This is a genomic window from Thalassovita aquimarina, assembly GCF_018219815.1.
GTDB lineage: Bacteria > Pseudomonadota > Alphaproteobacteria > Rhodobacterales > Rhodobacteraceae > Thalassobius > Thalassobius aquimarinus.
The window spans coordinates 113,281-160,350 of the sequence record NZ_JADMKU010000009.1 but is presented as its reverse complement, the minus strand read 5'-3'; the positions used below and the strand labels follow the sequence as shown (position 1 = coordinate 160,350).

Sequence of the window (47,070 nt, the reverse complement as noted above, 5' to 3'; positions counted from 1 at the left end):
ACCTTCAGCCCCAGCTGCGCGGCCCGGATCGCGGCAACATACCCACCGGGACCAGCCCCGATCACGACGACATCAAATGCTTTGGACACAGTCAGCCCTCCGATTCCAAAATTAGTTTGATATTAAACTATTCCGGAATCGACATCAACGAGTACCGCGCGCTTCTGCGCGCTTTCACAGGCCAAACAGAGATAAGCCACTGGAATACAGTGGTTTAAAATTCCGGTAACCGCACAGGTTCAGCCGTTTTGCAATTGCCGGACCTTGCTGCCATAACCGCCCGCGGCCAGGAATTCGGTTTCATGCGCCGTGTCGTGACGGTGCAGCGCCTGATTCCGGTACGGGAAGCGGCCGAATTCACGGATCACATCGCGATGCGCCTTGGCATGGATAAGGTTCGCTGCCCCGGTTTCCGGCATCCGTTCGCACATCAGCCGCACGCATCGTTCCTGATCGCACAGGTTTTCCGAGTGCATCAGCGGCATGTAGAAAAACTGCCGCGCCGGTTCGTCGATCTTCATGTCCCACTTGTGATCGATCGCGTTCTTCGCTGCCGCCATCGCGGCGGCATCGCTGGCAAAGGCCTCGGCCTGACCACGAAACATATTACGCGGGAACTGATCCATCAGGATGATGTAGGCCAGCGCGCCGGAAGGATAGGTCAGCCACAGCGAATAGGCGCCGTCGCAGGCCGCTTTCCAAGCCGCCCCGAACCGATCCCGGATCGTGTTATCGATCTTCTCGTCGGTCGCATACCACCCGGACGGCCCAACTTCGTCCAGCCAGAAAGACAATACTTCCTCTGCTCTCACCATTGGCTGCCTCCTAACGCCTTTGGCAAACACTTACATGAAAATGTTACAGTCAGATTCAGACAGAATAACAGTAAATAATTGCAACAATCACGTAGTATTAGCTCGCGCTGCCCTCTTCTTCATCATCGCTAGCGCTATCAATGGCGTATTCCCGCGCAAACTCCACCGCGACCGAGGTCGCGGACTGCATGACGGGGGTATAGGCCGTCGTGTCTTCGGACGGAATCGCCGGCCGTTGCGTCATCCTGTAACCCGCGTACAGCGCCACCGCGACCAGCAGGATGGCGATGATCGCGAAATAACCCTGCGGCCCAACCGCGCCCATGACGTAACCGGTGATCAGCGGCCCCGAAATCGCCCCCACCCCGTTGATGAAGACCAACCCGCCCGAGGCCGCGGCCATGTCATCGGCATCCAGGAAATCGTTGGTATAGGCCACCAACAGCGAATAGAGCGGATTCGAGGCGCCGCCGATCACGAAGGCAGATACCAGCAGCAGAGTGAAATTGCCGCCCAGCATCATTCCCAGCACCCCGCCGGCGCCGCCGATCGCCGCGACGATGCCGATCAGCAAGCGCCGGTCCATCCGGTCCGACATCAGCCCCAGCGGATATTGAAGCAACACGGCGCCGACATAGAAGGTCGCCACGAAGGTGGAAATCTCGCCCAGGCTCAGCCCGGCCTCGGTGCCGTAAACCGCCGCCATGCCGAATTGCGCGGCAAACACCCCGCCCATCAGGAACATGCCGACGCAGCCCAAGGGAGAAATGTCCATCAGTTGCTTCAGGCTCATCGGGGCGGTGGTGTCGAAGGCGGGTGTCGGATTGACTGACAACAGGATCGGCGCGAAGGAAATCGAAACCAATACCGACGGGATCACGAACAGCACGAAACCCGACGGATCGGCGGTCAGCAACAGCGCCTGAGCCGTGATGATGCCGATCATCTGCACGATCATGTAGAGCGACAGCGCCTTGCCCCGGTTTTCATTGGTCGCGGCATTGTTGAGCCAGCTTTCCGCGGTGACATACACGCCGGAAAAACAGAACCCGATCAATACCCGCCCGACGGTCCAGATCCACGGGTCGGCAAAGGTCGGGTACAGGATCAGCACAGCGGAGATCAGCGAGGCCAGCGCCGCGAAGACCCGCACATGGCCGACCCGCCGGATCATTTCCGGCGCCATCCGCGATCCGCCCAGGAAGCCGACGAAATAGGCCGACATCACGATCGACATCTCGAAGGTGGAAAACCCTTCGATCTGACCGCGCACGCCAAGCAGCGTGCCCTGAAGGCCGTTGCCGACCATCAGCAGCATCAATCCCAAAAACAGGGGCCAGGCGCTGGACAGAATCTGAATCATATCACCCTCACGAAAACAGACCCGAGGCTTATCTGCAACTTAACCTTCGGATGTATCGTGAAAACGACAAAGACTTGTCGGAAAGCGCCAATCAGGCGGGGCCGTTTTCCGGGATCAGCAGCGAAGCGTCGCCATAGGAAAAGAAACGATATCCCTCACTTACCGCGTGGTCATAGATCCGCTTGATCCGTTCCTGCCCGATCAGCGCCGACACCAGCATCATCAGGGTCGATTTGGGCAGGTGGAAATTGGTCATCAGCGCGTCGGCCACGTGGAATTCGAAACCGGGATAAATGAAAATGTCGGTTTCGCCGCGCCAGGGTTCGATCTGGCCTGACCGCGCGGCGCTTTCGATCAGCCTGAGCGCGGTGGTACCCACAGGGATCACCCGGCCGCCCGCCGCCTTGGTCGCGGCAATCTCGGCGGCGGCCCGTTCCGACACCTCGCCCCATTCGGCGTGCATCTTGTGGGTGGTCACATCCTCGACCTTGACCGGCAGGAAGGTCCCCGCCCCCACATGCAGCGTGACATGGGTGAAATCCACACCCCTGTCGCGCAGCGCCTGCAGCAGCGGTTCGTCGAAATGCAGCGATGCGGTGGGCGCGGCCACCGCGCCCAGGTTGGCGGCCCAGACCGTTTGATAATCCTGCTTGTCCTGATCGTCGGCGGCGCGCTTGGCCGCGATATAGGGCGGCAGCGGCATCGCGCCCGCCTCGGCCAGCGCGGCGTCGAAATCGTCGCCGGTCAGGTTGAAACGCAGTAGGCCCTGGCCTTCTTCCTTGGCCTCCAGCCGCGCCGACAGGGCGTCGGAAAACACGATCTCCTCGCCCTCGCGGATCTTCTTCAGCGGTTTCAGCAGCGCCGCCCAGGTGCCGTCGGCGCGCGGTTCCAGCAGGGTCGCTTCCATCCGGGCACGGGTTTCGCCCTCGGGGCCCATGCGCACCCGTTCGCCGGACAGCCGCGCCGGGATCACCTTGGTGTCGTTCAGCACCAGCCGGTCACCGGGGCGCAGCCAGCCCGGCAGGTCGAAGACATGGGCGTCGGTGATCGCGTCACCCTGGGCCACCAGAAGGCGGGCCGAGGAGCGCGGCTTTGCGGGCCGGGTGGCAATCAGGTGCTCCGGCAGTTCGAAATCGAAATCGCTGAGTTTCATTGGCTGACCTTTGGCGATGGGCGGCGGAATATCTCGCGGAACATGCCGGGTGTAAAGATCGACAATGGATTGACCTGAACCGAGGGTTTGTCAGGGCTGCCGCGCAGCGTGTAATTGAACCCGATCAGCCCCTCGCCCTTGCGGGTCAGGATCGAACCGATCGCGTTGAGCGCATAGATCGGCGAAAGCACCCCCTGAAAATCCATCCGGTTCTTCTTGAGGTCGAAGATTCCGTCCATCGACAATCCCATCGAGGCACCGACCGCGCTGCTTTTGCTCAGGATCACCTGATCCGGGGTGACGCGGAATTGCGCTTCGACCTCGCCGAACAGGATACCGGCGCCGCCCATCTGTTCCAGCAATCCCACCACGCTGATCGCGTGCAGCAAGGCGGCCAGCGCGGGCACCTCGCGGATGCGGATGTTTTCGATCTTCAGCCGGCCGTCATAGTTCCCTTCTTCCGCCACCGGGACCAGCCGCAGCGCAAGCGTGCCCTTGTGGCCCTTGTTCAGCAGCCCCGCCGCCGCGACGGCGGCCCCGGCATCGCTGGCGCTGAGGTCGAAACCGCTGCGCCCGCCGACCGGGAAGGCCCGACCGGTCACCGGTGCCTTGCCATTGATCCGCCCTGCGAAGGTGCCGGAGAAACCGCCCTCGGTGGTGAAATCGCCCCGGACACCGGTGAGAGCGATGGATTTGGTCACCTGCACCCGGTCCAGCGCAGCGCTGATCGGGCTTCCGCCCGAACCGCCGCCGCTGCTGGCGGTAACCGGCCTCTTGGTCAGGTCGATCGAGCCGCCGTTCACCTCGACCGCCGGCGCCATTCCCTTGCCGCGCCCGACCAAGGCCAGCGGCGCGTTCAGCCACGCGCCCGCAACCACCTGGTCCAGTTGCAGCCGGTCCAGCGTTCCCGCCTCGGTCAGGCTAAGCGTCCCGGCCGCGATCAGTCCGGGCGCCTGCAGCGACATCCGGTCAACGCTCAGCGGTTTCGACAGCAACCCGCCGACTTCGAAACTGCCGCCGGTGTCTTGCGCCAGGGCCCAGCCGAGTTCGGGCACCCTCAGCCCGATCCCCTTCAGGTCGCTCGACAGGGTGAACCGCGCAGGTTCGCCCTTTCGCAGGTCAAGTTCGAATACCCCGTCGCCGCGCCCCGACAGGGTATTTCGCGGCAGGGCAATGGAAAATTCGTCCAGAAACGCGCTCGACAGCTCGGCCACCCCATAGACGCGCGACCGGCCCTTGTCCTCCGGGCGCAGATCGTCTTCGAATACCGCGTCGAACGGCACCTGCCCGATCCGGCCTTTGCCGGAAATCGTCAGCAGGTCGTTTTGCGCCGACAGGTCCAACCGCGCCGCCCGCAGTTCCCTGCCCGGCACGATCTTGTCGCTGCGCAGGTTGCGCAGATCGGCGGTAATGTCGAAATTGACCTCTTCCGGCTTCAGTTTCTTTTTCAGCAACAGCTCCAGCGTCCCGTGCGCCTCGGCGCGACCATCGGCCAGGTCGACTGGGCGCTCCGCCTTCGTCATCAGGTGCAGCGGCTTGCTGTCCAACAGCGACAGCGCCGCAGTCACGGTGCTGGACGTGTCCAACACGATCCGTGCAGGGGTCGGCCGGATCGTGGTGTCGGGAATTATGATGGAACTGCCTGCGATATCGATCATACCGCCCTGCGCGGCGCGGATATGCCCCCGGTCGGCAGAGGCGGTGAACCTATTGCCACGGATCTCGGCATGACCCGATCCGCCTTCGATCGGGGGCATGTGGCGGGAAAACCGGACCTTGGCATCATCGAATTCGAACCCGGCATAAAGATCGTGCGGCTGGTTCGGCAGCTTGCGATAGGCCAGTTGCCCGCGCGACAGGGTAGCGCCGAGGATGTTTTCCGCCACCCAGGTCCGCGTCTTGGTCTTCAGGCTGTCGGGCCAGAGCTTCAGCACCACGTCGGGATCGAGCTTTGATGCTTGCCCCAGCACCGCCATTCGCCAGCCGTCGGGTTCCGCCGCCGCCTCGCCGCTCAGCACGACAACCTGACCCTGCTCCTCCAGCATCAATTCGCCCATGTGCAGCACGAAGGGATTCAGCTCCATCCGGAAACTCATCTGCGCCGCGTCCAACGACAGGGGCGCGTCCAGCAGGTCGTCGGGATTCGCCGACAGCCCGGTCAGGGTGAACTGACCCAGAAATTCCTCGGGCATGCCGGTTTCCAGCCCCTGCAGGATTGCCTTGCCCTCGGCGCGCGCGGTGATCCATTCGCTGGCGATCGACACCTCGTCGAACACCAATGTCTGGGCATCGGGAAAATAGGTGAAATAGGTTCGCGCCGTGTTGAACGGGATGGGGCGGGTCTGATCGGTGGGCTGGATCACCCCGTCCGCGATCTGGACCGTGCCGCTTATTTCACCGAACCCGGTTTCGTTCACAGACCCACGCAGCGCACCCGAAATCGGCGCCCGCACCACGTCGAGCCAGGCCACCGCCGCGCTCTGCACCGCGATGTCCTGCGCCGGCATGTCCTCGAAGATCATGCCGAAATGCGCCTCGGGCATCCCAATCGTGCTTTCGAAATTCAGTTCGACCGTGGTGGCGTAGTCGAGCCCCGATAACAGCGCCAGATCGCCGCCGATGCGCAGGTCGTCGCCCTCGCGGGTCAACCGCAGCCGGCCGCCGTCGATGGTCCAGGCCCGGCCCGAACGCAGGTCTTCGTAACGCACGATCAGCGCGTCGGCGTCGATCCGGGTCAGGTTGCGCAACTGCGGGCTCAGCAGCAGCGCATCGAGCCCCGCTTTGAGTTCCTGTATGCTGGCGGCCTGTTCCACCTGCGGCAGCGTCGACCCGAAGGACAGGTCAAAAGACCCGTCCTTGCGCCGCGTGACGTGGATCGCCCCGCCCGACAGCCGCACCCGGCCCAGCTGCGCATCGCCCTTCAGCAACGGCTTCAGCGCCAACCCGGTTTCCAGATCCGACATCGCCAGAATCACCGGGCCGTCGGGTTGCGATATTTCCACGTCGCGCAGCTGTACCCTGGGTCGTCCATTGGCGGTGATCACGACGCTGAGCGCGCCGAAGCTCACATCCATGTCGGGTAAAAGTTGCGCCAGCCGCGCCTCGATCCGGTTGTGCAGCCAGGCGGGCGCCTGGATCGGGCGACCGATGGAGGAATAGATCAGCCAGGTGAGCAGCAACAGAACAGCAACGATTCCGCCACCGCTCCAAAGGGCGATCCGGCCGGCACGGCTGATTGGCCGCTTTTGCTGTTGATTGTCGTGCTTGGGGGGCATGCCCCGGTCTCCTGCTGCCCGGCCCGTCGGTGCGCGGTCTTTATTCTTGCGTCCGTAACGCTATACCTACCGCACAGAATAATCCACCGAATGAGGACATGCCGTGACCGATCGTCAAACCGCCCCCGATTTCACCCTGCCGCAGGATGGCGGCGATCCCGTAACCCTGTCGGCGCTGCGCCCGTCACCGGTGGTGCTGTTCTTCTATCCGCGCGACAACACGTCGGGATGCACCAAGGAGGCCAAGGCCTTTACCGCGCTGCAGGCGGACTTCGAAGCCGCGGGCGCCAAGGTGTTCGGCATATCCAAGGATGACATCGCGGCGCATGGGAAATTCCGCGCCAAGCAGGAGCTGGGCATCCCGCTTCTGTCCGACGCCGAGGGCACGACCTGCGAAGATTACGGCGTCTGGAAGGAAAAGTCCATGTACGGCAAGATGTTCTGGGGCATTGTTCGTTCGACCTTCCTGATCGACGGCGACGGCAATATCGCGCGCGAATGGCGCAAGGTGAAGGTTGACGGCCATGCCGAGGAAGTTCTGGACGCGGTGAAGGCACTGTGACCAAGACCCTGACCGAAATGGCGGTGGAGGTTCTGACCACCGCCGACGGGCGCGCGAAAACCGCGCTGTCGCATCGACACGCCGCCACCTGGTTTGCCGCGCGCGAGGCGGGCGAAACGATCCCGGTCGGCACCGCCAACCCGCCGCTGCGCCCGGCGCGGCCGGAAAAACCCGAACTTCTGGATCCGCGCGATGTTCCGCGCCGCCGCCCCGGCAGCCCGGCGGGCCGGATCGCCATCCTGCACGCGGTGGCGCATATCGAGCTGAACGCCGTGGACCTGCATTGGGACATCATCGCGCGGTTCGGGGATGTGCCGATGCCGCCAGGATTCTACGACGACTGGGTGAAATCGGCCGACGAGGAATCAAAGCACTTCAACCTGATCTGCGATTGCCTTGAAAACATGGGCAGTTTCTACGGCGCCCTGCCCGCCCATACCGGCATGTGGCGGGCCGCCGAAGACACCGCGGAGGACATCCTGGGCCGGCTGGCCGTGGTGCCGATGGTGCTGGAAGCGCGGGGACTGGACGTCACCCCGGGGATGATCGAGATCTTCGAGAAAGCCGGCGAAACCGACACCATCGAGGCTTTGAAGGTGATCTATGCCGAAGAGGTCGGCCATGTCGCCTATGGGTCGAAATGGTTCCACTTCCTGTGCGGGCGCTTTGATAAGGACCCCAAGGATGTGTTCCACGAACTGGTGCGGAAATATTTCCACGGCGCGCTGAAACCGCCCTTCAACGAGGAAAAGCGCGCCGACGCCGGATTGCCGCCCGATTTCTACTGGCCGCTGGCTGACCAAACGCCAGCGAAGGGGCGCTAATCCCTTCCCCAATAGGCGAGATTTCGCCTGTTGGGCGATTTTTGACCGCCCTGCGCGACGCGCCCCGCTAATTTGGTTGCCCACAGGTCAGGCTTTGGTAAACATTCGCCACAGCAGATATGCCGGCAGAGCATGTTGCTGCAATTGGGGATGGACAACAGAAGGACGGACGGGTGAAAACACGTCTCAAGGCACGTATCGACGCCATGCTGGAACCCTGGTTCCCCGAGCGGCGGCTGTTCCTGAAATCCGACAGCGAAACGCGTTTCATTCGCCTGCATCCCTCGACGCAGCTTTTCGCATTCGCGGGCGGCGCCGCCGTAGTGGCCTGGGCGATCGTGGCAACCGCCATCCTGCTCATGGACAGCATCGGGTCGGGCAATTTCCGCGAACAGGCCAAGCGCGATCAGCACACTTATGAAACCCGATTGAACCTGCTGGCCAGCGAACGCGACACCCGCGCCGACGAAGCGCAGGCCGCTCAGGCCCGGTTCAACCTGGCGCTGGACCAGATTTCGGACATGCAGACCGAGCTTCTGGCCTCGGAAACCGCGCGACGCGAACTGGAAACCGGGATCGAGGTGATCCAGGCAAACCTGCGCAAGACGATGAAACAGCGTGACGCGGCACGGCGCGAACTGGCTGTGCTGCAGGCCGAAAACGCCGAAGCCCACGAAGGCACCGGGCTTGCCGACGCCGGCGGAACCGTCAGCGAAACCGTCGATTTCCTTGTCGGGGCGCTGTCCGACACCGCCGCCGAGCGCGACAAGATCCTGGCCGATGCGCAGCAAGCGCTGAACACCGCCGACGAGCTTGAATTCGAAATCAAGCTGATGCGCGATCAGAACGAACAGATTTTCAGCCAGATCGAGGACGCGATGACCATTTCGGTCGAACCGCTGGACAAGATGTTCCGCGCCGCCGGGCTGAATACCGAAAGCCTGATCAGCCAGGTGCGCAAGACCTATTCGGGACAGGGCGGTCCGATGACACCGCTGTCCTTCTCGACCCGGGGCGAGGATCCCAGCGACGACGAATTGCGCGCCAACCGCATCCTGAACCAGCTTGATGCGCTGAACCTCTACCGCATCGCCGCCACAAAGGCGCCGTTCGCCAAGCCGGTGCACACCGCCGTGCGCTATACCAGCGGCTTCGGTTATCGCCGCGATCCCAAGACCGGCGGCCGCCGGCTGCACAAGGGATCGGATTTCGCCGGTCCCACCGGGACGCCGATCTTTGCCACCGCCGACGGCGTGGTGATCCATGCCGGCTGGGGCAGCGGCTATGGCCGGCTGATCAAGATCAAACATGCATTCGGGATCGAAACCCGTTATGCCCATCTGTCAAAAATTCGCGTGAAGGTCGGTCAAAGGGTCTCGCGCGGGGAACGTATCGGTGATATGGGAAACTCTGGACGTTCCACCGGCACCCATCTGCATTATGAGGTGCGCTCCGGCGGCAAGGCCGTCAATCCGATGATCTATATCAAGGCTGCAAACGATGTTTTCTAAAAGCAAAATCAACGAACCCGGTCCCAAGACCGCAGACGCTGCAAAACCCGCAGCCCCTGAAACACCCGCGGCGCCCAAGGGCGATTACAAGGCCCCCCCGGCCAAGGCCAAGCCGCCGGCATCGGTTCTGTCCTCGGACCTGCACATCACCGGCAACCTGAAGACCACCGGTGACATCCAGGTCGAAGGCACCGTCGAAGGCGACATCCGCGCCCACCTGCTGACCGTCGGCGAAACCGCCACCATCAAGGGCGAAATCGTCGCCGATGACGTGGTGATCAACGGCCGCATCGTCGGCCGCGTGCGCGGGCTGAAGGTCCGCCTGACCTCGACCGCACGGGTCGAAGGCGACATCATCCACAAGACCATCGCGATCGAATCCGGCGCCCATTTCGAAGGCTCGGTGCAACGCCAGGACGATCCGCTGACCAGCGGCAAGGGCGGCGCCAAGCCTGCCGCTGCCGGCCCGGCCCCGAAGGCCGAAGGCTGAACTTTCGCCCAGGTCTAGAATTGGAAAGGCGCCCCACGGGGCGCTTTTTTATTGAGCGTGGAAGATCGGGACGGCGGTTCAGACCTCCTCAACGACATCTGCCGAAACACGTTATATCGGTCTTCTATTCGCCCAAGCCTCAGGCGTCATTGCAGCGCAAAACCTTCAGGCCGAAACCGTACCTTTGCCTCGGGGCCACGTGGTTCAAGCTCGTAAAGCAACGGTCGCGCGGCCAAATAGGCGCGCCATGTTTTTTCGGGATAGGTGCTGATCTTTATGCCATGTGCTTTATGCATCTTAGGCCCGAGTTCCGCGACACGCATGCCCTGACCGTTCATGCTGTGCTGGGCAATCATGCTTCGGATTTTCACGTCAAACGCCGAGCAACCGCCTTCCGTCGTCTCCATGGAATCAAAATCATTTCGATTGGTTAGAGGAATGAATTTAGTGCACGCCAGCCGAAATCTCTCCGGCGTTTTTTCAGTGCCAAGTCCAAGCACATGCAATCCACGCTCGAGCATGCGTTGCCCCAAATGCGTGAAGTCGCCGTCTGACGTAGCAATCACGAAAGTTCCGACGCCACCTTCGAGAGCAAGTTCCATCGCATCTATACTCAACAGAAAATCTGCCGCGTTCTTGCCCGTGCCGGCATGCATCAATCGATAACCGGGCTTGTTGAGCCAATCTGATCGTTGGTTCAAATCGGCATAGACACGTGCGATGCTCACTTGGCCCAACTGACATGCTTCAAAAAGAACCTGATCGGAATGCTGCGCTCTTATGTTGTCGCCATCGACGAAAACTGCAATGCGTCTAGAAGACATGCTCCCGCTCCAAAACAACTCGAAATTACCAATTCAACAATCAACACTCTGCAAAACTTTATTCGTTCAGAGAAGGTAAAAGCACCAGCCTTTACGAAAGCGTCTTTACGCACTTGGAAAGCTTTATGTTTTTCGCTTCGATAGGTAGCCGCCATTACACCGTCTGGATCAAGGCTGAAACGGAAGCCTTGGCCAACCGGCGAACTTTAACCAGTCGCTCACGCCTCCAGCTCGGCATCCCAGTAGAGGAAGTCAAGCCAGCTGTCGTGCAAATGGTTGGGCGGGAACTTCCGCCCCACATTGCGCAACTCGTCCGCCGTTGGGCGGCGCGGCGGCTTGCGCAGATGCATCCCCGCCCGGCACAGGCTTTTCGACCCTTTCTTCAGGTTGCAGGGCGAACAGGCCGCCACCACGTTTTCCCAAGAGGTGATGCCCCCCGCGGCGCGCGGCACCACGTGGTCGAAAGTCAGGTCCCCCCTGCCGCCGCAATACTGGCAGCGGAATTCGTCCCTCAGAAATAAATTAAAGCGCGTGAAGGCCACGCGCTTTTGGGGTTTGACGTAATCTTTCAGAACTACGACCGAGGGTATCTTGATCCGGGTGCTCGGGCTTCGGACCTCGAAATCGTACTCGGCGACGATATCAACCCGGTCGAGCCAGACCGCCTTGATCGCCTCCTGCCAGGGCCACAGCGATAGCGGATAATAGGACAGCGGCCGGTAATCCGCGTTCAACACAAGCGCCGGGTGATGTTTCAACACCCCCCTTTCCCTGACAAATTCGTGCCTGAAATCTCCGTCCATGGCGATCAAATGCTCCCTGCCCTGTCTGCCCAAACGTGGCACCAAGGCGGGACATCCCGCCCCAGCTATAACTCAACTATATATCCTGTGTCTTTTCGGGCAAGCCCCACGACATACAGTATCGTCTCCCAAAGACCTAACGCAGCTTGGTGACAGTAAGGTGACGCATATTTGCGCAAAATCCAGCCCACGCCGCCCGCAGCGACCGCGACACACCGATGCCGATGGGCGGTTCCCCCCAAACAGCCCCCGCTTCTTCTTTAAAAAACATCCTGGGGTGAATTGGCCCGCAGGGCCAAGAGGGGCAAAGCTCCTCCCTTACAGCCCGCGCCTCAAAGCCCCAGCTTGTCGCGCATGAAGGCCAGCGCAACCGACAACCCGTCCGGTGCGATGCCATGCGCGGTGCCCTTCATGATATGGGCATAGACTTCCCTGAACCCGGCCTCCTGCAGCGCCTCGGCCGCTTCGGGCAGCGACTGCACCGGCACCACGTCGTCCTGATCGCCATGCACCAGCAGTACCGGCGGCTTCGACACCGCCTCGTCCCCCAGCAGGTCCGGCGACATCAACCGGCCCGAAAACGCGACGATCCCGGCCACTTCGTCTTCGCGCCGGGGCGCCACGTGCAGCGACATCATGGTGCCCTGGGAAAACCCGAACAGAACCATCTGTTCCGGCAACAGATCCTCGTCGATCAGTACCGCGTCGAGAAACGCGTTTAGATCGTCGACCGCCTGCATCATGCCGCGTTCGGCCTCTTCCTCGGAAGACCCGTCGATCCAGGGGATCGGGAACCATTGGTATCCGAACGGCGCCCCGGCACAGTTTTCCGGCGCGTCGGGCGCGACGAACAGCGTGTCGGGCAGATGGTCACCCAACGGATCGGCCAGCCCCAGAAGGTCCGCCCCGTTGGCGCCATAGCCGTGCAGAAACACCACCACCGACCGAGTCACGCCCGATTTGGGCTCTTTCCGTCCTGCCTGCAAAACCCGTGTCATCTGATCCCTTCCCTGTCCTTTGCCACGTGGTAATAGGTCCAGAGCTGCCGCGCTGCAACCGCGCGCCACGGGCTCCAGCGTTCGGCCATTTGCCGCAGCACCCGTTCCTTCGGCCGTTCCTCCAATCCATAAAGGATGCGCGCCGCTTCCTGCAGTGCCAGGTCGCCCGGCGCAAACACATCGGCCCGGCCCAGCGAAAACATCGCATAGATCTCCGCGGTCCAGACGCCGATTCCGGTGACGGCGGTCAGCACCTCGATCACCTCGTCGTTCGGGGCCTGACGCAGCGCGTCGTAATCGATCCCCGCCTCGGCCAGCGCCAGAGCGTAACGCGCCTTCTGACGGCTCAGCCCCACCTCGCGCAATTGCTCCGTCGTATTGGCGGCGATCGCCTCGGCGCTCAGCAGCCCGGCATCTTCCAACCGCCCCCAGATCGCATTGGCCGACGCCACGCTGACCTGTTGCGACACGATGGCGCTCAGCAATTGCGCAAACCCGTCGGGATTGCGGCGCAGCGGCAGCGGCCCGGTGGCGGCATGGGCCTCGGCCATCTTCGGGTCGTTGGCGCAAAGCCAGTCCACCCCTTCGGCCACGCAGTCGGGGGTTTCGATGATACGCCCGGTCATAGCTGATCCATCCAGTTCAAAGCCTCTTTTACAGTCGCCACCCGGCAGCCCTCCGGCTGCGGTGGCCGGTCGATCATCAGCACTCGAACACCCAGTTCCCGCGACGCGAGGAGTTTTGCGTAAGCCACTGTTCCACCAGAATTTTTCGTAACGACAAAATCCACCCTCAGTTCCGCCAACAGCGCCCTTTCGTCGTCGAGACGATACGGCGGCCGCGCCACCCGGTAGCGCCCGTTCGGATAGGGAAACGGCTCTGCCGGCGGATCGACCACACGCAGGATCACGTCGCAATCCGAAAGCTGCGCAAAACGCTCCAGCGACTTGCGCCCGGTCGCCAGCAACACGCGCGCCCCGGCGGGGATATGCTTTGCCGCCTCGGATTCGTCGGCGACATGGGTCCAATCGTCGCCCGGCCCGGCCCGCCACGCGGGGCGCAGCAACTGGCAATAGGGCAGCCCCCTTTGCCGCGCCACTTGCGCCGTGCGATGGCTGATCTTTGCGGCGAAAGGATGGGTCGCATCCAGGATCGCGGAAATGTTGCCCTGCTCCAGAAACGTTTCGAATCCCGCGCGCCCGCCGAAGCCCCCGGTCCGGGTCGGGATCGCAAGCGGTTCCGGTGCCCGGGTTTCGCCCGCAAGCGACGCGATGGTATCCACGCCGCGTTCCGCCAGCCCCCGCGCCACCTGCCGCGCCTCAAAAGTGCCAGCCAGCAACAGCAGGGTCATGCCGCCCCCGCATGGGCCAGGATGGTGCCGGCGCGATCGATGACGACGATATCGGCCACAACGTTCTCGGGCAGCATCGTCCGCACCTGTTCCAGCGCCTTTTTCGCCACTACATCCGCCAACTTTTCACCCACGATTTCATAGGCTTGCAAGGCGGTATTGCAACCCTCCATCCGCGCATCTCCCAGCCAATCGGCCAGCAGACCGAAATCCACCTGGCTGCGCCCTGAATGCAGATCGCGCGCGCCCTGCGCCAGCTTGGTGATCTTGCCGATTCCACCGCCCACCGTGACCCGGCCGACCGGGTGTCGGGCGATATACTTCAACATCCCGCCGGCGAAATCGCCCATGTCGATCATCGCCGCTTCGGGCAATCCGTGCAGCCGCCGCACCACCTTTTCCGAGGTCGCGCCGGTGCAGCCGGCAAAGTGCGACAGCCCCTCGGCCCGCGCCACGTCGACCCCGCGATGGATCGAGGCGATCCAGGCCGCACAGGAAAACGGCCGCACGATGCCGGTGGTGCCAAGGATCGACAACCCGCCCTTGATCCCCAGCCGCGGGTTCCATGTCTTCTGTGCGATCTCCGCGCCGCCGGGCACCGACACGGTGATACGCACATCCGGCCCCTGCCCCAGTCGCTTTGCCATTTCCTCGACCGTTTGCCGCATCATCTGGCGCGGCACCGGATTGATTGCCGGTTCGCCCGGCGGGATCGGCAGGCCGGGCTTGGTCACCGTGCCGACGCCGTCACCGGCGGCGAATTCCACCCCGCCGCCCGAGGCGTCAACCCGCACCCGGATCAGCGCGCCATGGGTCACGTCGGGATCGTCGCCGGCATCCTTGATGACGCCTGCCTCGGCCCAGTCACTTCCCTGACGGGCCTCGGCAATGGCGAATTCGGGCCTCTCGCCGCGTGGCAGGGTGATCCGCACCTTGTCGGGACGGGCTTCGCCCCACAGCATCATCAATGCCGCCCGCGTCGCGGCGGTGGCGCAGGCGCCCGTGGTCCAGCCACGGCGCAATTCGGTATCCGGTTTCCGGCTCATCGTCGCGACTATAGGCGCGCGGCAAAGCCGCGCCAATATGTCGTTTCCGGACTTCAACGCGCGCCGCAAGCGCGGCATAAGAAGTACATGACCGACTCGCTTTCCCTTCCTTCCGGCAACTGGCCGCAACTCGAACCCGGCTGGGTCTGGCTTTGCGGCGCGGGCCCGGGTGATCCGGGCCTCTTGACGCTGCACGCGATCAACGGGCTGCAGCAGGCCGACGTGGTTATCTATGACGCGCTGGTGCAAAAGGCGATCCTCGACTGGGCGCCACAGGCGGAACATATCTATGCCGGCAAGCGCGGTGGCAAACCGTCGGCGAAGCAGCGCGATATCTCGCTGCGGCTGGTGGAACTGGCGAAAGCGGGCAAGCGGGTGCTGCGGCTGAAGGGCGGCGATCCCTTCGTGTTCGGCCGTGGCGGCGAAGAGGCGCAGACGCTGATACAGCACGGCGTGCCGGTGCGGATCATCCCCGGTATCAGTGCCGGGATCGGCGGGCTGGCCTATGCCGGCATCCCGGTCACCCATCGCGACGTGAACCAGTCGGTCACCTTCGTCACCGGCCACGATCAGACCGGCGAAACGCCCACATCACTGAACTGGAAGGCGATCGCCGAGGGCGCGCAGGTGCTGGTGATCTACATGGGAATGAAACATGTCGAACGGATCGCCGGCGCGCTGCTCGACGCGGGCCGGCCGGCGGACGAACCCTGTGCCGTGGTTTCTTCGGCCACCACCGAGGACCAGCAGGTGCTCGAAACCACCCTTGGAAACATGGCGGCGGATATCGCCGAAAGCGGGCTGGAACCGCCCGCGATCCTGTGCGTCGGCCGTTCGGTCCTGATGCGGCAGGTGCTGGACTGGCAGGCGCTGATGCGGGGCGAAGCCCCGCGCAACCTCGACCCGCTGGGCCGTGGCCGCCCGGCCGAAACCTCGTGAACGGGCTGATACTTGCCGCGCCCTCCTCCGGGGCTGGCAAGACAACGGTGACGCTGGCGCTGCTGCGGCTGCTGGCGCGCGAAGGGATCACCGTGAGGGGCGCCAAGTCCGGCCCCGATTACATCGACCCGCGCTTTCACGAAGCCGCCTGCGGCGCGCCCTGCGTCAACCTTGATGCCTGGGCGATGTCGCCCGCGCGGATCAAGGCATTGGCCAGCGGCCCCGAAACGCTGGTGATCGAGGGCGCGATGGGCCTTTTCGACGGTGCACCGCCCGACGGCCAGGGCGCCGTGGCCGACCTGGCGCGGATCCTGGACCTGCCCGTCATCCTGGTCGTCGACGCCGGGCGCATGGCGCAATCCGTGGCCCCGCTGGTCGCCGGTTTCGCGGCCCACGATCCGCAAGTGCGCATCGCCGGGGTGATCCTGAACAATGTCGGCAGCGACCGGCACGAAACGATGCTGCGGCGCGCCCTGGCGCCGCTGAACCTGCCGGTGCTGGCAGCGCTGCGACGCGCCCCCAGACTGGCGCTGCCGTCACGTCACCTCGGGCTGGTGCAGGCAGAAGAACGCGGCGATCTCGACACCTTCCTCGACCGCGCTGCCGACGCGCTGGCCGATACGCTGGACCGCGAAATCCTGCTGGCGCTCTCCCGCCCGTTGCCCGCCGCACCGGATCAGCCGCGGCTGCCGCCCCCGGCGCAGGTGATCGCGGTCGCCCGCGACCGCGCCTTTGCCTTCTGCTACCCGCATCTGCTGGCCGATTGGCGGGCCCAGGGGGCCGAGCTGACATTCTTTTCGCCGCTGGCCGACGACCCGATACCGGCGGCCGACCTCATCTACCTTCCCGGCGGCTACCCCGAACTTCACGCCGGCCGCCTAGCCGCCAGCAGCACCTTCATTACAAGCCTGCGGAATGCCTCTCAGAATACTGAAATATTTGGAGAATGCGGCGGATACATGGTACTCGGGAAGGGCCTGACAGATGCGGAAGGCACGCGCCACCAGATGGCCGGACTGCTGCCGCTGGCAACCTCGTTCGCCAACCGGAAACTGCATCTGGGGTACCGCCACCTGACCCCGCTCGGCGGCCCCTTCCGAACGCGACTGACGGCGCATGAATTCCACTACGCCACCACGGTCGCGGCAGAGGGCCCGCCGCTTTTCGCTGCAACCGACGCGGCGGGCGCGAAGCTCCCCGACATGGGGCTGATCCTGGGCCGGGTCAGCGGCTCCTTCGCCCATGTCATCGACTGCGCGTTCTAATCCCTTGCCGGGGTCCTGAAATGCTCCGGGCCGCCGGGGCTTCCGCCCCGATTGTCCCCGTCACAATTCACGTCTTGCGCCTGCCCGAGCAAGGCACTAGCACTTCTCACATGACCCAAGCTGAATATGTCTCCGACGATCACCGCGCCAAGCGCAATGTTGTCATCCTGGTGCTGGCACAGGCCATCCTAGGCGCGCAGATGCCGATGATCTTCACCATCGGCGGGCTGGCAGGGCAGGCTCTGGCCTCGAACCTGTGCTTCGCCACGTTGCCGATTTCGCTGATCGTTCTGGGCAGCATGATGGCGGCGACGCCGGTGTCGCATATCATGCAGAAATATGGCCGCCGCACCGGGTTCTACCTTGGCGCCGGCGCCGGTGCCCTTGGCGGCGCGGTGGGGGCCTATGGGCTTTACCTTGCTTCGTTCCCGGTCTTCCTGCTGGGCAGCCTGATCACCGGCGTCTACATGTCGGCGCAGGGGTTCTATCGCTTCGCGGCCGCCGACACCGCCAGCGACGCGTTCCGCCCCAAGGCGATTTCCTACGTGATGGCCGGCGGGCTGGCCTCGGCAATCATCGGGCCGCAGCTGGTGAAGGTGACGGCGGACGCGATGGTGGTGCCGTTCATGGGCACCTACCTGGCGGTGATCGGGGTGAATATCCTCGGTTCGTTCCTGTTCCTCATGCTCGACATCCCGAACCCCGTCGCCGCCAGCGCCGATGCGCCGCGCGGGCGCAGCCGGATGGAGCTGCTGAAAACCCCGCGCATCGCGGTCGCGGTGATCTGCGCGATGGTATCCTATGCGTTGATGAACCTGGTGATGACATCGACCCCGCTGGCCGTCGTCGGCTGCGGATTTGAAAAGAACACCGCCGCCGACGTGGTCAGCGCCCACGTCCTGGCGATGTATATCCCGTCTTTTTTCACCGGCCACCTGATCGCCCGCTTCGGGGTGGAAAAGATCGTCGCCACCGGTCTTGTGATCCTGGCCGGCGCCGGGGCGGTCGCCTTGCAGGGGGTCGAGCTGGAAAACTTCTTCGTCGCGCTGATCCTGCTGGGCGTGGGATGGAATTTCGGTTTCATCGGCGCCACCAGCATGCTGGCGGGCGCGCACGAACCGCATGAGCGCGGCCGCATGCAGGGACTGAACGACCTGATGGTGTTCGGCGGCGTCACCGTGGCCTCGCTGGCATCGGGTGGCTTGATGAACTGTTCGGGCGGCACCGCGCAGGCCGGCTGGACCAGCGTCAACCTGGCGATGGCACCGTTCCTGATGCTGGCCGGTGGTGCGCTGATCTGGCTGATCTTCCAGCCGAAGGAAGACTGAGGCAGGGAAGAAGGGCGCGCTGCCCCCGTCGTTGAAAATCCTTCCGATTTTCAGCGACTCCCCCGGGATATTTCTGAAAAGAAGAAGCGGCGCTTACCAGCGGAGGGTCTGGGCCCGCCAGAGAAGCCCCAGCGATCTGAGGAATTCCGAGGGGCCGAGCGCGCCCGCCTTGACCCGCTGCGGTTCCTTCGCGGCGTGAGCAAGCACCGGCCCCGCCTGCCAGGCAGACAGCAGCGCCGAGGCGGCGCCGGAGGAAACCTTGCCGCGCTGCGCCCGGGCCTTTTTCAGCCGCTTGAGCCCGTCCCGGGCCAGCGCCGCGACCGCCTCGTCCCGGCCATCGACAAGCGGCACGCGCCCGGCCTTTTCCAGCGCCGGGATCGCACACAGGTAATTGGCCAGCCCGACGGCGTAGCCCAGGTCGCGGATCACCGCTTCGTCCCCGCCGCCAAGCGCGCGGACCGCCGCCAGCAGCAGGTTGGACGAGGTGTTTTGCAGATAAGCCTCGAACGCCGCCGCATCCTCGAACGGATCGCGGTAGATGTCCCATCGCCGCGCCTCGACCAGATCGCCGATAAGCGCTGCGCCTGCGGCGTCGAGAACCTGCGCCAGCGGCGTCACCACCTCGTGGCGGCGGGGCGGCTGGCCGCCGGCGATTTCATCCATCGCGTCGCGCCACCATTGCAGCCGCATCTCGGCGATCATCGCTTCCTGCGTCACCCAGGGCGCACGGGCGATTTCGACATTGGCGGCAAACAGCGGGAACAGCACGGCGCGCGCCGCAACCGGGGCGGCCATGGTGGCCCGGAACCGGTCGGGATCAGCGCGTTCCACCAACTGGGCGCAGGCGATGATATCGGGATTGTCAAAGCTCATCGAGTAACTCCGCGATCGCCTGCCGCGTTTCCGGCGCATCGACGATACCGAGATGGGACACACCCTCGACCAGACGGTAACGCCCCCGATCGTTATATCGCGACATCACCGGCTCGTACCGGTCGGCGAAAAACGCTTCGTCGTCGCCCGCCATCTCGGCCGGACGCTGCGACGCGATCAGCCCCAGGGCAACGGCCAGCGGCACCGCCAGGACACCCGCGAGGATTCCGCCGATCTTTCCGATCATCCTAATGCCGCCCTTCGCGCAACAGCTTCCAGTTGATCGCGTCCAGCAGCGCCTCGAAAGAGGCATCCACTATGTTCGGCGATACCCCCACGGTCGACCAGCGCCGCCCCTGCCCGTCTTCGCTGTCGATGATGACGCGGGTGACGGCCTCGGTGCCGCCCTGCGTGATCCGCACCTTGAAATCGACCAGTCTCATGTCGGCCAGCGGTTCGGAATAGCGCCCCAGATCCTTCGACAGCGCCTTGGCCAGCGCGTTCACCGGGCCACGGTCATTACCGGTCTCGTCGAGCGATTCCGACACCGACAGCTTCTTTTCGCCATCGACCTTCACCACCACGACCGCCTCGGACAGGCTGATCATCCTGTCGTACTTGTTCTTGCGCCGCTCCACCGTGACCTTGTAGCGCTTGACCTCGAAGAATTCGGGCATCTGCCCCAGTTCCTTGCGCGCCAGTAGCTCGAAGCTGGCCTGCGCGCTGTCATAGGTATAGCCCTCGGCTTCGCGCTGCTTGATGATGTCGAGAATCCGGGCCAGCGCCGGATCGCCCTTGTCGACCGTCAGACCGGCCTCGGACAGGCGGCGGCGCAGGTTCGACTGCCCGGCCTGGTTCGACATCGGGATGATCCGTTCGTTGCCGACAAGCCCCGGGTCGATATGTTCGTAAGTGCTGGGATCCTTCAGGATCGCGCTGGCATGCAGTCCCGCCTTGTGCGCAAAGGCCGAGGCCCCGACATAGGGCGCCTGCCGGAACGGCACCCGGTTGAGGATATCGTCAAGCTGACGGCTCGCCCGCACCAGCCCGGTCAGGGCGTCGCACGAAATCCCCGTCTCATAGCGGCTGGCATAGGGTTCCTTCAGCAGAAGCGTCGGGATCAGCGTGGTCAGGTTGGCGTTGCCGCAACGCTCGCCCAGCCCGTTCAGCGTGCCCTGGATCTGCCGCGCGCCCGCATCGATGGCGGCCAGCGATCCGGCCACCGCGCTTTCGGTGTCATTATGGGTGTGAATGCCCAGATGGCTGCCCGGGATACCGGCTTCGATCACCGCCCGGGTGATCTCGCCGATCTCGCCCGGCAGGGTGCCGCCATTGGTGTCGCACAACACGATCCACCGCGCCCCGGCCTCATAGGCCGCCCGCACGGCTTCCAGCGCATAAGCGGGGTTGGCCTTGTAACCGTCGAAGAAGTGTTCGGCATCGAACAGCGCCTCACGCCCCTGCGCCACCAGATATTCGACCGAGCGCGAGATATTCTCGGTATTCTCCGCCAGAGTGATCCCAAGCGCCGTTTCGACATGGAAATCGTGGGTCTTGCCGACCAGGCAGACGGCCCCGGTCCCGGCATTCATCACCGCCGCCAGCACATCGTCGTTTTCCGCCGACCGTCCGGCCCGCTTGGTCATGCCGAACGCGGTGAACCGCGCCCCGAGTTGCGGCCGGGCTTCGAAAAACTCACTGTCGGTCGGGTTCGCCCCGGGCCAGCCGCCCTCGATATAGTCGACACCCAGCTCGTCCAGCACGGCCGCGATCTGCTGCTTTTCCGGGGTGGAAAACTGCACCCCCTGGGTCTGCTGCCCGTCGCGCAGCGTGGTGTCATAGATGTAAAGACGCTCGCCGCTCATCCCCGGCCCCCATCTTCTTCTGTTTTGAAATATCCTCGGGGGGGGAAGACGTTGAAAATCGCATGATTTTCAACGGTGAGGGGGGCAGACAGCCCCCCTTTACCCGCCCGCCGCAGGCGAAACCGTGCCATCACAGCCCCTCCAGCTTGGCGGCATCGAAGCCCGGCCCGGGCAGCAATTCAACCCCGGCCTTGCTCATCCGAACCTCGACGCCCGCCTCCAGCAGCGCCGCCTTCATCCGGTCGACCTCGGAGAAATCCTTGCTCTCCATCGCCGCGGCGCGCACCCCGGCCAGTTTCCCGGCCAGCCCGCTCAGGTCCACGTCGGGTTCCGCCGCCCACTCGCCCAAGCCTTCGGTCAGCAGGCCCAGCAACTGCGCCGAGGCGAGAAAGTTTTGGAGCAAACCAGCGTGAATATCTACAGGTTGATTTTGCGCCGTCTTTTGACGGGAAATCATTCTCTCCATTCTGTGCAGTTCGGCAATCGCGCCTGCAGTGTTCAGATCGTCGGCCAGCGCATTCAGCACCGCCTCACTGACGATCCCGGGCTCCACGCCGTCGACCAGCTTGCGCCATTTGCGCAGGGTCGCCTCGGCCTCGGCGGCCTTCTTGGCGGTCCAATCCATCGGCTTGCCGTAATGGGTCGACAGGAACACGAAACGGATCACCTCGCCCGGCACCGGCGGCATGTCGTCATGCCCGTCCAGCAGGTCGCGCACGGTAAAGAAATTGCCCAGCGACTTGGACATCTTCTTGCCCTCGACCTGCAGCATCTCGTTGTGCAGCCAGTAATTCGCAAAATGGCCCTCGGGATGGGCGCAGCAGCTTTGTGCGATTTCATTTTCGTGATGCGGGAACATCAGGTCGTTGCCGCCGCCATGGATGTCGAAACTCGCACCCAGCAATTCGTAAGACATCGCCGAGCATTCGATATGCCAGCCCGGACGCCCCCGGCCCCAGGGGCTGTCCCAGCCCGGCAGGTCGTCGCTGGACGGTTTCCACAGCACGAAGTCCATCGGGTTGCGCTTGTAAGGCGCGACCTCGACCCGGGCGCCGGCGATCATGTCATCGACCGACCGGCCCGACAAAGCGCCGTAATCCTTGTAAGATTCCACCGAAAACAGCACATGGCCATCGGCCGCATAAGCATGCCCCTTGGCGATCAGGTCCTCGATCATCGCGATCATCGCGTCGATATAGGCGGTGGCGCGCGGCATGTGGGTGGGTTCCAGCGCGCCGAGCGCCGCCATGTCGTCGAGATACCATTGCGTGGTTTGCGCCGTGATCTCGCCGATCTCCCGGCCGCTTTCGGCGGCGCGCGCGTTGATCTTGTCATCCACGTCGGTGAAATTACGCACGTAGGTCACGTGGTCGGGGCCATAAACATGGCGCAGCAGCCGGAACAGCGTGTCGAAGACGACCACCGGGCGCGCATTGCCGATATGGGCGCGGTCGTAGACCGTGGGCCCGCAGACATACATCCGCACATTGTCGGGATCGATCGGGGTAAAGACCTCTTTCTTGCGGGTCCTGGTATTGTGCAGCTTGATCGTCGTCATAAGTCCTCACACGCGCAGCCGGGCTCGCGGCGGGCTTATCAACTTCGTCATATCTTTGGAAGTACAGAACGGCCCGCCTGAAGTGCTCAGCGGGTAATAATGCAGCAGATGATGCAGGTCATTGCGTTCATGCGGCCGAGCTTATGCCATATCCCCATAGCTGCCAAGCGGGAATGACGCTAACCTTTCTTCATGCGACGCCCGGGACTGACATACTGGCTGACCACGCTGGCGCTGGCCGAAGCGGCGGGGATCGCGGTCGTCGCCGCGACATATGCCGCGATCGACCGGGACCAGATCGGCGCGGGCACCGCTGCGGTGTTGCTGGCGGGCGGCGTCGAAGGGCTTTGCCTGGGCAGCGCGCAAGCCCTCGGGCTGCGGCGGCTGGGCGTGCGACCGGCGCCGTGGATCATCCTGACAGTGCTGGCGGCGGTGACCGGGTACGGGCTTTCGATGCTTGGCCAGATCGGCGGCGGCGCGGGCGCGGATACCGCCTTTGATCCGCCGCCGTGGCTGATGGCGCTGGCAGGCGCGGGGGTCGGGCTTGGCATGGGCGCGGTGATGGGGCTGGTGCAGTCACCCGCCCTGCCGCGCAACATTGCGCGCCGGCACTGGGTGGCGGCGAACGTGGTCGGCTGGATCCCGGCCATGGCGGCGATCATGCTGGCGGCCGGACTGGCCGAGCAAGGTTGGCCGCTGTTCCGGGTGGCCGCTCTCGGGGCGGTTTCGGGCGCCTTGGCGGGGGCCTGCGTGGCGCTGGCGACATGGATCGCCCTGCCCCGAGGTGACGATTGACAAACCCGCACGCCTCTGGCCTGTCATTGGCCGAAACACGCACGGGCCGGAACACGCGGGGAACCATCATGCAACTCTCGAAACGGATCGCCACGCTGCATGACGGCGGCTCGGATGGCTGGGACGTGTTTTACCGCGCCCGCAAGATGAAGGCCGCCGGGGAGCCGGTGATCGAACTGACCATCGGCGAACATGATATCGGCACCGCGCCAGACATCCTCGACGCGATGCACCGTTCGGCGCGGAGCGGCCATACCGGCTATGCCGAGGTTCCGGGCATCCCGGCCCTGCGCGACAAGGTGGCGGAACGCACCCAGGCCCGAACCGGGGTTGCAACCACCCGCGACAACGTGGTGATCACCGCAGGTGGCCAGGCGGGGTTGTTCGCGACGCATCTGGCCTGCTGCGATCCCGGCGACCGGGCGCTTTTCATCGACCCGCACTACGTCACCTACCCCGGCACGATCCGATCGGGCGGCGCGGTGCCGGTGGCCGTGCAGGCGCGCCCCGAAAACGGGTTTCAGCCGCTCGCCCGCGATATCGAGGCAGTGGCCGGCGGTGCCCGATCCCTGCTGATCAACACGCCGAACAATCCCGCCGGCGTGGTCTATTCGCGCGACACGCTGAACGGCATCGCCGGGGTGGTGGAGGCGCATGACATGTGGCTGATCTCGGACGAGGTGTACGACAGCCAGGTCTGGCGCGGCGACCACCTGAGCCCGCGCGCCCTGCCCGGCATGGAAGACCGGACGCTGGTGATCGGATCGATGTCCAAATCGCACGCCATGACCGGCAGCCGGCTGGGCTGGATCATCGGGCCGCGCGAGGCGATCGCGCATTTCGACGACCTGTCGACCAACACCAATTACGGCGTCGCCGGGTTCATCCAGGACGCCGCGCTTTACGCGCTGAACCAGGGCCGCGAAGCCGAGGACGCCGTGGCCGCCCCGTTCCGCCGCCGCCGCGACAAGGCGCTGAACATCCTTGCCGGGCAGAACGCGGTCAAAGCGGTGCATCCCGACGGCGCGATGTACGTGCTGCTGGACATCCGCGCGACGGGACTGAGCGGCGAAGGCTTCGCCAACGCCCTTCTCGACGCGCGCCGGATCGCGGTGATGCCCGGCGAAAGCTTCGGCTGCGCCGCGGCGGGCCATGTCCGCGTCGCAATGACGGTCGCTGACGACCTGTTCTGCGAGGCGCTGGAAACGCTGGTCGCATTCGCCGGGGAACTGGCGCGGGATAACATGGCGAACGCCGGATAACGTGATATCCGCGCTTTTCCTATTGCGCCAGCATCCACGTCCCGTCGGGCCAGAACGCGTGGAAGGCAAAGGCGAACAACACGTCATGGGCCACGTCGCGCCCCTGCCCGTCGCGCACCCGGATCGCGCCCACCGGCTTCCCCTGGGAAATCGCGCCCGTGTCCAGAGCCGAGGCCTGTTCGGCCTGCCAGCTCAGCACCAGCCCGGCTTCGCGGATTTCGCGTTCCTGCCTCAGCCGCTCCATCGTCCAGGCCCTGTCGCCGACCCGGATCACCCGCATCAGCGGCGGCACGCCGTGGGGTGGGTTTTCACCGTTGTAAAGGAACGGCCGGCGCGAACTGTCGTAGCCGCGATAGGGATTGGTGCCATAGGGGCGGGCATGATCCGGTTCGACCATCACCATCCCGCCCGGATGCGACGCGCGGAAACTGGCCCAGCTTTCCATCCAGACCGGTAATTGCGTCAGCCGCGCCCCGTTGAAATGACCGACGATGCCAACACCCAGGGCCTGCTGCCACCAGCTTTCGGTTTCGCGATCATACATCACCATGTCCGAATTGCGCAGCTTGCCGGTCACGCCGAAGCTCAGTTCCCGCCCCTGCACCCGGCGATCGAAGACCAGCGCAGAATTGCACAATGGACAGTAGGTGACGGCGACCGGCAGACCGCCGATCCGGTCATTCACGATCTCGTGCCAGAGCAGGTAGCGCAGCGGATAGGCGCGCGCCGGTTGCCCGTCCAGCGCCACGGTGATCACCGGTTCGCGCGGGTCCAGCCCGGCCTCGTCGGTCTGCGCGACCATCGCGGGGCCGTGGATCGCCGGTATGCCGTCCTTCGGCGGTCCGCCCGACATGATTTCGACCCAGTTTTCCACGCTGGTCTGCGAAAAATCGGTATTGGGCCATTCATGGCGCCAGAAATTCGGATCGGCGGCGGCGGGCAAAACCAGCGCCAGAACCCACCCGGCAACAAGGATCAGATGTTTCATCGCGTCACCTCCCAACTGATCTCAGCATGACGGGAACACGGCGACCTGCACAGCCCCGGTGACGCGGTTGTGATGGGAAGTGCCCCGTGCCCCCAGCTTCCAGCGCGGGGCGATGCCTTTTCCCCGCCCAACTCAGGTGCCATGAAAAAGCCCGGCGCGAGGCCGGGCTTTCTGTTGCTCTGACGGATTTTCCGGACCGGTCACTCGGTCACGATGACCTTTTTCATCACATCGGGCCGGCCCATGACCTCGCCGTTGCGACCTTCGCCGCGCTTGATCTGGTCGACCACATCCATGCCGCTGGTCACCTTGCCGACCACCGTGTACTGGCCGTTCAGGAAATGCCCCGGCGCGAACATGATGAAGAATTGCGAATTGGCCGAATTCGGGTCTTGCGACCGCGCCATGCCGACGACGCCGCGATCGAAGGCGATATCGGAAAACTCCGCCTTCAGGTCGGGCCGGTCCGACCCGCCGCGCCCGGCCATGCGCATGTCGCCGCCGAGCTTGCCGAACTTCACGTCGCCGGTTTGCGCCATGAAGCCGTCGATCACACGGTGAAACGCCACGTTGTCATAGGCGCCTTCCTCGGCCAGGGCGGCGATCTGCGCGGCGTGGCCGGGGGCCACATCTTCGAGCAGGTCGATGGTGATGGTGCCGTTGGCGCCCTCGCCCTCAACCTCGATGCTGAGACCTGTCGCCGCAGCCGGGCTGGCCAGCGCGGCCATCAAAACGCCCGCCAGAAGCGGCGATTTGTTACGCTTCGACATCGGCCGCCACCTTCATGCTGATCATCCGGTCGGGATTCGCGGGCGGCTCGCCGCGGGTGATGTTGTCGACGAATTCCATCCCCGACGTCACCCGGCCGTAAACGGTGTACTGGCCGTTCAGGAAATGGTTGTCTTTGAAGTTGATGAAGAACTGCGAATTGGCCGAGTTCGGGTTCATCGAACGAGCCGCGCCGAGCGTCCCCCGGTCATGCGGCAGTTTGGAAAACTCCGCAGGCAAATCAGGCAGATCGGACCCACCGGTGCCGGCACGGCCCGGATTGTAATCCTTTTCCATGTTGGCGTTCTGAACGTCACCGGTCTGCGCCATGAAACCGTCGATCACGCGGTGGAAAGCGACGTTGTCATACTGACCCGAACGAGCCAGTTCCTTGATCCGCTCGCAATGCTTCGGCGCCACGTCGGGCAGCAGTTCGATGACAACCGTTCCGTCCTTCAATTCGATCAGGATGGTGTTTTCCGGGTCTTTGATTTCGGCCATGTCGGGCTCCTTGGGTTCTGCGTTGGATATTACCTAATCTTCCGCAGCGCGATTGCCAAGCATCAGCTTGACGCAAAGCCCGCTTCGGGCCATGACAACCGCAAAACCGCAAGGAGGTAAAACATGGCCTGGAAAACTCTTGACGACATGAATCTGAACGGCAAGCGCGTGATGGTGCGTGTCGATATCAACGTGCCGGTCAAGGATGGCCATGTGACTGACGCAACCCGGATCGAACGCATCGTGCCGACGATCAACGACATCCTCGCCAAGGGCGGCAAGCCGCTGCTGGTTGCCCATTTCGGCCGCCCCAAGGGCAAGGTCGTGCTGAATATGAGCCTGCGGGTCACCCTGAAGGCGCTTGAAACCGCGCTTGGCCGTCCGGTCGCCTTCATCGAAACGCTCGACGCTGCCGAAGCGCCCACCGGCGAGGTCAAGGCCGCCGATGTAGTGCTGCTGGAAAACATCCGCTTCCATCCAGGCGAGGAAAAGAACGATCCCGATTTCGCCGCGCGGCTGGCGAAGCTGGCGGATGTCTATTGCAACGACGCGTTTTCCGCCGCTCACCGGGCGCATGCCTCGACCGAGGGCGTGACGCATTACCTACCCTCCTGCGCCGGCCGGCTGATGCAGGCGGAACTGGAAGCGCTGGAAAGTGCCCTGGGCAAGCCGCAGCGCCCCGTCGTGGCCGTGGTCGGCGGCGCCAAGGTGTCGACCAAGCTGGAACTGCTGGGCAACCTGGTGGAAAAGGTCGATCATCTGGTGATCGGCGGCGGCATGGCCAACACCTTCCTTGCTGCGCAGGGCATCGACGTGGGCAAATCGCTGTGCGAACACGACATGACCGGCACTGCCGTCGAGATCCTCGAGAAGGCCAAGGCCGCTGGCTGCGACATCGTGCTGCCCGCCGACGTGGTGGTGGCCTGCGAATTCAAGGCCGGTGCGGAAAACAAGGTGGTAGCCGCCGACGCCTGCCCGGCCGAGAAGATGATCCTCGATGCCGGCCCGCAGGCGGTGGAACGCATCGCCGCGGTTTTCGAGGCCTCCAGGACGCTGATCTGGAACGGTCCGCTGGGCGCGTTCGAAATCACCCCGTTCGACACCGGCACCAATACCGCCGCCCGCAAGGCGGCCGAGCTGAGCCGCGCCGGATCGCTGATTTCGGTCGCCGGCGGCGGTGACACGGTGGCAGCGCTGAACCAGGCCAACGCGGCGGACGACTTCACCTATATTTCCACCGCCGGCGGCGCCTTCCTGGAATGGATGGAAGGCAAGACCCTGCCCGGCGTCGCGGCGCTCGAAGCCAGCGCGGTCGCCGCCGCCTGAGCGGCGCCTGAAACCACTTCGACCGGGAGCGCCCGCAAGGGGCCTCCCGCCCTTCCCTGTCCCGATGCCGGAATTCGCCGGTCGCCGCGGCGCGCCCGAGCCTTAAGAACGTGCAAGGGCGAAAAAATTCCGCCTTGTTAGCGCAACCGAATTGTATCCCCCTTCGCTGTCGCCTATTGGCTATGCCGAGCCGGGCGCAGGCGGCCCAAAGTTATTGCAACAGGTGGAACTTGATCATGACCGACCAGAAACAAACAGAACAGATCAGATCGGGAAACGGCTTCATCGCCGCGCTTGACCAAAGCGGCGGCTCCACCCCGAAGGCACTGAAGCTCTATGGCGTCGAAGAGGATGCCTACGGCTCGGACGCGGAAATGTTCGAGATGATCCACAACATGCGGGCGCGGATCATCAAGTCGAACGGCTTCAACGGCAACCGCATCCTCGGCGCGATCCTGTTCGAGCGCACCATGGACAGCGACGTCGACGGCAAACCCACCGCCACCTACCTGTGGGAAGACTGCCAGGTGGTGCCGTTCCTGAAGGTCGACAAGGGTCTGGCCGACGAAGAAGACGGCGTGCGGGTCCTGAAACCGATGCCCGACCTCGACGCGCTGCTGGAAAAGGCCGTGTCCAAGGGCATTTTCGGCACCAAGATGCGCTCGGTCATCAACGCCGCCTCGGCCACCGGCATCGCCAAGGTGGTTGAGCAGCAGTTTGAGGTCGGCAAGCAGATCCTGTCGCACGGCCTGGTCCCGATCATCGAACCCGAAGTCACCATTTCCATCGCCGACAAGGCAGAGGCCGAAACCATCCTGTTGGGCGAGATCAAGAAACAGCTCGACGCGCTCGATCCCGATCAGAAGGTGATGCTGAAGCTGACCCTGCCGGAAGCGGCCAACACCTACAAACCGCTGGTCGATCATCCCAACGTGCTGCGCGTTGTGGCACTGTCGGGCGGCTACAGCCGGGAAGAGGCCAACAACCGTCTGGCGCAGAACACCGGCATGATCGCCAGCTTCTCGCGCGCCCTGACCGAAGGTCTGTCGGCGCAGCAGAGCGACGATGAATTCGACAAGACGCTCGACAGCAGCGTACAGAGCATCTTCGACGCCTCGGTCGCGGGCTGATCCGCCCCGGCGACAGCAGGTTTTGGCAAAGGGGCGGATTTCTCCGCCCCTTTTCGTTGGGGGGGACCGACATGCAGATCAGAAACGCCACCGCCGCCGACGCCGACGCGATCGCCGCGATCTACAACGACGCGGTGCTGCATTCGACGGCGATCTGGAACGACGTGACCGTGGATGCGGCCAACCGGGCGCGGTGGATCGACGACCGGCAGGCGCAGGGTTTCCCGGTGCTGGTCGCCTGCGACGGGGCGGATGTTCTTGGCTATGCCAGCTATGGCCCGTTCCGCGCCTTCGACGGTTACCGGCTGACGGTGGAACATTCGGTTTATGTCGATGCGACACGGCGCGGCGGCGGCATCGGGCGGGCGCTGCTGCAGGCGCTGATCGAACGGGCGCGCGGCGATGGGTTCCACGTCATGGTGGCGGCGGTGGAGGCCCGCAACGCGGGGTCGATCCGGCTGCATGAAAGCCTTGGCTTCGAACAGACCGGGCTGATGCCGCAGGTTGGGCAGAAATTCGGTCGCTGGCTTGACCTGGCGATGCTGCAACTGAGGCTGGACAACAGAGCCCCCCCAACGAATTGAAGCCCCAGCCCGAATAGCGGCGCTCCGCGCCGCCGGGCAGCGCCCGACCGCCCACACGGGCGGGCGCTTCTTCACTGACTACGCGACACTGGAACGGCGGAAGGAGGCGGCACGATAAAGTGCCAACCACGTACGTTTGTACGCCCACCCGCGGCCGGTCGCAGCCCGTTAAATCCGTTCCAGGATCGCCGCCACGTCGATCCCCGACACCGCGCCCGCCGTCGCACCGCGCTGCCCGGCAAGCCGCGTCGCGACGTAGCCGTCCGCCATCGCACCGGGCGCCCCTTCGATCAGGAAGGACGCGGCCAGCAGCGAGGCAAGGCTTTCGGTGAACCAGCGCGCCTCGGCTTCCGTGGGCAAGGCTGGCCAGCGCGCCAGATGCGCCTGCAACGCCGCGTCGTACCGGGCATCCGTCCCCGCCACGCGCTGCAACTGCGCCCGCAGCGCTTCGCCCGCTTGCGGCGCCCGCGCCAGCGTGCGCAGGATATCGAGGCAGATCACGTTGCCCGACCCTTCCCAGATCGAATTCAGCGGCGCCTCGCGATAGAGCATCGGCATCGGCGTTTCCTCGATATAGCCCATGCCGCCAAGCGTCTCCATCGCCTCGTAGATCACCCCCGGCGCGCGCTTGTTGGAAAGGTACTTGGCCAAGGCCACCGCGATACGGGCAAAGGCGCGGTCTTCCTCGGTCCTGCCGTCGAAGGCGCGCGCGCAGCCCATCGCCAGCGCCAAGGCCCCTTCCCAATCCAGCGCCAGATCGGCGATCACCGACTGCATCAGAGGCTGGTCGATCAGCCGGCGTTGAAAGGCGCTGCGATGGCTGACCCACCATTTCGCCTCCGCCAGCGCGGCGCGCATCAGCCCGGCGGGGGCAATCGCAGTGTCGAGCCGGGTGTGGTGCACCATTTCTATGATCGTCTTGACGCCCGCACCCTCATCGCCCAGCCGGTAGCCGATCGCGTCGTGATATTCGATTTCCGAGGACGCGTTGGCGCGGTTGCCCAGCTTGTCCTTCAGCCGCTGCAGATGCATCCGGTTGCGGCTGCCGTCCTCCAACCAGCGCGGGACCAGGAAGCAGGTCAATCCCTCGGGCGCCTGCGCCAGGGTCAGGAACCCGTCGCACATCGGCGCGGAACAGAACCATTTATGGCCCTTCAGCAGGTAATGATCCCCCGACCGGATCGCGGTGGTGGAATTGGCGCGCACATCCGATCCCCCCTGTTTTTCGGTCATCGCCATGCCCATGGTGACGCCCTGCTTGGCCGAAAGCGGCCTGACCGAGGGATCGTAATGCCTTGCCGTCAGCTTTGGCACCCAGGCCTCGGCCAGCGCCCTGTCATTTTGCAACGCCGGCACCGCGGCATAGGTCATGGTCAGCGGGCAGGACACGCCCGGTTCCAGCTGCGCCATGTAGTAACACAGCGCCGCATGGGTGACATGGCCGCCCTCTTTGCCCTCCCAGGCGCTTGCCGCATACCCGTGGCGGATGCCCAAATCCATCACCTGATGATAGCCGGGGTGAAATTCGACCTCGTCCAAACGCCGCCCCGAGCGGTCGAACAGCTTCAGCCGCGGTGGATCGCGGCGCGCGTCTTCGGCGGCCTGCAACATGTCTTCGCTGCCAAACGCGGCCCCGGCGGCGGCCAAGGCTGCGTCATCGGCGCCGGCCGCTTTGGCCCACTCCCTCAGCGGCGCATCCTCAGCCCACAGATCACGCGCCCCCCGCGGTTGTGGCTGGTTGGTCACTTCATGGGTTGAAAATACGCTATGGCCCTGCGTCATCCCGTTCCTCCCTCGGCTGACCCGCGCAGGATGGGCCGTAACGGCGTCGCGATCCAGCATGACGCCACGACGCCCCCGCTTTCGTCTGCGGCGCGGCAACGATTTCAAGAAAAGGAAAATACTTCCCCTTGGGGGATTCACAAAGAGAATCAGGTGTGGCACACTCCGGTTCACCGCCCCCCTAAGAGGCGGAAAAAGAGGCAGAAAAATGCAACGCAGGAAACGACCCGCCTTGGGCGCATGGGCCTATTTCGCAGTGGCCTTCATGCTTGGCGCCTATTTCACCTTTGCCGCCGTTCAGGGCGGTTACGGGCTGTTTCGCCGTGCCGAAATCCAGGCCGAAGCCGAAATCCTGCAACAGGACCTCGATCAGCTCAACGCGCAGGTCGCGCGGATGGAAAACCTGACGCGGCGGTTGTCGGACAGCTATCTGGATCTCGATCTTCTCGACGAACAGGCGCGATCGGTGCTGGGCCTGATCCGCAGCGACGAAATCGTCATCCGTTAAACGCGCAACCCGCCCCCCCGACATGCGGCAAGCCGTATCGAAACGGCATCCGAGGCGACCGCCAAACCGCTTCGGACGTGATGGCGCGCCCTCGTTCCCAAACCGCGGCCAATTTACGCTCGCCCTGCGCAGAAAAATGCTTTATAAGATAGTTTAACGCTAAACTATTATTGGATACGGGAGGGGGACGCCACATGGCTGCCAGAAAAACCCAAGCCAAAACAAACGTTTCCGCTGAAGAGCTGAAAACCTATTACCGCGATATGCTGCTGATCCGGCGATTCGAGGAAAAGGCCGGTCAGCTTTACGGCATGGGCCTGATCGGTGGCTTCTGCCACCTCTATATCGGCCAGGAAGCGGTTGTCGTGGGGCTCGAAGCCGCGGCCGAAGAGGGCGACAAGCGCATCACGTCCTACCGCGATCACGGCCATATGCTGGCCTGCGGCATGGACCCGAACGGCGTGATGGCCGAACTGACCGGGCGCGAAGGAGGCTATTCCAAGGGCAAGGGCGGTTCGATGCACATGTTCTCCAAGGAAAAGCATTTCTACGGCGGTCACGGCATCGTCGGCGCTCAGGTGCCGCTGGGCGCCGGGTTGGCCTTTGCCGACAAGTACCTCGACAACAAGCGCGTCACCTTCACCTATTTCGGTGACGGCGCGGCGAACCAGGGCCAGGTCTACGAAACCTTCAACATGGCAGCGCTGTGGAAACTGCCGGTGATCTTCGTGATCGAAAACAACCAGTATGCGATGGGCACGGCGCAAGCGCGCTCGACCTCGACGCAGGATATCTACACCCGCGGCGAACCCTTCGGCATCCCCGGCGAAATCGTCGACGGCATGGACGTTCTGGCGGTCAAGGCGGCCAGCGAAAAGGCGGTCAAGCACTGCCGCTCCGGCAAGGGGCCATACATTCTGGAAGTAAAGACCTACCGCTATCGCGGCCACTCGATGTCGGACCCCGCCAAGTACCGGACCCGCGAGGAAGTGCAGAAGATGCGCGAGGAACGCGACCCGATCGAACATGTGCGCGAATTGCTGCTGACCGGCAAGCACGCGACCGAAGATGACCTCAAGGCCATCGACAAGGAAATCAAGGATATCGTGAACAAATCCGCCGATTTCGCCAAGGAAAGCCCGGAACCCGCTCTCGAAGAGCTGTGGACCGACATCTATGCCGAAACGGACGCGTAAGGGGGACTGAAGACTATGGCTACCGAAATTCTCATGCCCGCGTTGTCTCCGACGATGGAGGAAGGCACGCTCGCAAAATGGCTGGTGAAAGAGGGCGATACCGTTTCCTCCGGCGACATCATCGCGGAGATCGAAACGGACAAGGCGACGATGGAATTCGAAGCCGTCGATGAAGGCATCGTCGGCAAGATCCTGATCGCCGAGGGCACCGAAGGTGTGAAGGTGAACACCCCGATCGCCGTGCTGGTGGAAGAAGGCGAAAGCGCCGAAGACGTGGCCGTATCGGCCCCGGCGGCCGAGGCCCCTGGCCCGGCAGCCCCCGCCGCGCCCGCACCCGCAGCGGCACCGGCACCGGCCGCCGCCCCCGCCGATCTGACCCCGGATTGGCCGGAAGGCACCGAGATGAAGAAACAGACCGTCCGCGAAGCGCTGCGCGACGCGATGGCCGAGGAAATGCGCCGCGACGACACCGTGTTCCTGATGGGCGAGGAAGTCGCCGAATACCAGGGCGCTTACAAGATTTCCCAGGGCTTGCTGGACGAATTCGGATCCAAGCGCGTCATCGACACCCCGATCACCGAACACGGGTTCGCCGGCATCGCCGTCGGCGCCGCCTTCGGATCGCTGCGCCCAATCGTCGAATTCATGACCTTCAACTTCGCCATGCAGGCAATCGACCAGATCATCAACTCGGCGGCGAAAACGCTGTACATGTCGGGCGGCCAGATGGGCGCGCCGATGGTATTCCGCGGCCCCAACGGCGCGGCGGCCCGCGTCGGCGCCCAGCACAGCCAGGATTACGCCGCATGGTACGCGCAGATCCCCGGCCTGAAGGTGGTGATGCCCTATTCGGCATCGGACTACAAAGGCCTGATGAAAACCGCGATCCGCGATCCCAACCCGGTGATCTTCCTAGAAAACGAAATCCTCTACGGCCGGTCCTTCGACGTGCCGGTGATGGACGATTTCACCATCCCCTTCGGCAAGGCCCGTGTCTGGCGTGAAGGCAGCGACGTCACCATCGTCAGCTTCGGCATCGGCATGCAATACGCGCTGGAAGCCGCCGACAAGCTGGCCGAGGAAGGGATTTCGGCCGAAGTCATCGACCTGCGCACCCTGCGCCCGATCGATTACGACACGGTGCTGAATTCGGTGATGAAGACCAACCGCTGCGTCACCGTGGAGGAAGGTTTCCCGGTCGCCTCCATCGGCAACCACCTGTCGGCCACGATCATGGAGCGCGCCTTCGATTACCTCGACGCGCCGGTGATCAACTGTACCGGCAAGGACGTGCCGATGCCCTATGCCGCCAACCTGGAAAAGCACGCGCTGGTGACCACCGACGAGGTGATCGCAGCGGTCAAGCAAGTGACCTATCGCTGAGGAGACGGAACAATGGCAACTGAAATCCTGATGCCCGCCCTGTCCCCCACGATGGAGGAAGGCACGCTGGCCAAATGGCTGGTCAAGGAAGGCGACACCGTCAGTTCGGGCGACTTGCTGGCCGAGATCGAAACCGACAAGGCGACGATGGAATTCGAAGCCGTCGATGAAGGCATCGTCGGCAAGATCCTGGTGGCCGAGGGCACCGAAGGGGTGAAGGTCAACACCCCCATCGCGGTGCTGGTCGAGGAAGGCGAAAGCGTGGGTGACATCGCAGCGCCTGCTGCCGCTCCGGTGGCCAAAGCTGCTCCGGCAGAAACGGCCCCCGCAGAAGCAGCCGCCACACCGGCACCCGCCGCAGCAGCGCCCGCGCCCGCCGCGCCTGCCGCCGCCGACGGTTCGCGCATCTTCGCCTCGCCACTGGCGCGCCGCATCGCCGCCGACAAGGGGCTGGACCTGAGCCAGATCCAAGGCTCCGGCCCGCGCGGCCGGATCATCAAGGCCGACGTCGAAACGGCACAGCCGGGCGCGCGCCCGGCCGAGGCGGCAGCGCCCGCCCCTGCCGGCCCCTCGGCCGATGCGGTGGCCAAGATGTACGACGGCCGCGAGTATGAAGAGGTCAAGCTCGACGGGATGCGCAAGACCATCGCCGCGCGCCTGACCGAGGCCAAGCAGACCATCCCGCATTTCTACCTGCGCCGCGACATCAAGCTCGACGCGCTGCTGAAGTTCCGCTCGCAGCTGAACAAGCAGCTGGAAGCGCGCGGGGTGAAGCTCAGCGTCAACGACTTCATCATCAAGGCCGTGGCTAATTCGCTGCAACAGGTGCCCGAGGCCAACGCGGTCTGGGCCGGCGACCGGGTGCTGAAGCTGAAACCGTCGGACGTGGCGGTGGCCGTGGCGATCGAGGGCGGGCTTTTCACCCCCGTCCTGCAGGACGCGGACACGAAATCGCTGTCGGCGCTGTCGACCGAGATGAAGGACCTGGCCGCGCGCGCCCGCGACCGCAAGCTCGCGCCGCACGAATACCAGGGCGGCAGCTTCGCGATTTCCAACCTCGGCATGTTCGGCATCGACAATTTCGACGCCATCGTGAACCCGCCGCATGCGGGCATCCTGGCGGTCGGGGCCGGAGTGAAGAAACCGGTGGTGGGCGACGACGGCGAACTGACCGTGGCGACCGTGATGTCGGTCACCATGTCGGTTGATCACCGGGTCATCGACGGGGCGCTTGGCGCCAACCTGCTGCAGGCGATCGTCGACAATCTGGAAAACCCGATGGTCATGCTGGCCTGAGGTCGGCCGATCTGACAACCAAAAGAACGCCGGAGGTTTCTCCGGCGTTTTCTTTTTTGCCCGCCTTCGGGACCAAGCCGTGTCTTTCCCCCTCAACCCGCCTTGGCCAGTTGCACTGCCGCGATGACATAACAGGCCATGGTCCCGAAGGATGCCAGCGTGCGCAGATGGTTCCACGCAACCCAGCCCCTGACGTAATCGGGCCAGTATCCCTGCGCCGCCGCCCCGGCCTGCGGCATCGCCTCCAACCGCATGTTCATAGGGACATTGCCGAACCGCGTGGCCAGCATGACACCAACGAAATAGATTCCGGCGCCCGCGATAAGCCACCCCGCCGCGGATCCCGGCAGATACAGGTATCCGTACAGCGCCATCGCCGCCGAAGCCGGCGCAAGCCCGACCAGCAGCACCATGAAGACCGAGCGATAGACCTCGCGGTTGATGACCTGCATCGCCTCGGTCCCGGCAGCGGGCTTCGACGCGGAAAGCGAGATCATGATGAAATCGGAAAACGCCAGGAAGACCCCGGCGACAAGCCCTGCCGCCAGGGCCTGAACGACGATGCCCCACAAGATCCAATCAGTGAACATTGATGTTCCTCCTCAAATCAAGGCGAGAGCGTTGACGCCCTCACAGCTTTACACGATGTCAAGCGACGACAGACCTAACACAACTTTACACGATGTCAAGAATTACGATTTCCCGCGCTCGATCCCGGCCGCTCGAAGCGCGGCGTTTTTTTCTGCCGCATAAATGAAAACGCCGGGGTTATCCCCGGCGTTTTGTCCTTCTGACGATAGCGCTGCGCGTTCATCCCCCCATCTGGTACCCGGGGGTCGACCGCATCAGGGCGATTTCCTCCTCGCTCATCTCCGCCTCGATCCCGTCGAACAGCGGCGTCGACAGGTAGCGTTCGCCGGTATCGGGCAGCATCGCCAGGATCACCGCCCCCTTGGGGGCCTTTTCCGCCACCTTCAGCGCCGTGGCGAAGGTCGCGCCGCCGGAAATGCCGGTAAAGATGCCTTCTTTCAGCGCCAGATCGCGCGATGCCGCGATGCTTTCGGGGCCGCCCACCAGAAGCAGGTCGTCATAGCCGCCCTTGTCCAGCGCTTCCTGCAGAACCAGAGGGATGAAATCCGGCGTCCAGCCCTGGATCGGATGCGGATTGAAGGCCGGGTGGCTGGCGGCCGGTTCGCCGTCCTCGGTCCGTTCCTGCGCGACACCGCTTTGCACCATCGCCGCGTTGTCGGGTTCCGACAGGATGATTTTCGTTTCGGGCCGTTCCCGACGCAGCACCCGGGACACGCCGGTCACCGTGCCACCGGTTCCGAAGCCGCTGACGAAGTAATCCAGCCGTTGGCCGTCGAAATCTGCCATGATTTCGCGCCCGGTGGTGTGTTCGTGGATATCTGCATTGGCCTCCGTCTCGAACTGGCGGGCAAAGAACCAGCCGTTCTTCTCGGCCAGTTCCTTGGCCTTCTGGTACATGCCGGTGCCCTTCTGTTCCTTCGGGGTCAGTACCACCTTGGCGCCCAGAAACCGCATCAGCCGGCGCCGCTCCACCGAAAACGTCTCGACCATCGTAATGACCAGCGGGTAACCCTTGGCGGCACAGACCATGGCCAGCCCGATGCCGGTATTGCCGCTGGTCGCCTCCACCACCGTTTGCCCCGGCTTCAATGCGCCCGACGCCTCCGCCGCCTCGATGATGTTCAGCGCCAGCCGGTCCTTGACCGACCCGCCGGGATTGAAGGCCTCGGCCTTCACGTACACGGTCACGTGATCCGGCGCCAACCGGTTGATCCTGATCGCCGGCGTGTTGCCGACGGTGTCCAGCACCGTGTCATACAGCCGCCCGCGGCCTTCGGTTTGGCGTGTCATTGCGCCTCTCCCCTTTGTGGCAAATACCCCGACAGGCTACGTCCGGAACCGCAAGGCGACAATATCAACTGTTGGAAAGCCGTTCCATTTTGCAACGGCGCCTTGGAACGATCCTTCTCGTCACGACAACGCGCCCTTGATCCAGTCGGCAAAGCGCAGCACCGGATCGGACCGGTGCAGCCCCGCCGGATGTACTAGGTAATAACCGATATCCTTGCCGGTTTCCGGCAAGGACAGTTCCCGAAAATCGCCCCGGCGCAGCGGTTTTTCCACCAGCAGCCGCGGTGCAATCGCCATGCCCTGCCCCTCCATTGCCGCGTCGATCGCCAGAACGGTGTAGTTGTAGCGCCAGATGTCACGGCCCCGCCCGGGCAGGAACCGGACCCGGTATTCATGCGCATCCTGCAACAAAATTGCACCCTCAAATTCTGGGGGCGCTCCGATCCGTTCGGCATAGTCTGGCGTTGCCACCGCCACGAACTCGACCGGGCAGAGCCGCGTGACCACCACGCCTTCCACCCCCGGACGCGGCCCCATGCGGACCGCCGCATCGACGATGCCGCGCCGCAGGGGTTGGATGTTTGCATCGGCGCTGATCGCCAGCCGCAATTCGGGATGCGCCGCCTCGAATTCGGGAATCGCCGCCACCAGCCAGCGCGCTGCAAAACTGGGCGGGACGCTGATTTGCAGGGTTTTCTGCCCGGTTTCCAGCGCATCCACCGCCTGATCCATCAATTCCAGCGCCGCCCGCGACGCCTTGGCCAGATGCGCCCCCGCGGCGGTCAGCGCCACTCCGCGCGGCAACCGTTCGAACAGGGACTGGCCAAGCTGATCCTCCAGCGCGCGGATCTGTTGCGCCACCGCGCCATGTGTCAGGTGCAGTTCCTCCGCCGCCAGCCGGAAATTCCCGTGACGGGCGGCAGCATCGAAGGCACGGATCGGTGAAAGGCGCAGGCAGCGCATGTCATTCCTGTAAGTTTTCTACAGGGTAAGTCCTGAAAGCATGAATAGTCAAATCCGGGTCCGAATGCCATTCGGGGCCTCCCCAGCTTCAGGAGAAACCGGATGCAACAGGCCCTGCCCAGACACGCAAACCTCATCCAGTCCGTCAAATGGACAGCCTCGGTCGCGCAGATTTTCGGATACGCCTTCATCGCCTTCGACATCGTGCCGTGGAACATCTACATGTTCCTGATCGGCCTTGTGGGGTGGTTTTTCGTCGGCGTGCTGTGGAACGACCGCGCGATCATTCTGACCACGTGGCCGCCCTTGGATCGATGATCGCGGGGATGCTCAGCCGCTGATCACTTGGTGCCCAGCAGCTGATCCATGGTGATCGAGGGCGTCGAGCAGCCCGCTTCGCCCACCACCTTGGCCGGCACGCCCGCCACAGTGGTTTTCGGCGGCACCTCGTGCAGCACCACAGACCCGGCGGCGATGCGGGAACAATGACCGACATGGATATTGCCCAGAACCTTGGCCCCGGCGCCGATCAGCACGCCATCGCCGATCTTGGGGTGGCGGTCTTCCTCTTCCTTGCCGGTGCCGCCCAGCGTCACCGAATGCAGCATCGACACGTTGTCGCCCACCACGGCGGTTTCGCCGATGACGATGGAATGGGCGTGGTCGATCATGATGCCCTTGCCGATCTTGGCGGCCGGGTGGATATCGACACCGAACTGTTCCGATACCCGCATCTGGAAGAAATAGGCCATGTCGCGGCGGCCGTTCTCCCACAGCCAATGTGCCACGCGGTACGCCTGCAGCGCCTGGAAGCCCTTGAAGAACATCAGCGGTTGCAGGAACCGGTGGCAGGCCGGGTCGCGGTCGTGCACGGCGGCGATATCGGCCCTTGCCGCCAGCGACAGCGCCGGATCATCGGCATAGGCGGCATCGCAAATCTCGCGGATCAGCTGCTCCGACATCTCGCCCGAGGCCAGTTTCAGCGAGGTCCGGTAGGCCAGCGCGTTTTCGATCGATTCGTGATGCAGGATGCTGGAATGGATCAGCCCGCCGAGCAGCGGTTCCTGCGCAACGGCGTCTTCCGCTTCGGTCCTGATCCGGCTCCAGACCGGATCGAGTTCTGCAAATTGTGTCTTGGTCTTGGCCATGGATGGGGTCCTCCGGTCGGTGTCACTATACCAGATAGGGCCGCATGGCAAAACGCAAAGCTGTGAAGGAGTATATTTCGTTTCGGAATGATCCGCACCCGCGCCACTCCCCGCTGACCTGGATTGCATCGCAAAAGCGAACCCTCGGACCAGCCAGCGCCTCGACGGGCCGAAAAGGGATATCAGGCCAACAACCGGTGCGCCCCGCAAGCGTCGCTAAACGCGGCGCTGACAGCGTATCCACACATCTTGGCCGCACCGGGCCAGAACCGGCGCGCCTGACGACACGGTCCGTGGCCAGGCCTGTCACGACCTCCAGCGAACCGGGTTTCCTGGCTTCGGTGTCTTTTCGCAAAAAGGGGCGCTTGCTATACGCGTCACCCGGAAAACGCGCGAAAAACCATCACGGCGATGACGAACAAGAACACGATTACCGCTACGATGACGCGGATTCGCGCGTAGGGCGCAACCATCGAAACCGAATCTCGACGTGTTTCGGATCGAGTTTCATTGTCGTCGTCATCCATCAGGTCACGCCCCTCAACAAGAATATAACACAGAAAAAAAGCGCGGCCACATTACGTTGATCGGAGTAGCCGACGGCGATGCCGTCCGCAAAGCTGATGCCCTCCCGTGACGGCATTCTGCCGGCGGATTCCGTTGTGCCTTTCTCCGCCCGCTACCCGTTCAGAGACAGCTTGGCCGGCGCCCCGGCGCCATATGTTGCAGAAACCTGCGCCACCTCCGCCACCAGCCCAGACAGCCCGCCATCCTCGGCAATCGCCGCCGACGCATAGGTCCATTCGGCCGACGCAACCGTTTCCTCGCGCAGCACCTGAGCTCCGGCCAGGATGCGGACCAGGTACAGCTCCTGTTCCTCGCCCAGAGGTACCTCCAGCCCGTCCCAGCTGTCGCCCCCGACCCTTGTCCGCCGGATCCAGCGCAGCGTCACATCCCCTGTCCCGGCCGGCTCAGCCCGCAGATGAACCGGCGCGTAGGGGCGCAGCCCGATCCCCGCGAATGCCAGTTGGTAATGCCGATAGGAGGGATCGTCGTAGCCGCGCCGCGCCGGGCCGATCCGGTAATGCCGCGCGAGGTTGCGGCTGGCCGAGGCCAGACCCAGTTGCGTCACCGCATTGTCGAGCAGCACGAAATAGGACCCTTCGGGCCAGCTTTCGGGCATCGCCGCGTCGCTGCCCAGCTGCCCGCGCAGCAGATTGGTCAGCAGGTAGGTGTTATCATCCACCAACCGGGCATCGCGGAACTGCACCAGTTCCCAGTTCTCCACCGTCCCGTCACCGATAGCGGCGAGGTTGGAACCGGCAAGGATCTGCTGCCTCGGCCGGCTTTCCAGGCTGCCGCTCGCCAACCGGACCTGCAACCTGCTGCCGCGATCCCACAGCCCCGGCCGCGCCCGGACCAGCGCGGTTTCCGTCATCCCGATGATCGCCCGCGCCTCCTGCGTGGAGAGCAGGTCATAGTCGCTGTCGGCGGCGGCATGATACACCGCCACGCTGCCGGGCCATGGCGTGGCCGTGACCGCCATGTGCGGCGCATGGGGCGGTTCGTCCCCCCTGAGCAAGGGCAGATCGAGGAACAAAGGCAGCACAGGCGCGGGCGCGAAAAAGGGCGTGACCGGGCTCGTCTCCTCGGTGAACTCGGCCGGGCGATAGCTTTCCGGATCGATCCGCACCGCCTCGACGATCTGTGAGGCGCGATATTCGACCCGGTCCACCCGATAGGTGCCGGCGGGCCCGTCACCGGGTAGTTCGATCACATCGCCCGCCCCGATCCCCAGCGCCGAGGGCGGCAATGCAAGCCTCACGCTGTCACGCGCCAGTCGTGCTTCGCTCAGCCAGCGTTCCACCACCTGCCGTCCCTCGGCGCGGGTCATCGCCAGCGGGATCTCGCTCGCCGCGACCGCGTGGGTTTCCACGTCCGGCAACACACTCTCTTCCGCAACGGTTTCGAAATCGGCATCCGCCTCGACAAAACGCAACCGCACCCGGCCTGCCATTTCACTTTGCGCCGCGCAGTGCGCTTCGGTGGAATATGGCAGTTCATCGTTCACGGCCAATGCATTCTGGCCCAGCGCCCAATCCGTCATTCCGGTACGGCTGCGAAAGACCAGAACCCCGTCCCGTTCGATCGCATCGAACCCATAGCGCAGCATCAGGGGTTGCAGGGCCGAACGCGCTTCAGCGGCATCTTTCTGGTGATATCCGCGCACATGACCGTGAAGCGCCGAGGTATCAATCTCGCTCACTCCGGCCCGGCGGCAGATTTCCGTCACCACAGAGGCCAGCGACCGCGCCGATCCGCGCCCGTTGATCCAGTGGCCTCTGGCGTAATTCTCCGCATCGCTCCACAGCTCGGTATTGCGCGGGAAGGCCGGGTAAGGCCGCGCATCCCAGGCCCAGACATAGGCACGGGACATGTCCAGCATCCGCCCCCCGTATTGCCCGGAGACCGGGTTATTCGCCGCCTCCCCCCAGTATCCGAGCAAGGCGCGCAAATATTGCATCTGGATCAGTTCGTCACGGCGTCCGTCGGAATAATGCGGCAAGACGGATTCCGACGACTTGGGATCGACGAATTTGTTCGGCTGGTTGGTCCCCTTGTCGATGGATGCGCATCCCAATTCATCGACCCAGGCCGCGTCGAATTGCGGCCCGCGCAAACTTTCCGGATCATGCGCCGAAAAAATCTGCGCCGTGGCCCCGTTGGGCCAGCACAGCATCCGGCGACCGGCCACCCAGTCGGGCCGCCGGTCCGGCGGCGACGTGGCCAGGATGCCGCTTTCGCCGAACACCATCACCTCGCGCCTGGTCGATCGTCTCGCCCACGATCGCTACCCGACGCGCCCGGCCCGGATCGCCCGGCCGCGCCCCCTCGACCATGGACCGCACCCATTCCGCGCCCGCCCGCGTCTTGCCCGCGCCGCGCCCGCCCATAATCACCCAGGTGCGCCAGTTTCCGTCGGGCGGCAACTGATGATCCAGTGCCCAGAACTCGAATAGGTAAGGCAGCGCCAGAAGCTCCCCCTCACTCAGCCCGTCCAGGAACGCGTCCCTCGTGGCAGCATCGGCGGAGGCGATCCAGCCGGCACCGGATCTGATCCCTTGCCTGGTCGAAGTCGACGGCATATTGCCGCTCGATCCCGGCTTGCTTGCGTTTTCTGTCATGAAAAGTGGCCTCCATCTCATAGGCGATCTTCAACCAGCCCCGGATATCCGCGCTCAGCCGCGCGCCATCCTTGACGGCCCCCAACTCGCCCTCGCGGATCCTGGTCTGAAGCCGCTTCACCTCAGCCTTCAGGTCCAGGAACACCTCCTCGATCTCGGTCAGCCGCTCGGCCAGCGGGAATGCGTCCTTGTCGGGTCTGATCACTGTCATATCTGCTCGCTCTGCTTCATGCGTTTTCCCCGCACCCTCCAGCATGAGCCAACCCTGCCCCGGTCCGCCGTACCAAAGCCTTAACGCCCCGTTCCGTTTCTTCTGTTCGAAAATATCCTCGGGGGTGAATGCCGCAGGCAGAGGGGGCAGACAGCCCCCTTCCCCTCCGGGCACCACCGCGCCCGGGATCAGTTTTTCTTTGCCACACCGCCGTTCCACCGCTAAGTGGGGGCCGCGCGTGATTCCCGTGCGTCGCTTCTGTTCAAGGACCGCCGCCAGATGCTCCAGACACCCTATTACCTGATCGACAAATCCCGGCTTTTGCCGAACATGGAAAAAATCGCCTGGCTGCGAGAAAACTCCGGCGCCAAGGCGCTTTTGGCGTTGAAATGCTTCTCGACCTGGCCGGTCTTCGATTTCATGTCGCAATACATGGACGGCACCACCTCGTCGTCGCTCTTCGAACTGCGGCTGGGCCGGGAACAATTCGGCAAGGAAACCCATGCCTATTCGGTCGGCTGGGCCGATCACGAAATCGACGAGGCGGTGTCCTACGCCGACAAGATCATCTTCAACTCGCTGGGGCAGCTCGACCGGTTCGGCGACCGCACCCAGGGACTGGCCACCGGCCTGCGGCTGAACCCGCGGTTTTCCACCTCCGGCTTCGATCTGGCCGATCCCGCCCGGCCGTTTTCGCGCCTGGGCGAATGGGACATGGCGCGGCTGGAACAGGCCGAGGGACGTATCAGCGGCGTCATGATCCACTACAACTGCGAAAACGACGATTTCGATCTCTTTTCGCAACAGCTCACCCGGATCGAAAACGAATTCGGCACCTTCCTGAAGCGGCTCGACTGGGTGTCGCTGGGCGGCGGCATCCATTTCACCGGCGAAGGTTACCCGCTGGAAAAACTCGCCGACCGGCTGAAGGCCTTCAGCGATGCGATGGGCGTGCAGGTCTATCTCGAACCCGGCGAGGCCTCGATCACCAACGCGGCAACGCTCGAGGTCTCGGTTCTCGACATCCTCGATACCGGCAAGAACGTCGCCATCGTCGACAGCTCGATCGAGGCGCATATGCTCGACCTGCTGATCTACCGCGAAACCGCGAAACTGCCGCAGAACGGGACCCACGAATACCAGATCGCAGGCAAAACCTGCCTCGCCGGCGACATCTTCGGCGAGGCCAGATTCGACAAACCGCTGAAAATCGGCGACCGTATCTCCATTCAGGACGCCGCCGGTTACACGATGGTCAAGAAAAACTGGTTCAATGGCGTGAAGATGCCGGGCATCGCCGTGCGCGACCTGGACGGTACGGTCACGCTGGTCCGTGACTTCGGTTACGAAGATTTCGTCGCGGCGCTCGGATAACCGGCCCGCAAAATCCACCACCCGAACACCAAAGGGGGTTTCCTGAGTTGAAACAGAACGTTCTCATCATCGGCGCCGGTGGCGTCGCTCAGGTCGTGGCGCATAAATGCGCGCAGAACAACGATGTGCTTGGCGATATACATATCGCCAGCCGGACGCTTTCCAAATGCGAAGCGATCCTTGAGTCCGTCCGCGAAAAGGGCGCAATGAAGCAAGAGGGCGTTCTCAAGGCGCATGCGGTCGACGCGATGGATTCGGCGGCGGTAGCCGCCCTGATCCGGGACACCGGCGCGCAGATCGTCATCAATGTCGGCACCGCCTTCGTCAACATGACCGTGCTCGACGCCTGCATCGAAACCGGCGCGGCCTATATCGATACCGCGATCCATGAAGACCCCGAAAAGATCTGCGAAACCCCGCCCTGGTACGCTAATTACGAATGGAAGAAGCGTGACCTGTGTGCCGAAAAGGGCGTCACCGCCATCCTCGGCGCCGGGTTCGATCCGGGCGTCGTCAACGCATATGCCCGCTTCGCCATCGACATGATGGACGAGGTCAAATCGATCGACATCGTCGACATCAACGCGGGCAACCACGGCAAGTATTTCGCCACCAATTTCGACCCGGAAATCAACTTCCGCGAATTCACCGGCACCGTCTACTACTGGGAAGACCAGCAATGGAAGGAACTGTCGATGTTCGAAAGCGGCAAGGCCTGGGACCTGCCGGTGGTCGGCCCCTCGAAGGCCTACCAGTCGGGCCATGACGAGGTGCACAGCCTCGCCACCAATTACCCGCAGGCCGACGTGCGGTTCTGGATGGGCTTCGGCGATCACTACATCAACGTCTTCACCGTGCTGAAGAACCTCGGCCTGCTGTCCGAACAGCCGGTGAAAACCGCCGAAGGTCTGGAAGTGGTGCCGCTGAAAGTGGTCAAGGCCTGCCTGCCCGACCCCGCCTCTCTGGCGCCCAATTACACCGGCAAGACCTGCATCGGCGATCTGGTCAAGGGCGTGAAGGACGGCAAGGACTTCGAAGTCTTCGTCTACAACGTCGCCGACCACAAGGACGCCTATAACGAGGTCGGCAGCCAGGGCATTTCCTACACCGCCGGGGTTCCGCCCGTCGCTGCCGCCATGCTGGTGGCCTCCGGTGAATGGGACGCGAAGACCATGAAGAATGTCGAGGAACTGGATCCGAAACCCTTCTTCACCATCCTCGACCGGATCGGCCTGCCGACCCGGGTGCAGATCGGCGGCCTGGGCGGCGAAGACAAGGCCTGGAACGAATAAGCCTTTCGTATGAAAGCAGAAGAGCCCGCCATCCGGCGGGCTTTTTTCATCTGGGCGGGCATGATCCGAAAGCAGGCCCCAACATCTGGCCACCTGACGGGTTTGACCTGCGTCATTTTCTGATCAAGGCCCGGATGATAAAGATCCTCATGGTTCGCAAGGCAATCGCGCAGATCGTACTCCTGACAGGCTTGGCAGGCCCGGCTTTCGCGGGCGTTGTCGCCGAACCCTGCTGGCGGCAAATATGTGCGGGCATGCCGATCAAGGATGTCACCCGTGCCCTTCGCGACATGGATTTCAGAGTTGACCACAATCGCCTGGAGCGCCTGTTGCAGCGCATTCTCCCTTGGGGCGGCGCATTCGATTTTGAACAATATGCCTTTCATATTTCCGCGCGCGATGGAGACAGCCAAGTTGACTTGGGTTTCGTCAGGTTCCCAAGCGGCAGGAAACGTCTCTACACCCTGACAGCGAAGCGGACCTTTCAAGGCAAGGAAACACCGGTTGCAGAGGCCATTTCCATTTTACAATCCGAAATTGGCGTTACCGTTGGTTCGGTCGGATCACCCGAAACGATGGTCTGGAAGGATTGGCCCGCAACCCAATTCGACAAACGGGAACGCAGCAGGCTTGATATCCGCTGGAACCACAAAG

General features: G+C 63.8%; 46 protein-coding genes and 1 pseudogene (1 of these 47 only partly in view). 20 read left to right on the top strand and 27 right to left on the bottom strand.

Going from position 1 to position 47,070, the window contains the following annotated elements; genetic code table 11:
• From IT775_RS11920 to IT775_RS11900, 5 genes are all read right to left on the bottom strand, one after another.
• Window positions 1-89: FAD-dependent oxidoreductase (locus tag IT775_RS11920; protein WP_212701341.1), on the bottom strand; the 89-nt coding region annotated here is incomplete at its 3' end.
• Between the two features lie 150 nt (window positions 90-239).
• Window positions 240-815 (bottom strand): DUF924 family protein, encoded by a 576-nt coding sequence (locus IT775_RS11915; protein WP_212701335.1) that lies wholly within the window; start codon window positions 813-815, stop codon window positions 240-242.
• 97 nt (window positions 816-912) lie between these two features.
• Window positions 913-2,178: an MFS transporter gene (locus IT775_RS11910; RefSeq protein ID WP_212701334.1), complete on the bottom strand. Its 1,266-nt coding sequence runs from the start codon at window positions 2,176-2,178 to the stop codon at window positions 913-915.
• A gap of 91 nt (window positions 2,179-2,269) precedes the next feature.
• Window positions 2,270-3,331, bottom strand: a complete 1,062-nt coding sequence (queA, locus tag IT775_RS11905; protein ID WP_212701333.1) for a tRNA preQ1(34) S-adenosylmethionine ribosyltransferase-isomerase QueA — start codon at window positions 3,329-3,331, stop codon at window positions 2,270-2,272.
• Window positions 3,328-6,606, bottom strand: coding sequence for a YhdP family protein (locus tag IT775_RS11900; RefSeq protein ID WP_212701332.1), 3,279 nt, complete (start codon window positions 6,604-6,606; stop codon window positions 3,328-3,330). The genes queA and IT775_RS11900 overlap by 4 nt, the downstream gene beginning before the upstream one ends.
• Before the next feature lie 103 nt (window positions 6,607-6,709).
• Between IT775_RS11900 and IT775_RS11895 the strand changes: the two genes are divergently transcribed.
• The 4 genes from IT775_RS11895 (at window position 6,710) to IT775_RS11880 (ending at window position 9,993) form a co-directional block, all read left to right on the top strand.
• Window positions 6,710-7,168, top strand: coding sequence for a peroxiredoxin (locus tag IT775_RS11895; protein WP_212701331.1), 459 nt, complete (start codon window positions 6,710-6,712; stop codon window positions 7,166-7,168).
• 17 nt (window positions 7,169-7,185) lie between these two features.
• Window positions 7,186-7,992: a ferritin-like domain-containing protein gene (locus tag IT775_RS11890; RefSeq protein WP_212701340.1), complete on the top strand. Its 807-nt coding sequence runs from the start codon at window positions 7,186-7,188 to the stop codon at window positions 7,990-7,992.
• Window positions 7,993-8,165: 173 nt separating this feature from the next.
• Window positions 8,166-9,503 carry a DUF5930 domain-containing protein gene (locus tag IT775_RS11885; RefSeq protein ID WP_212701330.1) on the top strand — a complete coding sequence of 446 codons (1,338 nt, stop codon included), beginning with the start codon at window positions 8,166-8,168 and terminating at the stop codon, window positions 9,501-9,503.
• Window positions 9,493-9,993, top strand: a complete 501-nt coding sequence (locus IT775_RS11880; RefSeq protein WP_212701329.1) for a bactofilin family protein — start codon at window positions 9,493-9,495, stop codon at window positions 9,991-9,993. Before IT775_RS11885 ends, IT775_RS11880 begins: the two co-directional genes overlap by 11 nt.
• A 146-nt stretch (window positions 9,994-10,139) precedes the next feature.
• Here the strand turns inward: IT775_RS11880 and IT775_RS11875 are convergent, their stop codons facing one another.
• The 6 genes from IT775_RS11875 to IT775_RS11850 all read right to left on the bottom strand — a co-directional run bounded on the left by IT775_RS11875 (window position 10,140) and on the right by IT775_RS11850 (window position 15,015).
• Window positions 10,140-10,817 (bottom strand): NYN domain-containing protein, encoded by a 678-nt coding sequence (locus IT775_RS11875; protein WP_212701328.1) that lies wholly within the window; start codon window positions 10,815-10,817, stop codon window positions 10,140-10,142.
• Window positions 10,818-11,035: 218 nt separating this feature from the next.
• A complete protein-coding gene (locus tag IT775_RS11870) occupies window positions 11,036-11,620 on the bottom strand; it encodes an HNH endonuclease (protein WP_212701327.1) in 585 nt (194 codons plus the stop codon).
• A 332-nt stretch (window positions 11,621-11,952) separates the two neighbouring features.
• A complete protein-coding gene (locus IT775_RS11865) occupies window positions 11,953-12,618 on the bottom strand; it encodes an alpha/beta hydrolase (RefSeq protein ID WP_212701326.1) in 666 nt (221 codons plus the stop codon).
• Entirely contained in the window at window positions 12,615-13,244 is a 630-nt protein-coding gene (locus tag IT775_RS11860; protein WP_212701325.1) for a DNA-3-methyladenine glycosylase family protein, read from the bottom strand. The genes IT775_RS11865 and IT775_RS11860 overlap by 4 nt, the downstream gene beginning before the upstream one ends.
• Window positions 13,241-13,969, bottom strand: a complete 729-nt coding sequence (locus tag IT775_RS11855; protein ID WP_212701324.1) for a cobalt-precorrin-6A reductase — start codon at window positions 13,967-13,969, stop codon at window positions 13,241-13,243. Before IT775_RS11855 ends, IT775_RS11860 begins: the two co-directional genes overlap by 4 nt.
• Window positions 13,966-15,015 carry a cobalt-precorrin-5B (C(1))-methyltransferase gene (locus IT775_RS11850; RefSeq protein ID WP_212701323.1) on the bottom strand — a complete coding sequence of 350 codons (1,050 nt, stop codon included), beginning with the start codon at window positions 15,013-15,015 and terminating at the stop codon, window positions 13,966-13,968. The genes IT775_RS11855 and IT775_RS11850 overlap by 4 nt, the downstream gene beginning before the upstream one ends.
• An 87-nt stretch (window positions 15,016-15,102) precedes the next feature.
• On the opposite strand from IT775_RS11850, the gene cobA reads away from it, so the two are divergent.
• The 3 genes from cobA to IT775_RS11835 all read left to right on the top strand — a co-directional run bounded on the left by cobA (window position 15,103) and on the right by IT775_RS11835 (window position 18,547).
• Window positions 15,103-15,954, top strand: a complete 852-nt coding sequence (gene cobA / locus IT775_RS11845; protein ID WP_212701322.1) for a uroporphyrinogen-III C-methyltransferase — start codon at window positions 15,103-15,105, stop codon at window positions 15,952-15,954.
• The gene (locus IT775_RS11840) at window positions 15,951-17,219 is read left to right on the top strand and encodes a cobyrinic acid a,c-diamide synthase CobB (protein WP_212701321.1); all 1,269 of its coding nucleotides are present in this window, start codon (window positions 15,951-15,953) and stop codon (window positions 17,217-17,219) included. The genes cobA and IT775_RS11840 overlap by 4 nt, the downstream gene beginning before the upstream one ends.
• A 110-nt stretch (window positions 17,220-17,329) precedes the next feature.
• Window positions 17,330-18,547, top strand: a complete 1,218-nt coding sequence (locus IT775_RS11835) for an MFS transporter (protein ID WP_212701320.1) — start codon at window positions 17,330-17,332, stop codon at window positions 18,545-18,547.
• A 93-nt stretch (window positions 18,548-18,640) separates the two neighbouring features.
• On the opposite strand, the gene IT775_RS11830 is transcribed toward IT775_RS11835, so the two are convergent.
• From IT775_RS11830 to cysS, 4 genes are all read right to left on the bottom strand, one after another.
• Window positions 18,641-19,420 (bottom strand): squalene/phytoene synthase family protein, encoded by a 780-nt coding sequence (locus IT775_RS11830; RefSeq protein ID WP_212701319.1) that lies wholly within the window; start codon window positions 19,418-19,420, stop codon window positions 18,641-18,643.
• Complete coding sequence (locus tag IT775_RS11825; protein WP_212701318.1) at window positions 19,410-19,667, bottom strand: hypothetical protein; 258 nt, start codon at window positions 19,665-19,667, stop codon at window positions 19,410-19,412. Before IT775_RS11825 ends, IT775_RS11830 begins: the two co-directional genes overlap by 11 nt.
• Window position 19,668: 1 nt before the next feature.
• A complete protein-coding gene (cimA, locus tag IT775_RS11820) occupies window positions 19,669-21,285 on the bottom strand; it encodes a citramalate synthase (RefSeq protein ID WP_212701317.1) in 1,617 nt (538 codons plus the stop codon).
• A gap of 130 nt (window positions 21,286-21,415) precedes the next feature.
• Window positions 21,416-22,843: a cysteine--tRNA ligase gene (gene cysS, locus IT775_RS11815; RefSeq protein ID WP_212701316.1), complete on the bottom strand. Its 1,428-nt coding sequence runs from the start codon at window positions 22,841-22,843 to the stop codon at window positions 21,416-21,418.
• Between the two features lie 192 nt (window positions 22,844-23,035).
• Here cysS and IT775_RS11810 point away from each other — a divergent pair, with 192 nt between their 5' ends.
• Complete coding sequence (locus IT775_RS11810; RefSeq protein ID WP_212701315.1) at window positions 23,036-23,638, top strand: hypothetical protein; 603 nt, start codon at window positions 23,036-23,038, stop codon at window positions 23,636-23,638.
• Window positions 23,639-23,706: 68 nt separating this feature from the next.
• Window positions 23,707-24,900 carry a pyridoxal phosphate-dependent aminotransferase gene (locus IT775_RS11805; RefSeq protein ID WP_212701314.1) on the top strand — a complete coding sequence of 398 codons (1,194 nt, stop codon included), beginning with the start codon at window positions 23,707-23,709 and terminating at the stop codon, window positions 24,898-24,900.
• A 19-nt stretch (window positions 24,901-24,919) separates the two neighbouring features.
• On the opposite strand, the gene IT775_RS11800 is transcribed toward IT775_RS11805, so the two are convergent.
• The 3 genes from IT775_RS11800 to IT775_RS11790 all read right to left on the bottom strand — a co-directional run bounded on the left by IT775_RS11800 (window position 24,920) and on the right by IT775_RS11790 (window position 27,157).
• A complete protein-coding gene (locus IT775_RS11800; RefSeq protein ID WP_212701313.1) occupies window positions 24,920-25,888 on the bottom strand; it encodes a DUF3179 domain-containing protein in 969 nt (322 codons plus the stop codon).
• A 200-nt stretch (window positions 25,889-26,088) separates the two neighbouring features.
• Window positions 26,089-26,658, bottom strand: coding sequence for a peptidylprolyl isomerase (locus IT775_RS11795; RefSeq protein WP_212701312.1), 570 nt, complete (start codon window positions 26,656-26,658; stop codon window positions 26,089-26,091).
• The gene (locus IT775_RS11790; RefSeq protein ID WP_212701311.1) at window positions 26,645-27,157 is read right to left on the bottom strand and encodes a peptidylprolyl isomerase; all 513 of its coding nucleotides are present in this window, start codon (window positions 27,155-27,157) and stop codon (window positions 26,645-26,647) included. Before IT775_RS11790 ends, IT775_RS11795 begins: the two co-directional genes overlap by 14 nt.
• Before the next feature lie 123 nt (window positions 27,158-27,280).
• Between IT775_RS11790 and IT775_RS11785 the strand changes: the two genes are divergently transcribed.
• From IT775_RS11785 to IT775_RS11775, 3 genes are all read left to right on the top strand, one after another.
• A complete protein-coding gene (locus tag IT775_RS11785) occupies window positions 27,281-28,483 on the top strand; it encodes a phosphoglycerate kinase (RefSeq protein ID WP_212701310.1) in 1,203 nt (400 codons plus the stop codon).
• A 236-nt stretch (window positions 28,484-28,719) separates the two neighbouring features.
• Window positions 28,720-29,613 (top strand): fructose bisphosphate aldolase, encoded by an 894-nt coding sequence (locus tag IT775_RS11780; RefSeq protein WP_212701309.1) that lies wholly within the window; start codon window positions 28,720-28,722, stop codon window positions 29,611-29,613.
• A gap of 71 nt (window positions 29,614-29,684) precedes the next feature.
• Complete coding sequence (locus IT775_RS11775) at window positions 29,685-30,197, top strand: GNAT family N-acetyltransferase (RefSeq protein ID WP_212701308.1); 513 nt, start codon at window positions 29,685-29,687, stop codon at window positions 30,195-30,197.
• Window positions 30,198-30,365: 168 nt separating this feature from the next.
• Here the strand turns inward: IT775_RS11775 and IT775_RS11770 are convergent, their stop codons facing one another.
• Window positions 30,366-31,979, bottom strand: a complete 1,614-nt coding sequence (locus IT775_RS11770) for an acyl-CoA dehydrogenase family protein (RefSeq protein ID WP_212701307.1) — start codon at window positions 31,977-31,979, stop codon at window positions 30,366-30,368.
• A 208-nt stretch (window positions 31,980-32,187) separates the two neighbouring features.
• Between IT775_RS11770 and IT775_RS11765 the strand changes: the two genes are divergently transcribed.
• The 4 genes from IT775_RS11765 (at window position 32,188) to IT775_RS11750 (ending at window position 36,362) form a co-directional block, all read left to right on the top strand.
• Window positions 32,188-32,487, top strand: a complete 300-nt coding sequence (locus IT775_RS11765; protein ID WP_212701306.1) for an FtsB family cell division protein — start codon at window positions 32,188-32,190, stop codon at window positions 32,485-32,487.
• Between the two features lie 194 nt (window positions 32,488-32,681).
• Window positions 32,682-33,683, top strand: coding sequence for a pyruvate dehydrogenase (acetyl-transferring) E1 component subunit alpha (gene pdhA, locus IT775_RS11760; RefSeq protein ID WP_212701305.1), 1,002 nt, complete (start codon window positions 32,682-32,684; stop codon window positions 33,681-33,683).
• A gap of 15 nt (window positions 33,684-33,698) precedes the next feature.
• Window positions 33,699-35,066 carry a pyruvate dehydrogenase complex E1 component subunit beta gene (locus IT775_RS11755; RefSeq protein ID WP_212701304.1) on the top strand — a complete coding sequence of 456 codons (1,368 nt, stop codon included), beginning with the start codon at window positions 33,699-33,701 and terminating at the stop codon, window positions 35,064-35,066.
• 12 nt (window positions 35,067-35,078) lie between these two features.
• On the top strand, window positions 35,079-36,362 hold the full coding sequence (locus IT775_RS11750) for a pyruvate dehydrogenase complex dihydrolipoamide acetyltransferase (RefSeq protein ID WP_212701303.1): 1,284 nt from the start codon (window positions 35,079-35,081) through the stop codon (window positions 36,360-36,362).
• Between the two features lie 92 nt (window positions 36,363-36,454).
• Here IT775_RS11750 and IT775_RS11745 read toward each other — a convergent pair whose 3' ends face one another.
• From IT775_RS11745 to IT775_RS11735, 3 genes are all read right to left on the bottom strand, one after another.
• On the bottom strand, window positions 36,455-36,952 hold the full coding sequence (locus tag IT775_RS11745; RefSeq protein WP_212701302.1) for an anthrone oxygenase family protein: 498 nt from the start codon (window positions 36,950-36,952) through the stop codon (window positions 36,455-36,457).
• Window positions 36,953-37,172: 220 nt separating this feature from the next.
• Entirely contained in the window at window positions 37,173-38,243 is a 1,071-nt protein-coding gene (gene cysK, locus IT775_RS11740) for a cysteine synthase A (protein WP_212701301.1), read from the bottom strand.
• Between the two features lie 120 nt (window positions 38,244-38,363).
• The gene (locus IT775_RS11735; RefSeq protein ID WP_212701300.1) at window positions 38,364-39,206 is read right to left on the bottom strand and encodes a LysR family transcriptional regulator; all 843 of its coding nucleotides are present in this window, start codon (window positions 39,204-39,206) and stop codon (window positions 38,364-38,366) included.
• Between the two features lie 102 nt (window positions 39,207-39,308).
• Between IT775_RS11735 and IT775_RS11730 the strand changes: the two genes are divergently transcribed.
• Window positions 39,309-39,524, top strand: a complete 216-nt coding sequence (locus IT775_RS11730; RefSeq protein WP_343231141.1) for a DUF6552 family protein — start codon at window positions 39,309-39,311, stop codon at window positions 39,522-39,524.
• A gap of 23 nt (window positions 39,525-39,547) precedes the next feature.
• Here the strand turns inward: IT775_RS11730 and cysE are convergent, their stop codons facing one another.
• The 5 genes and pseudogenes from cysE to IT775_RS11710 form a co-directional block, all read right to left on the bottom strand.
• Window positions 39,548-40,354: a serine O-acetyltransferase gene (gene cysE / locus IT775_RS11725; protein WP_212701299.1), complete on the bottom strand. Its 807-nt coding sequence runs from the start codon at window positions 40,352-40,354 to the stop codon at window positions 39,548-39,550.
• 377 nt (window positions 40,355-40,731) lie between these two features.
• Window positions 40,732-40,881 (bottom strand): hypothetical protein, encoded by a 150-nt coding sequence (locus IT775_RS11720; RefSeq protein ID WP_212701298.1) that lies wholly within the window; start codon window positions 40,879-40,881, stop codon window positions 40,732-40,734.
• 152 nt (window positions 40,882-41,033) lie between these two features.
• Complete coding sequence (locus IT775_RS11715) at window positions 41,034-42,995, bottom strand: phage tail protein (RefSeq protein ID WP_246525532.1); 1,962 nt, start codon at window positions 42,993-42,995, stop codon at window positions 41,034-41,036.
• Window positions 42,993-43,500 (bottom strand): annotated as a pseudogene (locus tag IT775_RS21290) (terminase large subunit domain-containing protein); the annotation flags it as partial. The pseudogene IT775_RS21290 and the gene IT775_RS11715, both read right to left, overlap by 3 nt.
• Window positions 43,400-43,795, bottom strand: a complete 396-nt coding sequence (locus tag IT775_RS11710) for a hypothetical protein (protein WP_212701297.1) — start codon at window positions 43,793-43,795, stop codon at window positions 43,400-43,402. The gene IT775_RS11710 and the pseudogene IT775_RS21290, both read right to left, overlap by 101 nt.
• A gap of 234 nt (window positions 43,796-44,029) precedes the next feature.
• Between IT775_RS11710 and IT775_RS11705 the strand changes: the two genes are divergently transcribed.
• The 3 genes from IT775_RS11705 to IT775_RS11695 form a co-directional block, all read left to right on the top strand.
• Entirely contained in the window at window positions 44,030-45,124 is a 1,095-nt protein-coding gene (locus IT775_RS11705) for a carboxynorspermidine decarboxylase (RefSeq protein ID WP_212701296.1), read from the top strand.
• A gap of 47 nt (window positions 45,125-45,171) precedes the next feature.
• On the top strand, window positions 45,172-46,416 hold the full coding sequence (locus IT775_RS11700) for a saccharopine dehydrogenase family protein (protein ID WP_212701295.1): 1,245 nt from the start codon (window positions 45,172-45,174) through the stop codon (window positions 46,414-46,416).
• A 134-nt stretch (window positions 46,417-46,550) separates the two neighbouring features.
• On the top strand, window positions 46,551-47,070 hold the beginning of the coding sequence (locus IT775_RS11695; protein WP_212701294.1) for an MORN repeat-containing protein. 593 nt of this gene lie beyond the right edge of the window; the window shows 520 of its 1,113 coding nt (coding positions 1-520); it begins with the start codon at window positions 46,551-46,553; its stop codon lies off the right edge, out of view.

Coding starts and splice junctions, on each gene's coding strand:
- IT775_RS11770 (WP_212701307.1), bottom strand. CDS start 31,979: ATGACGCAGGGCCATAGCGTATTTTCAACCCATGAAGTGACCAACCAG.
- IT775_RS11875 (WP_212701328.1), bottom strand. CDS start 10,817: ATGTCTTCTAGACGCATTGCAGTTTTCGTCGATGGCGACAACATAAGA.
- IT775_RS11825 (WP_212701318.1), bottom strand. CDS start 19,667: ATGATCGGAAAGATCGGCGGAATCCTCGCGGGTGTCCTGGCGGTGCCG.
- IT775_RS11910 (WP_212701334.1), bottom strand. CDS start 2,178: ATGATTCAGATTCTGTCCAGCGCCTGGCCCCTGTTTTTGGGATTGATG.
- IT775_RS11710 (WP_212701297.1), bottom strand. CDS start 43,795: ATGCTGGAGGGTGCGGGGAAAACGCATGAAGCAGAGCGAGCAGATATG.
- IT775_RS11855 (WP_212701324.1), bottom strand. CDS start 13,969: ATGACCCTGCTGTTGCTGGCTGGCACTTTTGAGGCGCGGCAGGTGGCG.
- IT775_RS11835 (WP_212701320.1), top strand. CDS start 17,330: ATGACCCAAGCTGAATATGTCTCCGACGATCACCGCGCCAAGCGCAAT.
- IT775_RS11900 (WP_212701332.1), bottom strand. CDS start 6,606: ATGCCCCCCAAGCACGACAATCAACAGCAAAAGCGGCCAATCAGCCGT.
- IT775_RS11805 (WP_212701314.1), top strand. CDS start 23,707: ATGCAACTCTCGAAACGGATCGCCACGCTGCATGACGGCGGCTCGGAT.
- IT775_RS11765 (WP_212701306.1), top strand. CDS start 32,188: ATGCAACGCAGGAAACGACCCGCCTTGGGCGCATGGGCCTATTTCGCA.
- IT775_RS11705 (WP_212701296.1), top strand. CDS start 44,030: ATGCTCCAGACACCCTATTACCTGATCGACAAATCCCGGCTTTTGCCG.
- IT775_RS11745 (WP_212701302.1), bottom strand. CDS start 36,952: ATGTTCACTGATTGGATCTTGTGGGGCATCGTCGTTCAGGCCCTGGCG.
- IT775_RS11775 (WP_212701308.1), top strand. CDS start 29,685: ATGCAGATCAGAAACGCCACCGCCGCCGACGCCGACGCGATCGCCGCG.
- queA (WP_212701333.1), bottom strand. CDS start 3,331: ATGAAACTCAGCGATTTCGATTTCGAACTGCCGGAGCACCTGATTGCC.
- cysS (WP_212701316.1), bottom strand. CDS start 22,843: ATGACGACGATCAAGCTGCACAATACCAGGACCCGCAAGAAAGAGGTC.
- IT775_RS11850 (WP_212701323.1), bottom strand. CDS start 15,015: ATGAGCCGGAAACCGGATACCGAATTGCGCCGTGGCTGGACCACGGGC.
- IT775_RS11800 (WP_212701313.1), bottom strand. CDS start 25,888: ATGAAACATCTGATCCTTGTTGCCGGGTGGGTTCTGGCGCTGGTTTTG.
- IT775_RS11860 (WP_212701325.1), bottom strand. CDS start 13,244: ATGACCGGGCGTATCATCGAAACCCCCGACTGCGTGGCCGAAGGGGTG.
- IT775_RS11795 (WP_212701312.1), bottom strand. CDS start 26,658: ATGTCGAAGCGTAACAAATCGCCGCTTCTGGCGGGCGTTTTGATGGCC.
- IT775_RS11810 (WP_212701315.1), top strand. CDS start 23,036: ATGCGACGCCCGGGACTGACATACTGGCTGACCACGCTGGCGCTGGCC.
- IT775_RS11915 (WP_212701335.1), bottom strand. CDS start 815: ATGGTGAGAGCAGAGGAAGTATTGTCTTTCTGGCTGGACGAAGTTGGG.
- IT775_RS11735 (WP_212701300.1), bottom strand. CDS start 39,206: ATGCGCTGCCTGCGCCTTTCACCGATCCGTGCCTTCGATGCTGCCGCC.
- IT775_RS11750 (WP_212701303.1), top strand. CDS start 35,079: ATGGCAACTGAAATCCTGATGCCCGCCCTGTCCCCCACGATGGAGGAA.
- cimA (WP_212701317.1), bottom strand. CDS start 21,285: ATGAGCGGCGAGCGTCTTTACATCTATGACACCACGCTGCGCGACGGG.
- pdhA (WP_212701305.1), top strand. CDS start 32,682: ATGGCTGCCAGAAAAACCCAAGCCAAAACAAACGTTTCCGCTGAAGAG.
- cysE (WP_212701299.1), bottom strand. CDS start 40,354: ATGGCCAAGACCAAGACACAATTTGCAGAACTCGATCCGGTCTGGAGC.
- IT775_RS11730 (WP_343231141.1), top strand. CDS start 39,309: ATGCAACAGGCCCTGCCCAGACACGCAAACCTCATCCAGTCCGTCAAA.
- IT775_RS11830 (WP_212701319.1), bottom strand. CDS start 19,420: ATGAGCTTTGACAATCCCGATATCATCGCCTGCGCCCAGTTGGTGGAA.
- IT775_RS11785 (WP_212701310.1), top strand. CDS start 27,281: ATGGCCTGGAAAACTCTTGACGACATGAATCTGAACGGCAAGCGCGTG.
- cobA (WP_212701322.1), top strand. CDS start 15,103: ATGACCGACTCGCTTTCCCTTCCTTCCGGCAACTGGCCGCAACTCGAA.
- IT775_RS11720 (WP_212701298.1), bottom strand. CDS start 40,881: ATGGATGACGACGACAATGAAACTCGATCCGAAACACGTCGAGATTCG.
- IT775_RS11880 (WP_212701329.1), top strand. CDS start 9,493: ATGTTTTCTAAAAGCAAAATCAACGAACCCGGTCCCAAGACCGCAGAC.
- cysK (WP_212701301.1), bottom strand. CDS start 38,243: ATGACACGCCAAACCGAAGGCCGCGGGCGGCTGTATGACACGGTGCTG.
- IT775_RS11870 (WP_212701327.1), bottom strand. CDS start 11,620: ATGGACGGAGATTTCAGGCACGAATTTGTCAGGGAAAGGGGGGTGTTG.
- IT775_RS11780 (WP_212701309.1), top strand. CDS start 28,720: ATGACCGACCAGAAACAAACAGAACAGATCAGATCGGGAAACGGCTTC.
- IT775_RS11755 (WP_212701304.1), top strand. CDS start 33,699: ATGGCTACCGAAATTCTCATGCCCGCGTTGTCTCCGACGATGGAGGAA.
- IT775_RS11790 (WP_212701311.1), bottom strand. CDS start 27,157: ATGGCCGAAATCAAAGACCCGGAAAACACCATCCTGATCGAATTGAAG.
- IT775_RS11865 (WP_212701326.1), bottom strand. CDS start 12,618: ATGACACGGGTTTTGCAGGCAGGACGGAAAGAGCCCAAATCGGGCGTG.
- IT775_RS11890 (WP_212701340.1), top strand. CDS start 7,186: ATGGCGGTGGAGGTTCTGACCACCGCCGACGGGCGCGCGAAAACCGCG.